The 57,671-nt window shown below is 35.7% G+C and carries 59 protein-coding genes (2 of these 59 only partly in view); 23 read left to right on the forward strand and 36 right to left on the reverse strand.

Going from position 1 to position 57,671, the window contains the following annotated elements; translation table 11 throughout:
• The 7 genes from ACMA47_RS14240 to ACMA47_RS14270 all read right to left on the reverse strand — a co-directional run.
• A protein-coding gene (locus tag ACMA47_RS14240) for a PH domain-containing protein (RefSeq protein WP_413930289.1) crosses the window boundary here: on the reverse strand, positions 1-524 show its 5' portion. It extends 16 nt beyond the left edge of the window; only the first 524 of its 540 coding nucleotides appear in the window; it begins with the start codon at positions 522-524; the stop codon falls past the left edge of the window.
• Positions 525-587: 63 nt separating this feature from the next.
• Positions 588-1,235 carry a GNAT family N-acetyltransferase gene (locus ACMA47_RS14245; RefSeq protein ID WP_413930290.1) on the reverse strand — a complete coding sequence of 216 codons (648 nt, stop codon included), beginning with the start codon at positions 1,233-1,235 and terminating at the stop codon, positions 588-590.
• An 18-nt stretch (positions 1,236-1,253) separates the two neighbouring features.
• Complete coding sequence (locus ACMA47_RS14250) at positions 1,254-2,102, reverse strand: PH domain-containing protein (RefSeq protein ID WP_413930291.1); 849 nt, start codon at positions 2,100-2,102, stop codon at positions 1,254-1,256.
• Between the two features lie 11 nt (positions 2,103-2,113).
• Complete coding sequence (locus ACMA47_RS14255; RefSeq protein ID WP_413930292.1) at positions 2,114-2,977, reverse strand: SHOCT domain-containing protein; 864 nt, start codon at positions 2,975-2,977, stop codon at positions 2,114-2,116.
• Between the two features lie 190 nt (positions 2,978-3,167).
• Positions 3,168-4,538, reverse strand: a complete 1,371-nt coding sequence (gene hisS, locus ACMA47_RS14260) for a histidine--tRNA ligase (RefSeq protein WP_413930293.1) — start codon at positions 4,536-4,538, stop codon at positions 3,168-3,170.
• 122 nt (positions 4,539-4,660) lie between these two features.
• Positions 4,661-5,113: an HRDC domain-containing protein gene (locus ACMA47_RS14265; protein ID WP_034695517.1), complete on the reverse strand. Its 453-nt coding sequence runs from the start codon at positions 5,111-5,113 to the stop codon at positions 4,661-4,663.
• Positions 5,114-5,130: 17 nt separating this feature from the next.
• Positions 5,131-5,463: a single-stranded DNA-binding protein gene (locus ACMA47_RS14270; RefSeq protein ID WP_062675086.1), complete on the reverse strand. Its 333-nt coding sequence runs from the start codon at positions 5,461-5,463 to the stop codon at positions 5,131-5,133.
• A gap of 301 nt (positions 5,464-5,764) precedes the next feature.
• On the opposite strand from ACMA47_RS14270, the gene ACMA47_RS14275 reads away from it, so the two are divergent.
• On the forward strand, positions 5,765-6,490 hold the full coding sequence (locus ACMA47_RS14275) for a polysaccharide lyase family 7 protein (protein WP_413930294.1): 726 nt from the start codon (positions 5,765-5,767) through the stop codon (positions 6,488-6,490).
• Between the two features lie 29 nt (positions 6,491-6,519).
• Here the strand turns inward: ACMA47_RS14275 and ACMA47_RS14280 are convergent, their stop codons facing one another.
• From ACMA47_RS14280 to ACMA47_RS14295, 4 genes are all read right to left on the reverse strand, one after another.
• A complete protein-coding gene (locus ACMA47_RS14280; RefSeq protein ID WP_413930295.1) occupies positions 6,520-7,305 on the reverse strand; it encodes a GLPGLI family protein in 786 nt (261 codons plus the stop codon).
• 61 nt (positions 7,306-7,366) lie between these two features.
• On the reverse strand, positions 7,367-7,567 hold the full coding sequence (locus tag ACMA47_RS14285) for a hypothetical protein (RefSeq protein WP_413930296.1): 201 nt from the start codon (positions 7,565-7,567) through the stop codon (positions 7,367-7,369).
• A gap of 296 nt (positions 7,568-7,863) precedes the next feature.
• The gene (locus ACMA47_RS14290) at positions 7,864-8,889 is read right to left on the reverse strand and encodes a methyltransferase (protein WP_413930297.1); all 1,026 of its coding nucleotides are present in this window, start codon (positions 8,887-8,889) and stop codon (positions 7,864-7,866) included.
• A 117-nt stretch (positions 8,890-9,006) separates the two neighbouring features.
• Positions 9,007-9,798, reverse strand: a complete 792-nt coding sequence (locus ACMA47_RS14295) for a hypothetical protein (protein ID WP_413930298.1) — start codon at positions 9,796-9,798, stop codon at positions 9,007-9,009.
• A 316-nt stretch (positions 9,799-10,114) separates the two neighbouring features.
• Between ACMA47_RS14295 and ACMA47_RS14300 the strand changes: the two genes are divergently transcribed.
• The 13 genes from ACMA47_RS14300 to ACMA47_RS14360 all read left to right on the forward strand — a co-directional run bounded on the left by ACMA47_RS14300 (position 10,115) and on the right by ACMA47_RS14360 (position 18,929).
• On the forward strand, positions 10,115-11,011 hold the full coding sequence (locus tag ACMA47_RS14300) for an arginase family protein (protein WP_413930299.1): 897 nt from the start codon (positions 10,115-10,117) through the stop codon (positions 11,009-11,011).
• A gap of 10 nt (positions 11,012-11,021) precedes the next feature.
• Positions 11,022-11,615: an HPP family protein gene (locus tag ACMA47_RS14305; RefSeq protein ID WP_413930300.1), complete on the forward strand. Its 594-nt coding sequence runs from the start codon at positions 11,022-11,024 to the stop codon at positions 11,613-11,615.
• A gap of 5 nt (positions 11,616-11,620) precedes the next feature.
• Positions 11,621-11,965 (forward strand): hypothetical protein, encoded by a 345-nt coding sequence (locus tag ACMA47_RS14310; RefSeq protein WP_034695532.1) that lies wholly within the window; start codon positions 11,621-11,623, stop codon positions 11,963-11,965.
• A 24-nt stretch (positions 11,966-11,989) separates the two neighbouring features.
• Positions 11,990-12,895, forward strand: coding sequence for a TIGR01777 family oxidoreductase (locus tag ACMA47_RS14315; protein WP_413930301.1), 906 nt, complete (start codon positions 11,990-11,992; stop codon positions 12,893-12,895).
• A 72-nt stretch (positions 12,896-12,967) separates the two neighbouring features.
• Positions 12,968-13,549 (forward strand): GDP-mannose pyrophosphatase NudK, encoded by a 582-nt coding sequence (gene nudK / locus ACMA47_RS14320; protein WP_413930302.1) that lies wholly within the window; start codon positions 12,968-12,970, stop codon positions 13,547-13,549.
• Positions 13,550-13,637: 88 nt separating this feature from the next.
• On the forward strand, positions 13,638-14,012 hold the full coding sequence (locus ACMA47_RS14325) for a hypothetical protein (protein WP_413930303.1): 375 nt from the start codon (positions 13,638-13,640) through the stop codon (positions 14,010-14,012).
• Positions 14,013-14,058: 46 nt separating this feature from the next.
• Complete coding sequence (locus ACMA47_RS14330; RefSeq protein WP_413930304.1) at positions 14,059-14,517, forward strand: DUF2750 domain-containing protein; 459 nt, start codon at positions 14,059-14,061, stop codon at positions 14,515-14,517.
• Positions 14,501-15,193, forward strand: coding sequence for a DUF2306 domain-containing protein (locus tag ACMA47_RS14335; RefSeq protein WP_413930305.1), 693 nt, complete (start codon positions 14,501-14,503; stop codon positions 15,191-15,193). The genes ACMA47_RS14330 and ACMA47_RS14335 overlap by 17 nt, the downstream gene beginning before the upstream one ends.
• Positions 15,194-15,477: 284 nt before the next feature.
• On the forward strand, positions 15,478-15,858 hold the full coding sequence (locus tag ACMA47_RS14340; RefSeq protein ID WP_413930306.1) for a VOC family protein: 381 nt from the start codon (positions 15,478-15,480) through the stop codon (positions 15,856-15,858).
• A gap of 209 nt (positions 15,859-16,067) precedes the next feature.
• On the forward strand, positions 16,068-16,832 hold the full coding sequence (locus tag ACMA47_RS14345) for a hypothetical protein (protein WP_413930307.1): 765 nt from the start codon (positions 16,068-16,070) through the stop codon (positions 16,830-16,832).
• 183 nt (positions 16,833-17,015) lie between these two features.
• Positions 17,016-17,912 (forward strand): retropepsin-like aspartic protease, encoded by an 897-nt coding sequence (locus tag ACMA47_RS14350; RefSeq protein WP_413930308.1) that lies wholly within the window; start codon positions 17,016-17,018, stop codon positions 17,910-17,912.
• 102 nt (positions 17,913-18,014) lie between these two features.
• Positions 18,015-18,341, forward strand: coding sequence for a hypothetical protein (locus ACMA47_RS14355; protein WP_413930309.1), 327 nt, complete (start codon positions 18,015-18,017; stop codon positions 18,339-18,341).
• 141 nt (positions 18,342-18,482) lie between these two features.
• Complete coding sequence (locus ACMA47_RS14360) at positions 18,483-18,929, forward strand: KTSC domain-containing protein (protein WP_034695549.1); 447 nt, start codon at positions 18,483-18,485, stop codon at positions 18,927-18,929.
• A gap of 150 nt (positions 18,930-19,079) precedes the next feature.
• Here the strand turns inward: ACMA47_RS14360 and ACMA47_RS14365 are convergent, their stop codons facing one another.
• From ACMA47_RS14365 to ACMA47_RS14385, 5 genes are all read right to left on the reverse strand, one after another.
• Positions 19,080-22,268, reverse strand: coding sequence for an efflux RND transporter permease subunit (locus ACMA47_RS14365; RefSeq protein WP_034695550.1), 3,189 nt, complete (start codon positions 22,266-22,268; stop codon positions 19,080-19,082).
• 7 nt (positions 22,269-22,275) lie between these two features.
• Complete coding sequence (locus tag ACMA47_RS14370) at positions 22,276-23,337, reverse strand: efflux RND transporter periplasmic adaptor subunit (protein ID WP_413930310.1); 1,062 nt, start codon at positions 23,335-23,337, stop codon at positions 22,276-22,278.
• Positions 23,338-23,346: 9 nt separating this feature from the next.
• On the reverse strand, positions 23,347-24,699 hold the full coding sequence (locus tag ACMA47_RS14375; protein ID WP_413930311.1) for a TolC family protein: 1,353 nt from the start codon (positions 24,697-24,699) through the stop codon (positions 23,347-23,349).
• Positions 24,700-24,788: 89 nt separating this feature from the next.
• The gene (locus ACMA47_RS14380) at positions 24,789-25,382 is read right to left on the reverse strand and encodes a TetR/AcrR family transcriptional regulator (protein ID WP_034695556.1); all 594 of its coding nucleotides are present in this window, start codon (positions 25,380-25,382) and stop codon (positions 24,789-24,791) included.
• 249 nt (positions 25,383-25,631) lie between these two features.
• Entirely contained in the window at positions 25,632-26,456 is an 825-nt protein-coding gene (locus tag ACMA47_RS14385) for a S1 RNA-binding domain-containing protein (protein ID WP_114821279.1), read from the reverse strand.
• A gap of 140 nt (positions 26,457-26,596) precedes the next feature.
• Between ACMA47_RS14385 and ACMA47_RS14390 the strand changes: the two genes are divergently transcribed.
• On the forward strand, positions 26,597-27,043 hold the full coding sequence (locus tag ACMA47_RS14390) for a hypothetical protein (protein ID WP_413930312.1): 447 nt from the start codon (positions 26,597-26,599) through the stop codon (positions 27,041-27,043).
• 24 nt (positions 27,044-27,067) lie between these two features.
• Here the strand turns inward: ACMA47_RS14390 and ACMA47_RS14395 are convergent, their stop codons facing one another.
• From ACMA47_RS14395 to recQ, 11 genes are all read right to left on the reverse strand, one after another.
• A complete protein-coding gene (locus tag ACMA47_RS14395) occupies positions 27,068-27,859 on the reverse strand; it encodes an SDR family NAD(P)-dependent oxidoreductase (RefSeq protein WP_413930313.1) in 792 nt (263 codons plus the stop codon).
• A gap of 44 nt (positions 27,860-27,903) precedes the next feature.
• Positions 27,904-28,485, reverse strand: a complete 582-nt coding sequence (locus ACMA47_RS14400; protein ID WP_413930314.1) for a TetR/AcrR family transcriptional regulator — start codon at positions 28,483-28,485, stop codon at positions 27,904-27,906.
• A gap of 63 nt (positions 28,486-28,548) precedes the next feature.
• Positions 28,549-29,469 (reverse strand): helix-turn-helix domain-containing protein, encoded by a 921-nt coding sequence (locus ACMA47_RS14405; protein WP_413930315.1) that lies wholly within the window; start codon positions 29,467-29,469, stop codon positions 28,549-28,551.
• 17 nt (positions 29,470-29,486) lie between these two features.
• Positions 29,487-30,320 carry an SDR family NAD(P)-dependent oxidoreductase gene (locus ACMA47_RS14410; RefSeq protein WP_413930316.1) on the reverse strand — a complete coding sequence of 278 codons (834 nt, stop codon included), beginning with the start codon at positions 30,318-30,320 and terminating at the stop codon, positions 29,487-29,489.
• A gap of 120 nt (positions 30,321-30,440) precedes the next feature.
• Positions 30,441-31,307: a DUF4476 domain-containing protein gene (locus tag ACMA47_RS14415; protein WP_413930317.1), complete on the reverse strand. Its 867-nt coding sequence runs from the start codon at positions 31,305-31,307 to the stop codon at positions 30,441-30,443.
• Positions 31,308-31,428: 121 nt separating this feature from the next.
• Positions 31,429-32,832, reverse strand: a complete 1,404-nt coding sequence (lpdA, locus tag ACMA47_RS14420; protein ID WP_034695570.1) for a dihydrolipoyl dehydrogenase — start codon at positions 32,830-32,832, stop codon at positions 31,429-31,431.
• A 130-nt stretch (positions 32,833-32,962) separates the two neighbouring features.
• On the reverse strand, positions 32,963-33,349 hold the full coding sequence (locus ACMA47_RS14425) for a cupin domain-containing protein (RefSeq protein ID WP_413930318.1): 387 nt from the start codon (positions 33,347-33,349) through the stop codon (positions 32,963-32,965).
• Positions 33,350-33,399: 50 nt separating this feature from the next.
• Positions 33,400-33,750, reverse strand: coding sequence for a hypothetical protein (locus ACMA47_RS14430; RefSeq protein ID WP_413930319.1), 351 nt, complete (start codon positions 33,748-33,750; stop codon positions 33,400-33,402).
• A gap of 75 nt (positions 33,751-33,825) precedes the next feature.
• The gene (locus tag ACMA47_RS14435) at positions 33,826-34,911 is read right to left on the reverse strand and encodes a glycosyltransferase (RefSeq protein WP_413930320.1); all 1,086 of its coding nucleotides are present in this window, start codon (positions 34,909-34,911) and stop codon (positions 33,826-33,828) included.
• A gap of 10 nt (positions 34,912-34,921) precedes the next feature.
• Positions 34,922-35,476, reverse strand: a complete 555-nt coding sequence (locus ACMA47_RS14440) for a hypothetical protein (protein WP_413930321.1) — start codon at positions 35,474-35,476, stop codon at positions 34,922-34,924.
• 1 nt (position 35,477) lies between these two features.
• Positions 35,478-37,682, reverse strand: a complete 2,205-nt coding sequence (gene recQ, locus ACMA47_RS14445) for a DNA helicase RecQ (protein ID WP_034695580.1) — start codon at positions 37,680-37,682, stop codon at positions 35,478-35,480.
• 158 nt (positions 37,683-37,840) lie between these two features.
• Between recQ and ACMA47_RS14450 the strand changes: the two genes are divergently transcribed.
• The 6 genes from ACMA47_RS14450 to ACMA47_RS14475 all read left to right on the forward strand — a co-directional run bounded on the left by ACMA47_RS14450 (position 37,841) and on the right by ACMA47_RS14475 (position 47,238).
• Positions 37,841-38,800, forward strand: a complete 960-nt coding sequence (locus ACMA47_RS14450; RefSeq protein ID WP_413930322.1) for a KpsF/GutQ family sugar-phosphate isomerase — start codon at positions 37,841-37,843, stop codon at positions 38,798-38,800.
• Between the two features lie 112 nt (positions 38,801-38,912).
• The gene (locus tag ACMA47_RS14455; protein WP_413930323.1) at positions 38,913-39,398 is read left to right on the forward strand and encodes a hypothetical protein; all 486 of its coding nucleotides are present in this window, start codon (positions 38,913-38,915) and stop codon (positions 39,396-39,398) included.
• Positions 39,399-39,464: 66 nt separating this feature from the next.
• Positions 39,465-40,292 carry a twin-arginine translocase subunit TatC gene (tatC, locus tag ACMA47_RS14460; RefSeq protein WP_183037386.1) on the forward strand — a complete coding sequence of 276 codons (828 nt, stop codon included), beginning with the start codon at positions 39,465-39,467 and terminating at the stop codon, positions 40,290-40,292.
• A 228-nt stretch (positions 40,293-40,520) separates the two neighbouring features.
• Entirely contained in the window at positions 40,521-43,481 is a 2,961-nt protein-coding gene (locus ACMA47_RS14465; RefSeq protein ID WP_413930324.1) for a reprolysin-like metallopeptidase, read from the forward strand.
• Positions 43,482-43,616: 135 nt separating this feature from the next.
• Positions 43,617-45,248, forward strand: coding sequence for a M1 family metallopeptidase (locus ACMA47_RS14470; protein ID WP_413930325.1), 1,632 nt, complete (start codon positions 43,617-43,619; stop codon positions 45,246-45,248).
• Positions 45,249-45,381: 133 nt separating this feature from the next.
• Positions 45,382-47,238: a PDZ domain-containing protein gene (locus ACMA47_RS14475; protein ID WP_413930326.1), complete on the forward strand. Its 1,857-nt coding sequence runs from the start codon at positions 45,382-45,384 to the stop codon at positions 47,236-47,238.
• A 124-nt stretch (positions 47,239-47,362) separates the two neighbouring features.
• Here ACMA47_RS14475 and ACMA47_RS14480 read toward each other — a convergent pair whose 3' ends face one another.
• The 4 genes from ACMA47_RS14480 to pepE all read right to left on the reverse strand — a co-directional run bounded on the left by ACMA47_RS14480 (position 47,363) and on the right by pepE (position 51,580).
• Positions 47,363-48,538, reverse strand: coding sequence for a sensor histidine kinase (locus ACMA47_RS14480; protein WP_413930327.1), 1,176 nt, complete (start codon positions 48,536-48,538; stop codon positions 47,363-47,365).
• A gap of 6 nt (positions 48,539-48,544) precedes the next feature.
• A complete protein-coding gene (gene dacB, locus ACMA47_RS14485) occupies positions 48,545-49,918 on the reverse strand; it encodes a D-alanyl-D-alanine carboxypeptidase/D-alanyl-D-alanine-endopeptidase (protein WP_413930328.1) in 1,374 nt (457 codons plus the stop codon).
• Positions 49,919-50,027: 109 nt separating this feature from the next.
• Positions 50,028-50,888 carry a hypothetical protein gene (locus ACMA47_RS14490; RefSeq protein ID WP_413930329.1) on the reverse strand — a complete coding sequence of 287 codons (861 nt, stop codon included), beginning with the start codon at positions 50,886-50,888 and terminating at the stop codon, positions 50,028-50,030.
• Positions 50,888-51,580: a dipeptidase PepE gene (gene pepE / locus ACMA47_RS14495; protein WP_413930330.1), complete on the reverse strand. Its 693-nt coding sequence runs from the start codon at positions 51,578-51,580 to the stop codon at positions 50,888-50,890. Before pepE ends, ACMA47_RS14490 begins: the two co-directional genes overlap by 1 nt.
• Positions 51,581-51,776: 196 nt before the next feature.
• Here pepE and ACMA47_RS14500 point away from each other — a divergent pair, with 196 nt between their 5' ends.
• Complete coding sequence (locus tag ACMA47_RS14500) at positions 51,777-52,313, forward strand: tetratricopeptide repeat protein (protein ID WP_413930331.1); 537 nt, start codon at positions 51,777-51,779, stop codon at positions 52,311-52,313.
• A 255-nt stretch (positions 52,314-52,568) separates the two neighbouring features.
• Here the strand turns inward: ACMA47_RS14500 and ACMA47_RS14505 are convergent, their stop codons facing one another.
• The gene (locus ACMA47_RS14505) at positions 52,569-53,057 is read right to left on the reverse strand and encodes a YdeI/OmpD-associated family protein (RefSeq protein ID WP_413930332.1); all 489 of its coding nucleotides are present in this window, start codon (positions 53,055-53,057) and stop codon (positions 52,569-52,571) included.
• 315 nt (positions 53,058-53,372) lie between these two features.
• On the opposite strand from ACMA47_RS14505, the gene fsa reads away from it, so the two are divergent.
• On the forward strand, positions 53,373-54,026 hold the full coding sequence (gene fsa / locus ACMA47_RS14510) for a fructose-6-phosphate aldolase (protein ID WP_413930333.1): 654 nt from the start codon (positions 53,373-53,375) through the stop codon (positions 54,024-54,026).
• 71 nt (positions 54,027-54,097) lie between these two features.
• On the opposite strand, the gene ACMA47_RS14515 is transcribed toward fsa, so the two are convergent.
• The 4 genes from ACMA47_RS14515 to ACMA47_RS14530 form a co-directional block, all read right to left on the reverse strand.
• On the reverse strand, positions 54,098-54,958 hold the full coding sequence (locus tag ACMA47_RS14515) for a GLPGLI family protein (protein ID WP_413930334.1): 861 nt from the start codon (positions 54,956-54,958) through the stop codon (positions 54,098-54,100).
• Between the two features lie 19 nt (positions 54,959-54,977).
• Positions 54,978-55,544: a sugar O-acetyltransferase gene (locus tag ACMA47_RS14520; RefSeq protein WP_413930335.1), complete on the reverse strand. Its 567-nt coding sequence runs from the start codon at positions 55,542-55,544 to the stop codon at positions 54,978-54,980.
• 163 nt (positions 55,545-55,707) lie between these two features.
• Complete coding sequence (locus ACMA47_RS14525) at positions 55,708-56,598, reverse strand: GLPGLI family protein (RefSeq protein WP_413930336.1); 891 nt, start codon at positions 56,596-56,598, stop codon at positions 55,708-55,710.
• A 64-nt stretch (positions 56,599-56,662) separates the two neighbouring features.
• On the reverse strand, positions 56,663-57,671 hold the 3' portion of the coding sequence (locus tag ACMA47_RS14530) for a M56 family metallopeptidase (protein WP_413930337.1). It continues 875 nt past the right edge of the window; the window shows 1,009 of its 1,884 coding nt (coding positions 876-1,884); its start codon lies beyond the right edge, outside the window — the gene reads right to left on this strand; its stop codon occupies positions 56,663-56,665.

Genomic DNA, 57,671 nt, shown 5'->3' on the forward strand with positions numbered 1-57,671 from the left:
ATTAACTTTTTCTTTTGCTCAAGAAATTCTTCTTCACTTAACACTCCGGATTCTTTTAATCTTCCCAATTGCTCCAACTGATCTAAAACACTAGGTTCAGCTTTGCTCTGAAAATGTGTTTCCGGGCGTGACATGAAATCTCTTACTTTTTCGCAAAACAGCTCCGCATGGTACTTTCCTACTCCATCAATCTCTACAACGTCATCAGTAACCTGAATATCTATAGAGGCCAGTAAGAATTCCGTTTCATATTGGATGGAGCTTATTTTGCTGTAAGAAAAGTCTTCTACTTTCAGTCCATACATGAATTCCTTATCTACAAAAATCAATCTTCTGTCAGTGGCTACTAAAATGATATGATGATTGTTCAGATTGTTTCTACCTTCTACGAGATAGACAATTCTTTCGTCTGATGATAAGATATCCGGCAATTCATGAATTTCTTTCCGGGCAAATATGGTAGGACTGATATCGAGATTTTTAAGCTCATCTCTTATTTCGTCAAGTCTTGATTTTTCACTCATAGCATTAGTTTATAGGTCTAAGTTACTGTTTATTAACAATAAAAATTTAATTCAATGAAAATATTAATCTTCAGATGGTATCACAATAGAAGTATGCAGACTGTACAGCTTCCAGCCTAAGGTTTCATACAATAGTTTTCCTTCATCCGTAGCCACTAAAAGATTATTGGGACATCCTTTGGACAAAGCGATCTTCTCCAATTCTTTCAATAAAAAACGGGCAAGCCCTTTCCTTTGATGATTTTTTTTGGTAATGATCCTGTCATAAATAGCACAATCATCTATAAGAGAGACACGGCCTATGGAAGCCTGTTCACCATTTTCGGCTACAATTCTGATCACAAAAGTTGTATTATATTCAGAAAACTCAAGATGATATCCTTCTGCAAGGCTGGTTTCCGGAAATTTCATCGGATGGAAACAGGTCATCATATATCCTTGTGACTGCAGTTGCCATCTTTCAGGGATTTTCTCTATAAATTCATCAGGAGAAGTGGATACTTTCAGATAAATCCAGGGCTCATCAATTGAATTGGCAAGCTGGAAAAAATCATCATTAAGCTCAGGAAATACGAAACGTTCTTTCTGTTTTTCATCTCCTACAACCACATGAAATCCAGATTTATAGGATACAGGAAAAGATGTTTCTCTTGACAGGCACCATCCTTTCAGCCAGCTTTCTACTATTTTTGAAGATACTTTATCCTTCATGATTGGGTGTTAAAAGTTTTATTTTAATTGTTCCAATAATTTCTTTTTTTGTTCTGCAAATTCCGCATCGGTTAAAATTCCGTTCTCTCTCAGCTTTCCTAATTTCTCAAGCTGGTTAAGAACTTCTTCTGATGAAACTGAAACAACTTTGTTTGTGGAGCCAATTTGTTTTGAAGACTGTTCCTGAGGATTATTATAAGCACCTTTTATCTTATCATAGAATTTTTCTGCATCCTCCTTATCCATGAAACATTCAAACTCTACCACTCTTTCATCAAGATGCAGCTTAATAATAGGTGATCTGGGATCCGTTACAAAACTTACAGCCTTAATGGTTTCATTAGGATAATCATTAATTTTTGCATCACCAAATATGGCTTTTGATACAGAAATTAATCTCGTTGGTGTTGCTACTAATATCCCAGCCGCTAAGGTATTGACAAACTGTGCATCTGTAATCGCAATAATCTGTTCTTCTTCAGAGATCAAATAAGGAAGTTCCTTGATTTCTCCTTTGGTAAAGATGGAAAGGTTCGCATTCAGCATTTGCAGTTCATTCTTTATTTTCTGATGTCTTCGTTTGTAAACCTCTTTTGAAATTTGATGAGAACCATAATTTACTGCTGCAGGAAGATTCTGCTCTGCTATCATGACTGCCTGAACTGCTTCAGTTTTTTCTGCATTCAGCATGGTATTGATATCATTAATGCTGAATTTGTTAAGGTTATAAAGTAACTCTTCATTGATATCAGTTACTTTATTTAAACATTTATTACATAAAATATTTCCGTCTGAAAGCTTATTTGCTCCCAAAAGCGTATCCATGGATGTTAATTCTGTAGTACACAATGCACAATTATTGCTCATTTCTTCTTCTTTTATAATTTATCAAGCAGTTTTTTCTTTTGTTCTGCAAACTCTTCTTCTGTCAAAATTCCATTTTCTTTTAATCTCCCCAATTTTTCCAGCTGTTCAAAAATTGTATTTGAATCTTCTTGAGCGGCAGAATATACATCTTCCTGCACCAGATCCGGAATTGTTTGAGTAAATGCCTGCAATGGACTTGAATCTTGTCTGAATTCATTTTCGGTATAGGTCATTTTCTTATTCTGAATATTGGAAAATGCTCTTCCATCATTTTTATTATGCAGTTTAAACTGTGCAGAACCTCTATAGGTATTGATTTTCAACACTGAATACAAAAGGTTTTCAATATGATCAATAGAAGAAATATCCTGAATGAAAAATTCATTTTTTGCAACACCACCCAGAAATTTTTTATCAATAAAAGCAATTCTTTTTTGGGTTGAAAATATAATCCCTTCTCTGTTACTCTGAAGGTCTATGCCTTCTGCGATAGCCAATAATCTTTCGTCTCTGTCCAACACGTTAGCCAATTCATTCACTTCTTCATTCGCCAAAACGCTCAGTCTTGCGTTAAGGGCAACAATCTGATCTTTTATTTCATCTAATCTGGTGGGAGCATCATATTGGTAGTGATTGTTAGTCTCAGGCTGAGATCCTCCTGAATTCTGGCTGGCATCAATTTTACTTTTCAGAATCATTCCTGTAATTTCTGCAAAATAGAATTGGTCAAGATTATTGATAAGGTCTCTATTGATCGTAATGGCTTTAGTAAAACATGCTGCACACAAATAACCGCCATCAGCAAGTTTATTTTTGCCTACGGACATATCAGTAGCCGTCAGCGGTGTTCCACACAATGCACAAATAATATTCATCTGGTTTTTATGTTTAAAAGTTTTTTATGAATACAGAGCATCATTTTACTCTGCCTTATAACGTCGACTCCAAATTACAAATTCTGAACCGATTGTAAAGATCAAAAGTATTTAAATCTTAGCACCCATCAAACAAAACAACCACAAAATTACTTTTGTGGTTGTTTTACTTTTTTATAGGTGTTTACTATTATTCTCCTAAAAACTCTTCTAGAGAAACAGTTTTCTGTTCTCCAGCTTCAAGATCTTTAAAAGTAACTGTATTATTTTTAATTTCTTCTTCACCCAGGAAAACAAGATTTTTTATACCTTTCTTTTCAGCGTAGGTAAACTGCTTGTTGATCTTTGCATTTTCAGGATATAATTCAGCTGAAATTCCTTTGGATCTTAGCTTCATGATCAGCTTTAAAGCTTCTGTAATTCCTTCACCTCCAAAATTAGCAAATAGATATTCTATTTTAGCAGATGCTTCTTCAGGGAAAAGGTTCAATTCTTCCATTACCAGATAAATTCTGTCTAATCCGAATGAAATTCCAATTCCCGGAATGTTTTTTACTCCAAAAACTTCAGTCAGGTTATCATATCTACCTCCTCCTCCGATGGATCCCATAGCAACCTCATCTGCTTTCACTTCGAAGATCGCCCCGGTATAGTAATCCAGACCTCTTGCCAAAGTAATATTGAAGACCAGGTTTTGAATATCAACACCAAGGTTCAGAGATTGTGTAAGAACAAATTCAAGTTCTTCTACTCCTTTCAGACCAATTTCATTTCCTGCAAATTTTTCTTTCAACTGAAGAAGATTTTCCAGAGCATCGTCTGACTGGCTGAATAAGAAATCCAGTTTATCAATAGATTCCTGAGAGATTTCTCTTTCTAATAATTCTTTTACAACTCCGTCTTTTCCAATTTTATCCAGTTTATCTAATGCTACGGTGAAATCAATCAGTTTATCTGTGATTCCTGCATATTCTGCCAATCCGGAAAGAATCTTTCTGTTGTTCATATGAATAGTTACAGGAACTTTCAGATCAGCAAAAGACTTCAGATACAACTGAACCAGCTCCACTTCCTGTAGTAAACTCTCACTTCCTACTACATCGGCATCACACTGATAAAACTCTCTGAATCTTCCTTTCTGAGGCCTGTCTGCTCTCCAAACCGGCTGGATCTGAGAACGTTTGAAGGGAAACGTCAGTTTACCATGATTCATTGCCACGAATCTTGCAAAAGGTACGGTAAGGTCATAACGAAGGGCTTTATCTGTAAGACTTTCTGCACTGAATGGTTTGTCTAATGCTTTCTGAAAGTCATGAAGCATTTGATTCTTTTTCTCTTCTTTTGCTTCATTGATACTTGAATTTAAAATCTTAAAAATCAAGCGGTCACCTTCTTCTCCGTATTTTCCTGTCAACGTAGAAAGATTTTCAAAACTTGGAGTTTCCAATGGCTGAAAACCGAATAATTCAAAATTATTCTGTAAAATATTGATGATATATTTTCTTCTGGAAACTTCCTGTGCCGTAAAATCTCTCGTCCCTTTTGCTAAACTTGGCTTCATTTGTTGTATGTCATTTTGATAAATGCAAAAGTAAGGAATTGAAAGGAATTTTACATAGTATAAAAAGCTGAAGAAAGACTTCCCTCAGCTTTTCCTTTAATATTATCAATTATTCCAAAAAATCATACGCTTTCAAGAATCTCCAGGATTTCTTCGCCATAATTTTCAATCTTATGCTTTCCAAACCCTTTGATTTCAAGCAACTCCTCTTTCCTGGCAGGTCTATACTTGGCTACAGATATCAGTTCTTTATTACTCGCGATGAAATAAGTAGGAAGATTCTGTTCTCTGGCTTTTTCTGATCTCCAGAGTTTCAGAGCATCCAGAATCTTTTCTTCATCTGTATTCAAAAGATCATTTTCTGCAGAATATTTAATTGCCTTAGGCTCTTTTACTGTATTTTTTGTCAATTTTAAGTCTTCAAAATACAATATTACAGACCAATATTTTTCTTCACTCACAAAAGCTGTTTCTACTTTCATGATCTCATTGCCTTCCAGAAAATCATCCAGCATTTTCTGATCTTTATAGAGAAATTCTTCAGGCAGCCTGATTTTAAAAATTTTCACTCTCATCATTTGTGTTTTTAAAATTATTTTCCTCCTAACAACAGGATTTCATCTACACGAATTTCCGTAATATATCGCTTCACCCCGTCCTTATCATCATAAGATCTGTAGGTAAGCTTTCCTTCAACAGCTATTTCTTTTCCTTTGGTAACATACTTTTCAAAGATTTCTGCTGTTTTTCCAAAGGCGATCAAATTGTGCCATTGTGTTTCTTCTACCTTTTCTCCTTTAGCATTCGTGTAGTGATCACTGGTGGCTAAGGATACACTTGCTTTTACGTTTCCGTTGTCGAAGTTTACCATTTCAACTTCTTTTCCTGTGTAACCAATTAATGTTACTTTGTTTCTTAGTGACATAACTTTTATATTTTAAAGATTAATAAATTCAGATAAGAGACGTTCACTGCTTTCTCAAATCTCTGTTGCAAAGATTGCGATGATTCCTATGCACAGTCGGTTATAAACTATTTAAATCCATTTGTAGTCGTTTGTAAATGGATACTCTTCAGTTTAGAAATTTCAAAAAAATTACTATTTATCTTTATTTATAAGGCTTTCCCGCTTATTATTAAAAAAAAATTAATACTGAACAATCATAAAATTTCATTGAATAAATAGTATAATTTCGTAGTAATCAAACAACTGTAATAGATACGTTATGAAATCTCATTTTAAAATTCTATTTAAAACAGGATTATTTACTCTATTCTCACAAGTTTTATCTGCACAGCAAACTTACATACCAGTTCCTCAGTCGAAGTTTAATTTGACAGAATTTAATCTTCAATTACCTATAGAAAAGAACAATTCTATTACCACTATCAAAGGAAGTGATATTGCAGATTTTTCTTCTGAAAATTTTTATTTTTCAACTCAGGATAACAGCATACGTTTCTTTTGTTCTTCCGATGGCAAAACGACCCAAGGTTCGCATTACCCGAGAACAGAATTGCGCCAGATCAAAGAATGGCATTTTGAGAATCAGCACAGTTTACATGTAAAAATGGCTGTCCTGCAGCAACCGGGAACGGGGAAAATTATCATCGGACAGATACATGGCCACTCTAAAGGAACTGAAGCATTAAAAATCTGGTGGAATAATGGCGAGATTCAGGCAGGTTTCAAAAAAGAAGTGAATGATAAAGAAGAAAGAATTACGCTTCAGAAAAATGTTCCTTTGGGTCAAATATTTGATTACAGCATCCAGCAAAACAATTCTGATGTTCTGGTGAAAGTAAATCAGCAGACGGCTACTTTCCATTTTGGAGACAGCTGGAAGTCCGAATTGGTTTATTTTAAAGCTGGAAATTATCTGCAGGACAACAATCTGTCTCCTGTGACTTCGGGATTAACAGCTATTTATCAGATCAACATGTCTGAATAAATAAAAAAACATCTTTAAATAGATGTTTTTTAATATATACTTAATTCGATAGGATTGTAATTTTTTGCTCTATTTTCTGCTTTTTTAAGGAGAGAACGACGCTCTTCAGAATCTTCAATGAATTTGTTATAAAGAGTGGGATCGGTTAATTCTTTTCGTTGATAGTCAAATATTTTTTCTTTCTTCACTGGTTTAGCATTAGGATGCAAATTAGCAGAACTACAATAATATTTTCTTTTTCTAAAATTATACATTGTAAAATGATAATCATCCTTATCATCAAACACTTTCAAAATCAACCCTGGTAATTTACTAAACTTGTAAGGACCAAAAGGAAAAGGTATTTCTTTGGTAAAATAGGCAATCCAGGTTCTACCATATTTTTTTGTTATAGCTTTTTGGCATTTATACTTCCCAATTATTTTAAATTCATTTATAAGTTGCCAATTGATCGTATTTGTTTCTTCATATTTAAAGTATTCATTAGATGTTTTAAAAGTTACATAAATCTTTCCTGTTGTTGCTCCTATATTTTCCGGAAAGTCGGAAATATATTTCATTTGCTCGTCAATCGGACTGTTTTCATGAAGTTTTTTTTCTAAACGCAATGAGTCTCCAACATATTGATTAATGTTTTTATAGTAAGATTCTTTGTCGTTCATCAAAAGAGCAAACGCAGCATCCTGAATAATAGCATTTTTGGTTTGATTTTTATAAACTAATTTATAATCGGCTTCATATACAACATTAAACCCTTCTTGAGATTTAATAATGATTGTAAAGAAAAAGAAAAATAGACTGTAGTAAATTTTCATAGTTTAAATAGTACAAGCAAAGCATAAATAATGCCTTGCTTGAAATTTTGAATTAGAGTAATTAATGAATATAAAGAGTTATTCCTTTGGGTCTAGTACCACATTCATTATAATTAACAAATTGTAAAAAGTTTGTTATTTGCTCCATTGTATATCCTTCTGTCTGCGTAACATTTACAACAGTACCACAAGATGTTCTAAAAGGGAATGCACTAGCTATACCAGCAATAAATAACGCACCTACTAATAATGTTTTTTTCATATTTGTTTTTTTTAAATGATTAGTTATTAATTTAAGAACGTATCTCAAAAATACACAATAAATCAAACCTAAAGTGAATTAATTTATTATGTTAAATTCCTGAAATACAATTTTTTAACTATATAAAATGCATTTAAATTTAAAAAATATAGTTTTATCTAATATTTATAAAACATAATTTTCATTACAGTTATATAAGAGAATAAATTTTAAATTTTGAGAATGGAATAAATAAAAAGGCACTCAACAAAATTATTGAGCGCCTCCTACTTAATCATGCAACTAAAATTTGAAATTTATATTTTTTCACATTCGACAATGCTTTTTGCTTCTGTTCCAATATGAATAAGCTGATTAAACTTTAATCCTGCTTTTTCAATGATCATTTTAAACTCGCTCAAAGTTCTTTCTTTTCCGGTAAGACAAGCCAGCATAACAATATCCAGAAGTTTGGCCATATGTGGTTTATTTAAAGAATCATCAGGGATAACGGCATCTATGATTAATAGCTTTGCCCCTTTGGGCATTGCATTATAGCAGTTTTTAAGAATTTGTATACATTCATCATCACTCCAATCATGCATAATCCACTTCATCGTATATAAATCCGCTCCCTGCGGAACTTCATTAAAAAAACTTCCTGTAGCGACAGAACATCTTCCTTTCAGATTTTCGGGAATCATGTTAACTGTTTTTTCAATCACGTTGGCTTCATCAAAGATAATCCCTGAACTTTCCGGAGCATTATGCAGAATGGTATGAATCATTACCCCATTGCCGCCTCCTATATCGACAATTTTTTTATAAGGTTTAAAATCATAGTTTTCTATAATACCTTTCAGTTCCATACCAGACATTCCTGTCATTCCTTTTCCAAAGTTTTCCCCAATTTCAGGAAATTCTTTATAAAACCCCCAAAGATCTTTCCCATGAATATGTTCAAATGGTATTTTCCCTTTCTGAACTGCATACGTCAGATCTCCATAACCGGGAAAGTGTTCATTCATAATGGTTAATACAAAGTTTTTTGCCGTTCCTGGCACATCAGTTTGCAAAGCAGCTCCAAAATCATTCAAAGTAAAAGTTCTCTTTTCTGATTCTTCAAAGATTCCGGCACCACTCAATGCTCTCATCACCCGGTACAGTTGCGTTTCATGTGATTGAGTTTCTTCAGCAAGGAAGGAAATTGTTTTCGGACCAGAGGCCAGCAAATCTGCAATATTGAGTTCAGCAGCTGTTTTTACACATCCGGTTAACCATAAACCGCCTAATATTTCATACATTTTAAAAGTAAACTCAGGTTTAACGGCTTGTTTCTCCATAGTAAGTTTTGGGTTGATTAATAGTTATATTTACTGAGCATGAAAACAAGAACAAACATGATGAGTTTGTTCTTGTCTGACATTTGTCAAGTTTGAAAATAAGCTTTAATAATGAGATTAATCTTTAGCTTGAGAAATCCTGGTTATGCTATTAATAGTAGCATCCATTGTAGTATCAGATTTTATTTTAATGAGATATCCGCTACCAATAGATAAAGGATCGGCAACACTCACAAGATAAAAAACAAGATCTCCGGAGGTTACCCCGTTAGGAGCTACAGCGGTCTGATCTATGGAGAATGTTGAAGGGGGAACTGGATTTGAAAGATTCACCGTCACGAAGGCTACCGAACCGTTATTTTTATTAGCATAACTTACAATAACCCTCCACATGTGAACCTGTCCTGCAATAGGGTTTTCTAAAAATCGTCCCGTTGCCGGATCGTATATATCTCCTGGCACCGGACTGGTAATATTTTCCGGCCATGTGGTAGTAGGTGGTGCTGCAAAGTCTGTCACAATGTTCATTGGTGTCTGATAAACAATGTTCTGATACGTCATTAAAGGAACTCCTCCTGAAGATTTGAAAGCAAAGAAAGGCTTCACACCTGCTCCACTATTCAGCTTTACAACTCCTTCATTCGCTGTTGTTAATGTTGCTGAAGAGATCACTGTACTCCACTGGGTTCCGTTATAATACCTTAAGGTTTTATTGGTGGAATCGTAGATGATCATTCCCGCAGTGGGTGTTGTTACATTAGCTGGAGGATTGGCATTTCTGGAGAGTACAACTGCTGAATTAGCTGATGTAACATCTAGAACTCCTTGTGGAGTTGTGGTATTAATCCCAACCTGTCCAAACATAAATGAGGAACACAGAAAACTGAGTAATAAATTGGATTTTTTCATGGTTTGTTTTTTTGAATGTTGTTATCAAAATTACAAAAAAACACAATACAGTGAAATAAAAATTGAATTTATTTATGTGAAAATAAGATAGTTATACATAACAATATAGCTTTATGAATAAATATTTACTTCAAAACATTGATGAATATTGAATTTTTCAAAATGAAAATAATTAAAAAAAAGAAATGAAATATTCTAAAAATTTATCTAATAAATACATCTTTTATTTTCATAAAATATATCGTAATACTGATCAGCGCTTTTTCAATTATCCATTTACAAACGGATAATTCCTTATCTTTGTGAAAATTCATCTATGAAAAGGAGCATCAATATTTTTGAGTTTCCTCTCAATTTGGGACTTACCAAAAAGGAACATGAGACAGAACCCGGAGTTCGAAAGCTTCCGGAATGGCTCAGAAAATTTGGTTTTCATAGCAGAATTAAACCTACCAATGTTTTCAGACTGGAAGCTCCTGAATATTCTATGGACTTTGATGAGGAATCAAAAGTCAGGAACGCAGACCAGATTATTGAATATGCTAAAAAACAGGCCGACTGTATTCTCCATAATTACCAAAAGAATGTCTTCAATATTATTCTTGGAGGCGACTGCAGCATTCTCATAGGAAATGTAATGGCTCTGAAAAAACTGGGAAATTTCGGACTTTTTTATCTTGACGGGCACACAGACTTCATCCCACCAGAACTTTCTGAAACAGGAGGAGCGGCAGGAATGGATCTCGCCATCATTACCGGTACCGGACATCAAAAACTGACTGATATTGATGGTTTAAAACCTTATCTGCCAGAAGAAAATATCTTCTGCTGTGGAAATGCTGAAACTGATGATAAAGAATATGTTGATCAGATTATCAATTCCAATATTCATTATTTTGATTTATACTATCTGAGACAGAATGGTTTCAGAAAAACTGCTGAAGACTTTCTGAAAATGGTGAATGATAAAGGATTGGACGGATTTTTCATCCATTTTGATGTAGATATTCTGAAAGATGAAATCATGCCCGCCGTAGACAGCAGAATGGAAGACGGAATCAGCTATGATGATCTCAGGGAAATGCTGGAACCTTTATTCGAAAACCCTTTGTGCTTTGGAATAGAGATTACCATTTTAGATCCCGATTACGATGAAAACGGAACGTACACCCGCCCATTTGTAGACAATTTAATTCAAATTATAAAAAAATAAAGAAGAGTAAATGAAGAAGACCATCAAAAGAACATTCAGGGTTTCAAAATATGTGATCTATAAAGAGACGCTTGTTGATTACAAGGAACATTTCTGGTCATTTTTAGGCGCATTTTTTGGGATCGGAATTATTGCATTTATCCAGTCTCACTCACTTACAGAAACAGAGAATATCTTTCTGATCGGTTCTTTTGGAGCATCAAGTGTTCTTATTTATGGAGCCATACAGAGTCCTCTGGCACAACCCAGAAACCTTATAGGCGGACATGTTCTGTCAGCATTGGTAGGTGTTACTGTTTATCAGTTTGTTCCGGATATCATCTGGCTTTCGGCACCTTTGGCAGTAGCATTTTCCATAGTATTGATGCAGTATACAAAAACGTTGCATCCGCCAGGCGGAGCTACAGCACTGATTGCGGTAAGTTCTACAGGGAAAATTCCGGAATTGGGATATTGGTATGTTCTCTCTCCTGTTCTTTCCGGATGCCTTATTCTTTTGATTGTAGCCTTATTTTTTAATAATATTACACCCAACAGAAGTTATCCTACCCACAGTATGTTCAAAAAACTGCTAAAAAAAAGACACAACCATCACTTAAAATAAAAATCATGAATTGTCTGGAATGTGGCGAGAAAATCATCGGAAGATCAGATAAAAAATTCTGCAACGATGCCTGTCGGAACGCCTATAACAATAAGCAGAATAAGGATTCTAGTAATCTGATGCGGAATGTTAATAACAAACTCCGTAAGAATTACCGTATCCTGATGGAAATAAATACCGATGGTAAAACAAAAGTCCCAAAATCCAGACTGGATGGCTTAGGTTTTGATTTCGATTATTTTACCAACCTGAAAGTTTATAAAAACGGCTCTGAATACAAATTCATTTATGATTACGGATATAAACTTCTGGAAGATGATTTTGTACTGATTGTAAAAAATCAGGCATAACCTATCCACCACAAATATAATACTATGAAAGAAGTTGTTCTGATCACCGGTGCCAGCGGTATGATTGCCAAAGAACTGGCAAAAAAAATAGGTAAGGAATACGAAGTCAGGTTTCTGACCCGAAAAAAAGTACATGATCATGAATATGAATGGGATGTCCAAAAAAAGACTATCGATGAAACTGCCTTTGACAATGTTTCTCATATTATTCATCTTGCAGGTGCCAATATCTCGGAAAAACGCTGGACTCCGGAAAGAAAAAGAGAATTGATTTCCAGCCGTGTAGATTCTGCAGAATTGCTCCGAACAACTTTAAGAAAAAACAAGATCAAGCTTAAATCCTTTATTTCAGCCTCAGGAATTAATTTTTATGGTACGGAAACTTTAGAAAAAATTTATACAGAAACCGATCCACCAGGCAACGATTTTCTAAGTGAAGTGGTCGTCTTATGGGAAAGAGCTGCTGACGATTTTAAGGAACAGGATCTGGCAGAAAGAGTGGTCAAAATACGCACTGCTGTAGTGCTTTCTGAAAAAGACGGAGCATTAAAGAAAATGATCCCTCCTATTCAGTATTATATCGGATCTCCACTGGGAAGTGGCCAACAATATATGCCATGGGTTCATATTGAAGACATCTGCTCTATCTATGAATTTGCTTTAAAAAATTCAGCAATAGATGGCGCTTATAATGCTGTATCTCCACAACATGCTACCAATAAAGAGCTTACAAAAAAGATTGCCCAGGTACTTGAAAAACCACTATTTATGCCTAATGTTCCCGGATTTATGCTAAAACTCTTATTCGGAGAGCTGGCTACTGCTATACTGGAAGGTTCCAGAGCTTCCTCAAAGAAACTTCAGGATGCAGGTTTCCATTTTAAATTTCCGGATCTGGAGAACGCTTTAAAAGATTTATTAAAGAAGTAAACTCAAGAAAAGTTTAATTAAAAAAATATTTCAACACCTATTTATTTTTATTATAACTCAGAAAATATTCTCATGAAAAACCCGAATATCACCTTATTAAACACAGAAATACTTTCAGACAACTGGTATACTTTAAACAAAGTCACCTACTCTGTTTTGAAAAAAGACGGAACTACAGAAACCCAGAGCAGAGAAGCCTATGACCGCGGAAACGGTGCAGTAATCCTTCTTTACAATACAGATTCAAACACAGTTATTCTTACCCGCCAATTCAGATTACCTACTTATATCAACGGAAATTCTACAGGCATGCTCATTGAAGCCTGTGCCGGACTTTTGGATAATGATAATCCGGAAGACTGTATCAAAAGGGAAACAGAAGAAGAAACCGGGTATAAAATTTCCAAGGTTGAAAAAATATTTGAAGCCTATATGTCGCCCGGATCTGTAACGGAAATTCTTTATTTCTTCATTACTGAGTATTCAAATGAAATGAAAATCAATGACGGAGGCGGATTGGCAGAAGAAGGTGAAAATATCGAAGTTCTGGAATTATCGTTTGAAGAAAGCCTGAAAATGATTGATATAGGAGAAATCAAAGATGCAAAAACCATTATGCTTCTTCAGCATTTAAGAATCAAAGGGATATTGTAGAAACAAGGTATCAATGATGATTGATGCTTAAAAACTTTATATTTAAATAAAAACATTAACTTATAACTCATATTTAAACGATTAACAGATGATTGAACAGGTGAAGCTTGCTATTAATCCCAAATTTCAGGATTGGGTTCTTTTTGAAAATGGCACTTATATTATTTTTGATGATATCAGTATTATCGAAGATGTAAAAAAGGAAGCATTACAATTAATGAAAGAATTCGGTCCGGTTTATGCCGGAGGTCCTGCCGGAGATTTCAATGTAATTCATTTAAACCTTACTGAAGGATGGCTGGTTTCCGGACATGGATATGGTATGTATACGTATGTACATCCTTCTGAACTGGACAATGAATCTCCAAATGATCTTGAAATAGGACTTTATGGTAGATCTAAAAGAGATTCAGATGGTCAGAATCCCGAAATTATTCATATCAATAAAAGTGAAATTTCATAAGACATCCCATTCATCATTCATAACTTATCATTCATAATTAATTACAATGCTTCAAGATCATATTACGGTAGAGAACCGTCATAAAGACTTTATTAAAAAAATTACTGAGACAGAAACAGTCTATGCTTTAAAAGATGGTAATGGCTATGCTACCTCCTACTCCAACGAGGCAGAATATGAAGACGGTGAAGAGGTACAGATTATTTGTTTCTGGTCTGATGCTGCCAGAGCAAAATCCTGCATAGAAAACGAGTGGAATCATTATGAGCCTTCTCCTATTCCTCTCAATGAGTTTGTAGAAAACTGGTGTCTGGGAATGAATAGTGACGGATTATTGGTAGGAACTAATTTCGACAGTCATCTGTTTGGCTACGAAGCCGAGCCTTTAGAATTAATCCTTGATATTATTGAAGAGCTCAGGTCTTCAGGGAAGTCACTGGAATTGAGAAAGTTTGAAAACATGGAAGATCTGGAAAAACAGATCAGAGATGTACTGGAAGATTAATCGTTTATACCATATGAAGTCTTTGGGAATAAAGATCATTAAAGTAAGTGCTTTATTTTTGGTCCTTCTTTTCAGTATTCTGATGCTGAAAACCATTTCCCAGTATACTTCTCTTGAAAAAAACATAGGATTTCTGGCTTTTAAGCAACAGGTTGTGGATAATCCGTACTGGATGACATTTTTCTACATTCATATCTTTTCCATAACGCTTTGTCTTCTGGCAGGTCTTACCCAATTTTCAAATCGATTTTTGACTGAAAACAGAAATCTTCATAAGATCATTGGGAAAATATATGTTTACAATATCCTTATTATCAATGTTCCGGCATGCTTTGTACTGGGACTTTTTTCCAATGGGGGCATTATCGGAATCACAGGATTTCTGATCCAGGATGTTCTTTGGGCTTATTTCACTATTGCCGCCATACTTTTTATCAAAAAAGGAAATGTGAGCAAACACAGGATGTATATGATCCTAAGCTATGCGGTCACCACCACAGCCCTTACCTTCAGAATTGTTAAAAATCTGTTTTATAATGAAACCCGTCATGAATACGAACTTTTTTATGGTTTGAATGTCTGGGCGGCCCTTTTTATCAATCTTTTTATGGCTTATTTAATCCTCAGAAAAAAATCATTACTACCTGGAAAAATCAACGGTAGAAAAGAAGATTAAAAGACTGATAAATGACACCAGAAAAAATGATGCAATAAATATTAAGGTATTAAAAAATGTTCCATATTGACTATTTCGGGTCCATTTACTGAAAAAATGCATTATCAGATAAGAGATTCCTCCCAAAACGGCAATAATAAAAAGAAGAAAAAAATAATAGATCATGGTTTCGTGTTAATGTGTGTAAATCTATTATTTTAAATCTAAAAAAACAATCAATTACAGGACAACAATTGTCTAAATAGCCTTAATTTTGATCTGCATTATTATCTAAAAATTAATGTATGAAAATTAAAAACCTTGACCATCTTGTTTTAACGGTGGCTAATATTGATAAAACTATTGAGTTCTATACCCAAGTTATGGGATTTGAAACAGTTACTTTTGGAGAGAACAGAAAAGCACTCATTTTTGGAAATCAAAAGATTAATCTGCATCAGAAAGGTCATGAATTTGAACCTAAAGCAAAAACTCCAACCTGTGGTTCTGCTGATCTTTGCTTTATTGCAGAAACTAATATTCATGAGGTCATGGAAGAGCTCAGACAGAAAAATATAGAAATCATTGAAGGGATTGTAGACAGAACCGGAGCGGTAGGAAAAATCAAATCAGTTTACTTCCGTGATCCGGATTATAATCTTATTGAAGTAAGTAATTATTATTAACAAAAACAGCTCTGTATCAGTTTATTACTATCCGTTTTTTAGAATTTAATGTTCCTGAATTTCTAAAACATAAAATTGTCAGTATAAAATTCATATAAAATTTGCAAAAACCATTGAGAAAATCTATTTAATCCTTTATATTTCGAATTTAAAGCCTTAATTTTGCATAGAAATTCAGAAAATTCGGATTCTTTCAACAGGTTATGTACATGAAAAAAATGATGATCGGGCTTGCTTTGGCCTTATCCATTACTATTTGGGGGCAAAAAACTCCTGCAAAAGCAAACAATCTGACCCCTTACAGCTATCAGACTTTTAACTGTGACAATAAAGGATATTTTGACCCAGCTAAATATAACAAAGAAGAAATAGACGGGATCAATAAACTTTTGTATCAGTTCAATGGCGTTGTATTTGACACCCAACCTGTTTTTAAAATTACCCAGCTTGACGAAATCCGTAAAAACAGAGAAACTTATCTACAGGAACTGGAAAAGCAGTATGAAGAAAAGAAAAAGGAATTGTACAGCCTTAAAGTAATTGATCTTCCTCAATGGAAAAAGTTAATGGAAGAAACCATTGATTCTTTTGAAAATGAATATCAGCTTAATAAAGAAGAAATCCTCGCGTATTCTGATCCCACCACACTGAAAAACAGTAAATATTACGATACCTGCAGAGAACAGATTGATGCCATATCCTCTCCTGACAGAGAAAAGATGTTCGCAGCCTGGAGAGCGTATACTGAACTTAAAAGCAAAAATAATGCTGATCCAAAGGGTGTAATGGCAAGATTTGATGCCAAAATGAACGACCCTCAAAAAGAAGATTATGCATTAATTGATATGATCGGTCTTGGTTTTCACAACTGTGCCAACAGCAGTTTCAGACAAAAGCGTAATAATGAAGAGACAACTTATAAGGATTTTGATAAGATTTTCACCAAGTTAAAAAGAACTTGTGATCAGCCGTAGACTTCTTAAAAAGATTGAAAGATTTAATCATTAAAAAATAGAATAGCAGCACTCAGATTGGGTGCTGTTTTTATTGGTGAAGTTTACAGAGAATGGTTAAGGAACGGTTAAAAGTGGGTTAATGGCTTATTATTTCTTTGTGAAAGTCTTCAATACCTCTATTTTCGTCTTTAAAACTACTCCATGAAGCCAATTATTATTTTCCTGACCTTGGTATTGTGTCTAACAGTATCTGCTCAAAAAACACCTACTATCCTTCCTTTTTCTCTGGAAAACAATTCCGTGTATGTGTATGCTAAGGTGAATAAAATCGACAGTATTAAATTCCTGTTTGATACAGGTGCCGATGGCTCTGTCATTAATAGCCATTCAAAGAAAAAGATCCCATTGAAAATTGATGGAAAATCTGAAAACAGAGGTTCCAACGGAGTGAATACTGTAGATTACAGCAGTCATAATACAGTACAATTTGGAGATATCGAGAAAAAAGAAATACAATTTACTCTTATTCCTTATGAATCTGCCCATTTTGATGGAGTTTTCGGAACGGATCTGATGAAAGGCAAACTCATTGAAATAAATTATCATAGAAATGAAATCCGGTTTTATGAAGAAGATGACCGGTCTGTGGATTTAACAGGCTATGAAAAGGTAAAACTCCATATGATCGACAACTACCCTGCTGTAGAAAGCAGTATCATTGTGAATGATAAAGAATATTCAGGATTCTTTGGGCTCGACAGCGGTGCGGATGATGTGCTTACGATTGCTTCTCCTTTTGCAAAAAAGAATGTTCTGGTAACAGCCATGAAAACAATAGGTAAAGCTACAGCAAGAGGTTCTGATGGTTCTGTGTATCAAATGCCTGTTGTTCTTTGTCCAACGGTAAGATTCGCTCAGAAATATCTTTATAACCTTCCGATCACCCTTTCCGGTTCTACAGAGGGAATTGATTCCACAGAAAAAATGGCGGGATTTTTTGGTAATCAGTTGTTAAAAAGGTTCAATACCGTGATTGATTTTAAAAATGGATTTATTTATTTTAAACTGAATAAAAATTTATATTCGGAACTTAATTAGCTGTGAAATCAAATTGGGATATTCTTCAGTGCTATTGATATTAGAATTGATATAAAGATTAAATTTTATACTTTTATTCCAACTTTAACAAACTTACATAAAATGTCTCCAGAAGAATTTGTAAAAAACTTTTATTTAGAGAAACAAAATATTCTTCATTCCAGTTTTGATAATCAAATGGAATATAGAAGCATGACTTCAAAAAAAATTGAAGAATTAAATTTGGACGAAATTCAAACCGAAAAATTAAAAGAGATAGTTTCAGGTCTTCTTACTGATACATTTTACACAATCCTTGTGGGTTTAGATGGCGCTGCAAGTATTGGTAGCATACAACAGTCTTTTAAAATTTATGATGAAAAGAATAATTTAATATCAAAAGATGGAGATTTAGAAGGATATGCCTATGAGTATTTTCACGGAGAATAAAAGCATGATATTTGAAATTTTTAATCTCTATTCCTTTTACTTTCAGAGCTATTCAAAATTAAAACAAATTAATAATGAATAAGTTATGATTTTATGGATTTAATTTCTTAATTTTGCACCCCGAAAATAAGGATTAGAGATATGAAAAAAATTGGTGAACACAGAACACTTCTTGGAGTTGATAAAAATGTTACTTTAAGAGAATTAAAGACGATTTACAGAAATGTGATGAAAGATACCCATCCTGATAAATTCATTAATGATGAAGCAGGAAAACAGGAAGCAGAAGAAAAAAGTAAGTCTGTGATTGAAGCCTACCATTTTTTGGTAAGTATTAATCCTGAAACGCAGGAAAAATATAAAGAAGAATATACTGAAACCATTACAAAATCTAACATTCAGGATTTTTATCTGGAGAAATCAATTTTAATGGTTCAGCATTTGAACGGAAATATGTATGAGTATATGGGTGTTCCAAGAAATACCTATATCAAAATGGTTAACGCTGATTCACCAAGCCGTTTTGCAAGAAGACACATCTACGGAAACTTTGTTTACAGAAAGTCCGGAGAGGCTATGGCAGATTAATTTTTTCCATTACAATATAGAAGAGCTTCCAGTTTTACTGGGAGCTTTTTTTGTTGCCAAAACCTATATAATCCAATTTTAAATCATCAAATATCAACAAAAAAGCGCCTCAGAAAATCTGAGGCGCTTTCGGTTAATTAAAGGTTTAATTTATTTGTCTAAATGTTTAGGAGTAAATCCGTCTTCATTCAGTTCTCTGTGTACATAATCTGCTTTCATTTCAGCTTCGTAGTCTACTTTAGTATCTTTACCCATTCTTCTCAGAACAGAGTCAAATAGAGAGTATACTACCGGTACAATGATCAATGTAAGGAATAGTGATGATGTCAAACCACCGATTACTACCCATGCAAGACCTTTATTCATCTCAGCTCCGGCCCCTGTTGCCAATGCGATCGGTAACATACCGAAGATCATCGCAATGGTGGTCATAAGGATCGGACGAAGACGGGCGTGATTCGCTTGAACCAAAGCATCGTGAGTATTGGCACCTGCTGCTTTTCTTGCATTCGTAAAGTCAACGATAAGGATCGCATTCTTCGCTACCAGACCAATCAACATGATCATCCCTAACATGGTGAAGATGTTCAGTGAGTTCGCAGTTAAGGCAAGAATTACCATTACCCCGATCATCGCTAACGGGATTGAGAACAATACCACGAAAGGATATACGAAACTGTCATATAGGGAAACCATTACCAGGTATACCAATACGATCGCTGCCAATAATGCAATTCCTAACGTACCGAAACCTTCCTGCTGGTTCTCCATATCTCCACTCCAGATGTAATCTACACCCACAGGTTTTTTGGTGCTGTTCATGAACTGGTTCGCCCACTCATTAGCTACGTCCCCAACTGGTCTACCTACTGCTTTCGCTCTTACTTTTACAGAAGGAGATTTATCTCTACGTTCAAGTAAGCTTGGTCCTGAACCCATTTTTACATCAGCAAACTGGCTTAAACGAACCTGCTGTCCCTGAGGATTTGTAAACATAAGGTTTTTAACGTCATCAATAGACTGTCTGTTCACATCCCCGAAACGGATATTGATATCATATTCATATTCTCCGGCTCTGAACTTTCCGTCAGTATTTCCGTTGAATGCGGTCTGCATCGTCTGTCCTACACTTGAAAGGTTTAAACCTAAAGCAGACATTTTATCTCTGTCAATACTTACCTGAACTTCAGGACTACCTGTATCTGTTGACAATTCAGCATCTACTGCCCCAGGAACTTTTTTCAATAGTTCAAGGATTCTGGTTGCTTCTTTTACTGCTGTAGCGTTATCCGGAGCGGTTACAACCATCTCAATTGGAGCATTTTCTGCACCCATGATACCGATTGGAGCCGTTTTAAATTCAACTCCTGTGAATTTCTCCTCTAGCTGTCTTTTAATTTTTGCAGCTTTGATATTGGTACTTTCTGTACGTTCAGATTTATCTGTTAAGTTTACCTGAACCTCAGACTGGTAAGTGGTTGCCTGAGCTCCACCAAAACCTGTAGACTGCTGTCCAACTGTTGTAATAAGGTCTACAACATCTTTATCATTTCTTAAGAATTTTTCAACGTCTAACGTTAACTGGTTTGTTTTTTCAACGGTTGCATCTTTTGACAATTCCATTTGTACCAGGAACTGACCACGGTCGATTGGTGGGAAGAACTCACCTCCAATGAATCCGAATGCTACCAGCATGAATGAACTGATTAAAACAATAAACGTAATCACCACTGTTGAAATTCTTCTTAAGGTCGTTTTCAGACACCACTCAAGGATATCGGTGATCCAGTGTGTGAATTTGTCAATTAATCCTTCAAACCAAAGAATGAATTTCTCAAACCAGTTTTTACCTGTTAAATGCTCTAGCTTACCGAATCTTGATGACAACCAAGGAATGATGGTAAATGAAGCCAATAATGATAACAAGGTGGCAATAACGACCGTGACGCAGAACTGTGCAAGGATATTGGCTACAAGACCTGAACTCATCGCAATCGGTAAGAATACCACCACAATTACCAGGGTAATCGCAGCAACGGTAAATCCGATCTCTGAAGCTCCGTCATACGCTGCTCTGATCTTACTTTTACCCATCTCCATGTGACGGTAAATGTTTTCCAGTACAACAATCGCGTCATCCACCAGGATCCCTACCACAAGGGATAGTCCCAGTAAACTCATTAAGTTCAAAGTATATCCCATCAGGTTCATTCCGATGAACGCTGCCACCAATGAAGCCGGGATAGAAACCATTACGATGAATGCGTTTCTGATACTGTGAAGGAATAATAACATTACAATTGCCACGAGGATAATCGCTAAGAATAAGTCGAAAATAACGTGGTTGGCAGATTCAAGGGTAAATTCTGTCGTATCGTTTACGATTTTTACTTTTACTCCCTGAACTTTATAAGCTTCTTCTACTGTTTTAATTGTTTTCTGAACACTTTCAGATACCGCTACCGCATTCGCATCAGATTGTTTTTTAACCTGCATTAAAATGGTAGGAAACTGATTGAATCTTGCTACTTTTTCAACATCCTTTTGAGAGTCAAAAACTGTTGCGATATCAGATAAACGTACTTGTGCTCCATTTTTGTTAGAAACAACAAGGTTGTTCATTTCCTCAGTTGACTTATACTTTCCTGAAAGTCTGATCGTAGATTTTGTAGTTCTCGTTTTCAAACTTCCTGTAGGGAAGTCAAGGTTTGATGAAAGAATGGCCTGTTGTACATCCCCAATTGAAAGTCCGTACCCCTGTAATTTTTTCTCATCAAGATTTACCTGAATTTCTCTCTCCTGTCCACCTACAAGGTCCACCTGAGCCACACCGTTTACACGGGAGAAAATAGGTTCAATCTTTTTATCCAATAGGTCATAAAGGTCCTTACTGTTCAGTTTATCCGATGAAATACTCATCGTGATAATAGGTAGGTCATCTAAGGAGAATTTATTCAGAGACGGTGCTTTTACATCTTCCGGAAGGTCTGCCAGAATAGCATTTACCTTTCTTTGGGCATCATTCAAAGCGTAGTCTACATCGGCACCATCGTTCAGCTGAACCATGATTACGGATAAGCTTTCGTATGAAGAAGATTCTACTTTTTTAACGTTTTCCAAAGAACCTACGGCATCTTCAATCTTTCGGGTCACGGAGGTTTCCACCTCTGCAGGTGAAGCTCCCGGATAGACCGTAGAAATGGTTACCATGTTGGTTTCAAACTTTGGAATCAATTCGTATCCCATGAGCGTATAACTCAGGATACCTCCCAACGTCAGAATTGTAAATAATACAATTACCAGCGAGGGTCTTTTAATCGATATTTCTGCTAACTTCATAGATCTACTACTTTATAATGTTCACTTTAGATCCATTGTCCAAATTGATCTGTCCGCTGGTTACTACCTGTTCTCCTCCATTCAATCCGCTTAACACCTGAACTTTATCTCCATAAACTTTTCCGATGGTTACTTTGATCAATTTAGCAACTCCATTCTGAACAACGAATAATTGTCCTGAGCTTACTCCATTTACAAACGCTTCTGCAGGAACGGTCAGCATATTCTGAGTTTCCGCACCATTGTTTGTACTGAATTTAGCAGTTGCATACATCCCTGCTTTCAGGTTTCCTCTGTTTTGTACTTCAATTTCTACAGGGAAATTCAGAGAAGCATCACTTTTAGGAGCGATGAAAGTAATTCTCCCTACGAAAGAATCTTCAGGTAAAACATTTACTTTAATCGGAACTTCCTGACCTAACTGGATTTTTCCGATCTGGCTTTCATCTACTAAAACAGAAAGTTTAAGGCTGTTGATATTTACGATTTCAAACATGGACGTTCCAGGAGAAACTACTGTTCCAGGTTCAACCATTTTCTTGTTGATGGTACCGCTGATTCCCGCACGGATGCTTGTATCATTTACTTTTACGCTTTGTGCTCTAACCGCAGCCTGCATATTTTTCAGCTGTAATCTTGAGTTATCAAGCTGTTGTTTTGTAACTCCACCTGTTTTGTATGCGTTTTCATAGCGTTGGTTATCCATAATAGCATTCTGAAGATTATTCTGAGCCTGGGTAACATCTACTTCAATAGCATCTCTTTTAATTGTTGCTAAAACCTGACCTGCTCCAACTCTTGAACCTTCTTTTACCAAAACGCTTACAATACGTCCTGAGATTTCAGAAGACTGGTTCATTTCCTGTTTTGGAATGAAAGTACCATTGGCAGAATAGTCTGTATCAATATTTTCTCTTGCAACCGTTACAATATTGACATTGATTTTATCTACCTGCTTGGCAACTTCTTTTACTTCCTGCGTCTGCTTTTCTTTGTTACCAGCAATCTTATACGCGGCTAACCCTACCAGTACAGCTGCTACGATGATATATATTAAAGTTTTTTTCATTTTAGTTTATTATAAGTTTTGTAGTGTGTTTAGTTCACCCTTAGCTTTTATCAGCTTAATCTCAGCCTGTTTGTAATCTAACAATGCATTAGAATAATTCTGTTTAGCCTCTGTCAAAGCATTTTCAGAATCCAGTACTTCTGTAAGGGTTGCCAAGCCATACTGATAGTTCGACTGAGTATTTTTCTGAACTCTTTCTGCCAATCCTACATTATCTTTCATGCTTTCGATATTAATCAATGCATTTTCCATATTGGTAACTGCATTTTTATAATCTAAGCTTAAGCTCAACTGAGTGTTTTCAATATCAACATCAAGATCCTGAATATCAATTTCAGCCTGGTTGATCTTCGCTTTTGTAGCTCCTCCCGTGAAAATAGGGATATTGACATTCAAACCAATGGCTGAATAATCACTCCAAAGAACGCCTCTGCTAAGACCGTTTGTCAGTGGGAATTTTGCTCCGTTTGCGCCCCATCCGTAGTTCGCTGTAAGATTTACTGACGGATAAAGATAAGCTTCAGTCGCCTTTTTATTGAAAACCAAAAGTTCTCTGTTTTTATTTAAAACTTTAAGCTCTGTACGATCATTAAGATTTACGTTGCTCGCAATCAGTTCAGGCTTTGGTTCGATTTCTTTTTCTTCAAGCTCGATGTCTGTAGAAATCGGGATTCCCATATAAAACTTCAGGGCATTTTTTGAAAGTTCAACAGAGTTGATTAAGGTCTGCTTATTGGAACCAATATTGGTAAGCTGAACATTGGTTCTGTCTAAATCGATTGATTTTGCCAAACCGTTATCAACTAAACTTTTAATAACATTTCTTACTTTTTCAGTATTGGCGTAGCTGGCAGTTACCGTTTTAAGGTTTTCTTCCTGTACAAACACCTGATAATAAGCTGTTGCTACATTTTCAATAATCTGTTCATTGGTTAACTGAGCATTCAGTACATAAAACTCTCTTGTTGATTTTGCCGCTTTAAGTCCTGTAAATACTCTTTGATCAAAAATCGCCTGCTGAAGTTGTACAGAAGCTGTTGAACCCCAAGGCTGCCCAAATTGAGCTCTGATTTTCTCTCCTCCAAATTCCAGTAAAGATTCCTGAATAATTGGATTATAGGTTAATCCTGCCGTCGCACTCACCTGTGGAAGGGCACCAGCTCTGGCTTCATCAATTTTAAATTCGGCTTTTTTGACCTGTAAAGCAGCTTTTTTAGCTTCTGCTTTATTTTGGAGTGCCTGTTTTATTGCTTCCTGCAGGGAAACCTGCTGCTGGGCAGACATCAGTGTTGAGCCGAAAATCATAAATGCTGAAGCTATCCCAATTTTTAGCTTTGTAGCAGTTATACGTTTTCTATTCATAATTTTATACTTCGTTTATTTTTTATTTAATTTTCAGTCATTATTTATTTCTATTTGACGAATCATTTTCAGAAATACTTTAGTTTTTTTTAGTTTTTGAACAACATATTGATAATAATCTCTTTTCTTTCAGAAATAATCTTATCATATTCTTCATCATTTATTAAAAGATTTTCCATAAATAATGGTCTTATTGCACTTGGGAATACCAATAGCGCAACCATATTCAGAATAAACTGAACAGGTGCCATTTTCTCAATATTTCCCAATTCCATTTCTTTTTCAATATCCTTGTACATATCGTTCAGGATATCTTCTTCAATTTCTCTCTGATGGCAGGTTCCTTTATTGATCTGGGATACGATATACGTTTCCAGATACGGATACTGAAGACTTGTAGAAAGACTACTTTCTATGAATTGGCTGATCTTCTCTTTAAAAGGCAGATCAGAATTCTGAATGATCTTCGATTTTTCCTGTTCTACTCTTTGCGCTTCATCAAAGATGATCTGGATAAGCTTATCTCTTGAACGGAAATAGTAATTAATAAGGGTTCTGTTCACTCCAGCTTCATCTGCAATCTCCTGCGTAGTAGCATCAAATTTTCCTTTCACAAAGAATAAATTCTTCGCTGTCTCCTTGATCAATTCCTGTGTTTGGTCTTTTTTTGCTTGATTTGACATTTTTGTTAAACAAATTTGTGCAAATTTATAGTAAAAAATATTTTTGACAAAATTGTTAAACAAAAAAATTAAACAAAAATGTCATGACATCCATCATGTCTATAAATAAAAATTTCTAAAAAGAATCTTCTCTTTAGAAATAATTAATGGTACCAATTCCTCTTTCGGAAGAATCTACAATAGTTGAATTCTGATTAAGAACAGATGGTAAAATAAAAACGAGCAGAAATTTCTGCTCGTTTTTTGTTTTTATAATAATTTGATCTTATCGTCTGAAATATCGATGATTTTATCTTTATAAAGTCCTCCGATCGCTTTTTTAAAGTTTTTCTTACTCATCTGAAGTTCATCTTTAATCTCTTCAGGTGAAGATTTATCAGATACATACAGAAGTCCGTAGTTTTCTTCCAGTTTGTTCAGAATCTTTTGTTTGAACTCATCAATATTTTCAAATCCTTCCGGCTGTAAAGAAACATCTATTTTACCGTCTTCACGAATAGCTTTGATAAATCCTGTTTCTTCTGACAATGGATACAGTTTTTTGAAAACATCGGAAGCGTAGATCAAACCAATGTATTGTTTGTTGATAATGACATTCCAGCCCAGTTCACTTTCATTCATCATGATCAGGTCTACTTTGTCTCCTTTTTTGAACGGAAGCTCATCATACTGAGGATTTCTCTTGAATTTCGTAGTACCGGTAATCAGTTCCATATCTTCGTCTACATAGATATAAACCAGGTATCTTTTCCCTTCGATGATTTTGGTTTTCTGCTGCTTGTAAGGAATAAATAAATCTTTAATGATTCCCCAGTCCATAAAAGCTCCGCTTGGAAGACTTTGTACACAGCTCATTACCGCAAATTCACCTACTTCTGCCAATGGAATTTCAGTAGTTGCTTTTAATTTATCGTCATCCTGATACACAAAAACTTCAACCTCCTCACCTGTTTCTTTTTCATCCTGAATAAAGATTTTAGGCAGAAAAGCCTTTTCACCGGATTCATCCACAAGGATCCATCCTGAATTAATTTTTTCTGAAATTGTTAAAGTTTGAGTTTTTCCGAGTTGCATTGATGATAAAATTAGCTGACAAAGGTACGGAAATTTGAAGATGCTATCCTAGTCAATGCTATTATAATTCTTTTAAAGACTTATTTCTATTTTTTATAAAGCCTCTAAAAACCCTTACATTTGAACAAAGAAAAATAATCATGAAAAAATATTTCACCCTGCTTCTGTTTCTTTCTGCCTTCTTTTCAAAAGCTCAATTGCTTGAGAAAACAGCGGTCAATATTTCATATCGCTATACCGGAAGAAATGTTTTGCAGGCTGGATTAGAATACAGATGGGGCGAAAGCTATGACGGTTCTATTATTATTGGTCCTTCCCTACTTTATACGCGTGTAAATAAGACCGAAAAATTCATCCCTGAGATCAATATCAATCTTCTCCGTGCCGGACTATTGCTGGGAATATCCGGTAATCCGTATTCAGTAGAACCCAGAATTGGTGTTTCATTATTCAATGCAGTGTTTTTGAATAGCGGCTATGCCTTTCCTATTCACAGGGAAAAATATTTTAAAGGGGTAACTTTTGGAATCCAGTTTAATATCGCTCCGAAACATTCTAAGTTTTATGATAAACTGAAAGTCATGTAAATCAACCCTTTTATTTTTCATTCACTAAATTATTTTCAAAACACCGCTATCTGCTCTCAAACTTGCTCCATTAATGGCTATAGAAAGCGGACTTGAAAGATATACTGCCAGACTGGCAATCTCCTCCGGATTGATAAATCTTTGCAAAAGGATATGGGGATTTGAATTCTGGATAATAATCTCTTTCATTTGATCAACGGTCAGATTTTGTCCTTCTGCGATCTGCTCTACTGTGCTGGCTACTCCATCCGAATAAGTAGGTCCTCCCAAAATTGTATTAACGGTAACAGCAGTTCCTTTTGTAAGCTTAGACAAACCATTGCTTAAAGCAGACATTGCAGCCTTTGTCATTCCGTAATGAATCATATTTTCAGGAACATTGACTCCTGATTCGCTGCTGATAAAAATAATTCTCCCTGAGTTCTTCTTAATCATCACGGGAAGAAGTTTTCTTGATAAACGCATCCCACTCATCACATTGACTTCGAAATAATGGTACCAGTCTTCATCTGATATTTCATAAAAATCATCAATTCCAAAAACACCTACGTTATTGATAAGAATGTCAATATCTGTAAGTTCTTCGGAAAGCTTGATAATATCTTCTTTTTTAGCAAAATCTGCGGCAATTCCTGATACATCAGCCTCTGGAAATTCCTGCTGAAGTTTTTTAACTGTCCATTCCGTCTTTTCATCGTTTCTTCCATTGATAATAACGGATGCTCCTTCTTCTAGTAATTGTTTTGCTATTGCAAATCCTATTCCCTGTGTGGATCCGCTAATAAATGCTTTCTTTTCTTTTAGTTCTAAATTCATTGTTTTATTTTTGTAATGATCGTTAAATAAATAAGTAAAAAAATTTAATGCAACACCTGCAATTGCAATTCAATCTGAGTTTTCAAAGTTTTTTGATCCGGATAAATCCTGCGAAGGGAATTGATTCCGCACCAAAACGTAATCAGGTATTTCCCTAAAACCTCTGCAGGAAGCGTTGATTTCAGATTTCCTTTATTTTGTTGTTCCTGAATAACTGAAGTATAGAGTTTTTCTGTTTCCTTTAATATTTCCACAGCCTCTTCTTTTAAATTTTCATCTACAAATGTCATTTCAACAAGCGTATTGGCAACGATACAGCCCTTCATATGATCATTATAATCAGCGTTAGCAATATTTAAAAAGAAATTTTTAATAAGCCCAATCGGATCTCCGCTCTTTTCTAAAGCATGTTTGAAGTTTTCAAAATCTTCTTTGCGTTGTTCCAGACTTTTTTTAAAAAGTTCTTTCTTTCCTCCTTTAAAAGCGTTATACAAACTTCCGGCACCTGCTCCGGTTGCAACACTCAGATCAGTAAGGGAAGTTGCAGTAAAACCTCTTTCCCAGAAAATTTTCTGAGCTTTTAAAATGAGTTCTTTATCCTGATGAATATTGGGTCTTCCTTTCATTTGTTTATTATGTAATGATTGTTACAAAAATAGAAAAAAAAGATATAACTTTAGGTTATTTTTTTAATTAAAGGACTTTCTGAACTCTAATGGAGTCTGTTTTGTATTTTTTTTGAATAGTTTACTGAATGACTGAGGATATTCAAATCCTAATTGATACGCAATTTCACCGACTGTAAAACCGGATGCTGATAATAATTCTTTCGCTTTCTCTATTAAATGTTCATGAATATATTGCTGGGTACCCTGTCCTATTGTTTTACGCAGAAGATCAGTCAGATAATCAGGTGAAAGATGAAGTTCGCTGGCAAGATACTGAACTGTTGGCAATCCTTGAGTAAGCGTCTTTTCGTGATTGAAATAGTCTTTTACAATTTGTTCAAGTCTGGCAAGAATATCATTATTTACAGCCTTTCTGGTGATGAACTGTCTGTTATAAAAACGATTGGAATAATGAAGCAAAAGGTCTACATGAGATACGATAACATCCTGACTGTAATAATCTATATTATTCTTCAACTCTTCCTGCAATTGCCTTAACAACGATGAAATGGCCATGTTCTCTTTTTCCGAAAGATGCAATGCTTCCGCAATGGAATAAGAGAAAAAGCCATACTCATCTATTTTTTTTCCCAGAGGATATGAACGAATCAGCTCAGCCTTAAATACCAACATATATCCCTCAACAGGATTATCTTTTATGGATGTAACCGAAAATACCTGTCCTGGTTTTGTAAAAGTCATCAATCCACCCGCAAAATCATAATCTTTAAGTCCGTATTTAAGATTCCCATTGCTGCCTTTTTTAAGAACAATACAGTAAAAGTCATTGGTAAAATGTTTCCATATATCGCTATGCTGATAGCTTAATAATTCAAAATCAATTACGCTTATTAAGGGATGATCAGGCTGAGGAAGAGCAAACAAATGATGCAGCTCCGAAATGGATTTTATGATATACGGTTCTGAATAAGGCTTTTTCATTGATTCAAATGTACATATTATTTAAAATCTGTAGAAAAAGAAAGATCTTTCCACTGTTCCAGTTCTGTTATCTCATTTTTCCTTTGTTCAATAATGGATTCATAACTGTCTTTTCCTAAAATCAGATGCAAAGGAGGTTCATTTAAGTTACTAATATGATAAAGCACCTGAGCCAGTTTTACGGGATCACCAGGCTGATGACCATGAAAGTTTTGAAGTGTACCGATATGCTGATCCAAACGATAGCTTTCAATTCTATTTCTTGCCGCTACCAAAGTGGTTTCACTCATAAAACCTGTCCGGAACATCCCGGGAGCCACCACTGTTACCTTTACACCAAATGGTTTAACCTCCTGTGCAAGAGCTTCAGAAAGACCTATTACCGCAAATTTTGAAGCGTTATAACTTCCGGTATTAGCATATCCGATATACCCCATATTTGAAGAAATATTGATAATATGTCCTGATCTCTTATTTCGAAGAAATGGCATCGTGTGTCTGATCACATTCGCCATCCCAAACAGATTTACATCTACCGTTTTACGGAATTCTTCATCACTGATCTCCTCGATACTGCCCACTAAATAATATCCCGCGTTATTAAGGACAACGTCAATAGCTCCAAAGTGTTCAAGTCCTTTTTCTACTGCTTCTTTTACTACTTCATCATTGGTGATATCTACTTTCAAAGCGATAAAGTCACTATTCTTTTCTCCAAAAAGCTGTACCAGATGTTGTATATTTCGGGAAACAGCTATTACTTTATCTCCTTTATTTAAAACTTCTTTCACTACCTCCAGCCCCATTCCTCTTGAGGCGCCAGTTATTAACCATACTTTTTGCTTGCTCATAATCTTCTTTTAATTAATGATGCAAAGTTCGGATTTGGAAAAACTCAGAAAGTGTTCAGATCAGGGTTTCTTGTATTCAAATCCAAGGTATAAATTTCGTTTAGGAGAAAACCTGTTTTACTATAAATTTGAGATATAATCCATCAGTTCACGCTTGCTGCTTTCAAAATCAAAAGCATCATAAACCAAGAAATAACGGTCTTTATCTGCACAATTGCGGTACATCGATTTAGCAAGAGCCAATTTCTTATTATCAAAACTAATGGCTTTCACCAGATCTCTTATTTGTGCGGAAGTGAACATAGAAGTACGCATCTGCTGATTAATCATCTTAATTTTTCCATCATCAAAACTCTCATTGCTCATCATCATATCAAAAAACTGACGGAAAGAATGAGTATCCATCACATTTCCCTGCAGAGGCCAGTCTCCGGAGTGATTTCCATAAGGATTGTTCCAGATATCGTTCCAGTCATTAAAACCATATTGATTTTGTACAGGATAAGAATCCAGAAGGTATAGACCTTCATTGGTAAAGAAATCCAGAACCATTCTGTTGTTATTTCGAAGCATCAATGTTGTTCTGTAGATCAGAAAACCATTTTCGTAGATTGAAATGGGCATTCTTCCTGAGGACAGATCAAAGAACCTGTACTTTCCGGAATTGTTTGCCATCATCTGATCGCCAACTTCCACAGTAAAAAATCCCTGCTCAGGAATTCTCAGAAAAACTTCTGCATAACCGTAGTTTCTATTCCACTGATAATTAGGATTTTTTATTCTATTTTCATTTCCTCTTCTCTGAGGAGTTGTATTATTTCCAGATCTCGGCTGATCAAAAGTTTTATTTCTTTCGTCCGGACTTTTAGAGGTTCTCATTTCTGTAGTGGAAGCCTCATTTTTTAATAATTCTCCTGCCTTTCCTGCTTCCTGTGCCCATGAACTGATTCCCGCAAAAAGCATCCAACTGATAAAAATCTTTTTCATACATGAAATTTTCAAAAACCATCTCCATTTTCATGCCAAAAGCAGTACAAAAAAGGCTGCTTCAATAAGAAACAGCCTTTAATTTTTTAATATTTAAATGATTAAATCTTTTAATCAAATATTACATATGAATAGGTCTTTTTGCCGTAGCATCCAATGCAGCTTCTTTAATGGCTTCTGCATAGGTAGGGTGAGCGTGAGAACTTCTTGCAATGTCTTCAGCACTTGCACGGAATTCCATTGCGATTACCCCTTCAGCAATAAGGTCAGCAGCTCTTGCTCCTACGATGTGCATTCCTAAAACCTCATCTGTTTTTTCGTCTGCAATAATCTTCACAAGACCATCGATATCACCACTTGCACGGCTTCTACCCAGAGCTCTCATTGGGAAAGATCCTACTTTGTAAGCAACACCTTCTTCTTTTAATTGCTCTTCAGTTTTACCAACTCCTGCAACTTCCGGCCATGTATAAACAACACCAGGAATCAGGTTATAGTTGATGTGAGGCTTTTGCCCTGCTAGCGTTTCAGCAACGAAAACTCCTTCTTCTTCAGCTTTGTGAGCCAACATCGCACCTTTGATAACGTCACCGATCGCATAGATATTAGCAACATTGGTCTGTAAGTGGTCGTTTACTTTTACTCTTCCTCTTTCGTCAAGCTCTACACCTGCTTTTTCAAGACCAAGACCGTCTGTATAAGGTTTTCTACCTACAGAAACTAAACAGTAATCTCCTTCTACTACTACTTCAGCTCCTTTTTTATCTTTAGCGGTGATCTTTACAGTATCTCCATTTCTTTCAACCGCAGAAACCGCAGTAGAAAGCATAAACTTCATTCCTTGTTTTTTAAGAACTTTAGTCAATTCTTTGCTTAAAGCTCCATCCATTCCAGGGATGATTTTATCCATAAATTCAACAACAGTCACCTGAGCTCCTAGTCTTAGGTACACAGAACCTAGCTCAAGACCGATAACTCCACCTCCGATTACTACTAAATGCTTAGGAATTTCTTTAAGGTTTAAAGCTTCCGTAGAAGTAATCACTCTTTCTTTATCTAAAGAGATGAAAGGCAGTGTAGTTGGTTTAGAACCTGTTGCAATGATGGTATATTTAGATTCGATCGTTTCAGAAGAACCGTCGTTTTTTGTTACTTTAATCTGAGTAGCAGATTCGAAGCTTCCTACTCCTTCAAAAACAGTAATCTGATTTTTGTTCATCAGATAGCTGATTCCGTCTGTATTCTGCTTGATCACTTCGTTTTTACGCTCGATCATTCTTGCGATATCCGCTTGCGGCTCATTGATGATGATTCCGTGACCTGCAAAATTATGTTTTGCATTTTCGAAATGCTCAGAGCTGTCAAGAAGCGCTTTTGACGGAATACATCCAACGTTAAGACAAGTTCCGCCTAAAGTTGAATATTTTTCAATAATTGCTGTTTTGAAACCTAACTGTGCTGCACGGATAGCAGCAACATAACCACCGGGACCAGAACCTATTACGGTAACATCGAATTGACTCATGTTATTGTATGAATTTGTTTATTATTATCTATCTTAATTCTCACAAATTTACATATAAATTACCAAGCACCAAAGTGAGTTTTATCAATTTTAAAAATGATAATTATATGCTTTAGTTTTATGAAAAATGTTATTTTATGAACTTTATATTTTCCTCATTCCCTTCTTTGAGATAAATTGCGGTAAAGACAAGGGGTTTTTCAGGTGATGCATTATCAAAATGAAGGATTTTCACATTTTTAGGTTCATAAAAAGCATCTCCTTCATGAAGTACCACTTTTTCTTTTCCTTCGATCTGAAAAACAGCTTCACCGGAATTGATGATTCCCAAAACGGGACAGGGGTGCAGATGTTCCGGAGCTCCTTGTCCGGCAGCCATCGTTATTTCCTGAATCTCTGTAGATTTCACTTTCTGATCAAGAGCTGTTTTTAACAATTCCTTTCTGGAAATAGTCTTCTGCTGAGCCGTCATTACAACAGCATTCAGCATCAAAATAACAATGATAAATGGCTTCATTGATTGGATGTTTATTTTTATGACTTATTCTAATTCAATCAGCATAAGTTTTACAAACCTATATTCAATTTTCCTTGTCCAAACTCGCCCGTACTTTCAAAAAACGAACCGCCATACACATACCATTCAAGGCTTTCCAGAAATTCTACTGCATTTTCCGGGGTGATTTGAGGACGATCTTTTTTCGAAACAATTCCTTTGTACCATCTTCCCGATTTGGAAAAGCTTTCATATTCCACAAAATAATGAATCCATATTCTCTGGCATAACTTGCACTGTTGAATCGTTACTTCTCCATACCTTCCGTTGGTATGATCAATTCCTAATGCCGAGCTTCTATATTCTGTATAACTGGAGTTCGGTTTCTCACAGGCGCATCCTAATTTTTGGATTTTATTCATGAATGAAAAATTGGTTTTCAGATAAAATTTAAAGCTCCAAAAGTAAGGAATTAACCCCCTATAAAACAAATGGGGCTATGAAGGTTTGATCAGATCCAGTAGAACCTTTTCGTATTTATCCATAATAATATTCTTAGAGAACCTTGATTTAATAGAGTTTTTTATGGCGTCTCTGTTATAGTTATTCTGAAGAACATTCACAATCTGTTGGGCAAAACCGTCATAGTTTTCAATATTGGCAACTTCACCGTTTACATTGTGCTGGATAATCTCATTAATTCCTCCGGGACAGTTATTAGCTAAAGAATAAGTTCCGCAAGCTCCTGCTTCCAGAAGAACGTTGGGAAAACCTTCGTATCGTGAAGAAAGCACAAATAAATCAGCATATTTCAAATATTGATAGGGATTTTCCTGTCTGCCATGGAAAATCACTTTTTTTAATCCTAAAAGCTCTTTCGTCTGAAGCAGAAGATCTTTGTCTTTTCCATCTCCTAAAATATGAAGCATAATGTTTTCATTCTTCAGCCTTGAAAAAACTTTCAGTAAGTTATCAAACCCTTTTCTGGAAGACAGATTTCCGATGGCTACTACATTTTTATAATTGTATTTGAAACATTCCGGTTTTAAAGAAATAGACATTTTATCTTCAATAAAGTCAAAGTCTACAGGATTATTGATCTTGACAATTTTTTTCTTTTTAATATTAAAATTATCCACAAGATCTTTCATCATATCATCACTTTGAGCGATGATTCTCTGATAGTTATTGTAAAAATTATAGAAAAATTTAATCTCTTTGCGGGTTACATGCTGAGTCACCACATTGGTTTCCCTTGCAATGAATTTTGTTCTCGGAAAAAGCCTTATGAATAATGATAAATAAGCATTGACTTCACCAAAACCGGAGAATACAATATCAGGTTTTCTTCTATAGATTTCTCCTAAAATGGGTTTTAAAGAATGTCTTATTCTTTCGGTATTGATATCGATAATTTCGACATCTTTTTTCAGAAAATTCAAATATCCGCCTTGTTTACGTAACAGCAAAATCTTAGGCTCAAACCTATCTCTGGAAAGATGATTCGCTATTGTGGTAACAATCCTTTCTGCGCCCCCGGTTTCTAAGTCCGGCAGAATAAATATGACAGATATTTTTTTCATCAGTGTAAAGTTAGTAAAAAGTTTTGTTAACCTTCAAGCCCATTTCGTTAAATAAAGGTATAATTTCGTTAATGTTTTCAACACTTAGAAAGGCATATTTATCTTCAGTAAAATTGACTCCTCTTCTTCCAAAAAAAGAAAAACTCTCATCATCTTTACCAAAAAAACTTTCAGGTTCACCAAAGATGATATTCCCAAAATGAAGGGTATTCATTTCAGCATTTACCTCCTTTATTTCATTCAGATCTTTATATTTTAGAACCTTCCCGCTTCCCTTTTCAACGATAGCTATCCTTTGGTTTGTAATTACATAATAGTTATTTTTCAGTTTCCAATACTTTACAATCCATCTGAAAAAAGTAACGTATAAAGCATTACAAAAAACCCCAATCCCTATTATTGAAAAGAGCCAAAAACTGGAATTTAAGCTACTCGTAATAAAAAAAACACCAATTGCAAGGTAGAATACAGAAAAAGCTGTTCTCAACTTTTCTGTCATATTAAAAAAGAAACTCTTCTTAGGAAGAATTTCTTTTTTAATTATTTCGTTATTGTTTAAAATCATTTTAGTTGGCTACGTCACTAATGAATTTAATTCTCAACATTCTTACTTCTTCATCAGACAGTTCATCCCCGAATTCATCCAGTAATACTTTCATACTATCGCTTTCAGATTCGTTCATGAATTCCATGAATCCGTCTACAATGTCTTCATCAAAATTATCTTCAATATAGTAATCAATATTCAGCTTTGTTCCCTGATAAACAATCCTTTCCATTTCTTTCAAAAGTTCATCCATAGAAAGGTTTTTAGCTCTTGCTATATCTTCAAGGTCAATCTTTTTATCAGTGCTCTGGATGATGAAAACTTTATGGCTGGATTTATTGGCCACCTGCTTCAATACCATATCCTGAGTACGTTCGATATTGTTATCTTCTACGTATGTTTTGATGTAATCTGCGAATTCTTTACCGTATTTTTTGGCTTTTCCTTCACCTACACCATAGATTTTGGTGATCTCATCTACACTTATTGGATACTGGACAGTCATATCCTCTAAACTCGGATCCATAAACACTGTATATGGAGGAATTCCGTGTTTTTTGGCTACTTTTTTTCTCAATTCTTTCAACAGATTGAAAAGGTTCTGATCCAGCCCTCCTCCAGCCTGCTGCTGTACCTGATCGCTCTCAGCTTTTGCCTGAGTAAGATCAAATTCACGGTCTTCAGCAATTAAAAAGATGTCTTTAGATTTACCATTCAGGACACTTTTTCCTTTTTCTGTAATTTTTAAAACCCCGTAGGTTTCAATATCTTTCTGTAGAAAATTCTGAACAGTGGCCTGTCTCAAAATTGTTTTCCAATAATTATCTTTTTCATCTTTTCCAAAACCAAAATGAGAACTTTGCTCTAATTTATAAGATTTTGTTACTGCATTTTCCTTTCCTACGATAACGGAAATCAGGTCTTTAGATTTGAATTTTTCCCCTGTATCATTGATCAACGCCAATGACTTTTCGAGATCTGTCGTAGCATCCTTCAATTTTGGAGGATTGGATGAGTTGTCGCACATTTTAGCTCCGTCTCCGTTTACCGGATCGAAACTTTCTCCAAAATAGTATAGAATATATTGTCTTCTGCTCATGGAAGTTTCGGCATAGCCTACCACTTCATTGAGAAGCTGTAATCCGATTTCTCTTTCTGAAACAGGTTTTTGAGCCAGGAATTTCTCCAGTTTTTCAATGTCTTTCGGGTCATAGAATGCCAGACAGTGACCTTCGCCTCCGTCTCTTCCTGCTCTTCCGGTTTCCTGATAGTAGCTTTCCAATGATTTTGGGAAGTCGTAATGAATTACAAAACGGACATCCGGCTTATCAATTCCCATCCCGAAGGCAATCGTGGCTACAATTACATCTACTTCCTCCATCAGAAATTTATCCTGATTGGCTACTCTGACTTTTTGGTCAAGACCGGCATGATAAGGAAGTGCATTGATTCCATTCACCTGCAGAAGCTGGGCAAATTCTTCAACTTTTCTACGGCTCAGGCAGTAAACAATTCCTGATTTCCCTTTATGTTGATTGATAAATTTAACGATTTCCTTATCTACATTGATTTTAGGACATACTTCATAATATAGATTAGGACGGTTGAAACTTTCTTTAAACACCAATGCGTTCGTCATTCCTAAAGTTTTCTGGATATCATCCTGAACCTTAGGAGTAGCAGTAGCCGTTAAAGCAATCACCGGTACATTGGCGATTTTGTCAATAATCTGTTTCAGATTTCTGTATTCCGGTCTGAAATCATGTCCCCACTCTGAAATACAGTGGGCCTCGTCGATAGCAAAGAAAGAAATTTTCACTTCTTTCAAAAAATCCAGGTAATCATCTTTAATTAATGATTCAGGAGCTACATACAGAAGTTTGGTTTTGCCGCTTTTGATATCGTCAAAAACCTGTTTGGTCTGCGTTTTGTTTAATGATGAATTCAGTACGTGTGCTACTCCATCATCTGATGAAAGACCGTTCACCGCATCTACCTGATTTTTCATCAACGCTATTAAGGGCGAAACTACTATTGCTGTTCCTTCCGAAATAAGTGCCGGAAGCTGATAACATAATGATTTTCCGCCACCTGTAGGCATTAAAACAAATATATCCTTCCCATTCAATAGGTTGTCTATAATTTGTTCCTGCTGGCCCTTAAATGTAGAAAACCCAAAATACTTTTTCAATTCGCCTGATAAATTGGCTTTTTTTGCGCTCATCTAATTTTCTATTGCTAAATTTGCATCTCACCCAAAGTTATAAAAATTCTGCTTAAAATAAAAGCGAACGAATTTATAAAAAATAAAATTTATATTAAATATTCTTTTTAAAATATAACGTTTTTTATAAACTTTTTTGTATACCTTATCATCATAAAATGGATAGAACCAACATTATATCAATTGCAAAAAGCACTTTAGAAATAGAAATTTCTGAACTAGAAAAATTAAAAAACAGAATTGATGACCAATTTGCACACGCTGTAGAGATCATTCACTCGGCAAAAGGAAAGCTCATTGTAGTAGGAATAGGGAAATCTGCCCATGTGGGTAACAAAATTGTGGCTACCTTAAATTCTACGGGTACACCTTCTCAGTTTTTGCATGCTTCGGAAGCTATTCATGGAGATCTTGGAGTCATTCAGAAACAGGATGTTGTTTTATGCATCTCGAATTCCGGAAATTCTCCTGAAATTGCCAATCTGGTTCCTTATTTAAAGGATTATTCTTCTGCTTTGATCGGAATGACTGGAAATAAGACCAGTAAACTGGCTGAGTTTTCAGAAGTTATTCTGGATACTCATGTGGACGTTGAAGCTTGTCCGAATAAACTGGCACCTACAAGTTCTACAACTATACAAATGGCTTTGGGAGATGCTTTGGCAGTTGCCTTAATGGAGCTGAACGATTTTAAAGCTAATGATTTTGCCAAATTCCACCCTGGAGGAAGCCTAGGAAAGAATCTTACTTCTAAAGTAGAACAGTTTCTTTCTTCGCAAAAACCTCAGGTAACAGAAGATTCTTCCATAAGAGATGTCATCATTTCCATCAGTGCTTCAAGCCATGGAATCACAGTCGTAACCAATGAAGATCAGATTATTGGGGTTATTACAGATGGAGATTTGAGAAGAATGCTGATGAAAGGAGAAGATATCAGTAAAGTATCGGCTAAAGATATCATGTCTGCCCGTCCGAGAACGATTGAAAAAGAAGCTCTGGCGAAAGAAGCCATGAAAGTACTGAAAGAAAATAATATCGGCCAGCTGGTAGTAACGGAAAACGGAAAATATTTCGGGATTATAGACCTGCATAAACTGTTAGACGAAGGGATTAACTAGAATTCAAATAATAGATTTCAGGCATTATGCCTTCGGAGCAGCGTTTTCTATTGAATATTTCTAAGGTATTATGATGATTATTCTTTACTTACTGATTCTATTCCCAATATTTTTGAAAAAATATCTTGATTATCAGGATTCACAAAGAAATAAGATGCATCATCTTCCGTTGGAACCTGATCATAGACCTGAATATTCTACTCATGATAGAAATCTGTACTATGATCAAAAAAGTCAGGACTATTTTGACCTCGTTGTCCGAGGTCTGATCTTCTGTACTTATGATGATAAAAAGTTCAATTCTGTTGCAGACTGCCTGTCCCTGACAGATATCGGAGAAGATTTACGTATATTTTCATATAGTGAAGAAATAGAATCGTTATTCAGAAATAAGTTCATCAACGAATCACTGAGACAGAAAATATCAGATTTTAAAAAGGTTACGGATGAAGTCACTGAAGAAGAATGGGTTTTCGAATCACTAGATCTTAGCCATGATGAAAGGTGGAAAAAAATCAACGTAGCTGCAGAAGACCTTTTAACAGAAATGAATATTGAAGAAAGGGATTTTGATTTTGCTTTATATGTACCACGATAATTTTAGAACCTAACATCGGTCATTTAATTAAATATTTTATAAATTTGCGCTTTAAAATTTTATTCTGTGAGTGATGGTAAAGACATGTCCTTCCTTGGACATATAGGAGAATTAAGAGGGCATCTGATCCGTTCGATTATTGCTATCATAATTGCGGCTTTTGTGGTTGGTTTTAATATCAACTGGATTATGGACCATATCTTTTTTGGACCTACCAGAAATGATTTCCCGACTTTCAGAGTGGTTAATCATTTTTCAAGAATGATTTTAGGAGAAGACAGTATTCATCTTCCAAAGGACTTCCCTGTTCGTGTACAGAGATTGTATCAGCAGTTCAATGTAATGATGGCTGTTTCAATTTTTGGTGGAATGGTGGCTGCATTTCCTTATATTGTATGGGAACTGTGGCGTTTTATTGGTCCTGCTTTACATCCGAGAGAGAGAAAAAATTCTATTTATATTATCAATGCGGTATGGATTCTTTTCATGACCGGAGTATTATGTGGTTATTTCCTGATTCTTCCGTTCGCCGTTAATTTCGGGGTTATTTTTAAGATCTCAGACATTATCGTTCCGCTTTATGATTTAAGTGATTATACCACTTTATTTTTACAGGTGGTTTTGGGTATGGGTGTTATTTTCCTTTTCCCGATTTTGATCTACTTCCTTACCAGTATAGGAATTCTGACGCCTACATTTATGAAGACCTACCGTCGTCATGCTATTGTTCTGATTATGGTAGTGGCTGCAATTATTACCCCGGCAGATGTTCTAAGTATGCTAATGGCTGCATTCCCGCTCCTTATCTTATATGAATTCAGTATTATGATGTGTACCTTCACTTATAAAAAAGTACAGAAGAGCAACGGAAATCTTCCTGCAGTACAGAAATAAAAGTATTTTTTACTAATAAAAGCTTAAGTGCTACTATTCAATTGAATGGTAGCACTTTTTTTATTTAAAAAAAATTAACATTAATTATATTTATTCTTAATATAATTAAAAATAACGATAAAATTCAACTAAAATTATAAAGTTGGGAGTAATTAACAATGTATCACTAACCAAAGATTTAAAAAAATATACTATATTTAAAACCTTAATAACAATCAATAAAAAAATATGAAAAAGAAAATTATTTTCGTCTGTGCTTTGGCTTTAAGTCTGGGTGGTTTACAGGCACAACGCTGGGAACCTGTCTCGGAAAAAGTTACGCAAGTAAGAAAAGAAGTAAAAGTAGAATATGCCTACAAATTTGATCTTTCTGCATTAAGAGATCAACTAAAGAATGCTCCTGAAGCAGGAAAAGGAGGAAGTGCTGTAATCGTTTCTATCCCTACAGCAGATGGAAGAATTGAAAGGTTTTCAGTGTACAGTTCGCCGGTAGTAGAGAAATCTATGGCAGACAGATATGAATTAGGAGCATATGCAGGTATCGGACTGGATAATCCACATAAACAAATCCGCTTCAGTACAGCGCCAAACGATTTCCAGTCTATGACATTCAATACTGATACAGGAAAATACGAATTCATAGAACCAATCAATAAAGAAAAGGATGTATATGGAGTCTTTTTCAAATCTAATAAATCTCATGAAGACCCTTTCGAATGTAGAACTTCTGAACCTGAAAAGGTAAAGAAAGAAATGAATAAACTGCTTAAAACAAAAAATGTTTTAAAGGGGTTAGGGAACGCTAATAAAAGTAATGAACAAAAATACAGAACCTACAGAATTGCCATCTCCGTAAACGGTGAATATACGCAACTTGCCGGAAGTGTTCCTTTGGCTGCAGCACGTATTAACGCTACCATGAACCGTGTAAATGGTGTTTTTGAAAAAGATTTTGGAATCCATATGATTGTACAGGATCTTCCCCAACTTATATTTGCAGATCCCGCTACGGACCCTTATTCAAATGTAATCGCTAATTCAAACGGAACCTATAGCGCTCCCGGTGCATGGAATCTTCAGCTTCAGCAAACGCTTACCAATACTGCCGGTGTAGGTAATGCTGCTTATGATATAGGACATTTCTTTGGCCACAGAGGTGGTGGTGGAAGCGCCGGAGATGTAGGAAATGTCTGCAGAAACCCTGCAAGTAATAATGATGCTACTTCTAAAGGAGCGGGAATTACTTCTCCTTCTACTCCGGATCAGCCTTTTGGAGACAATTATGATATCGATTTTGTAGCGCATGAGATTGGCCACCAGTTCGGTGCAGCACATACGATGTCTATTGCTTTACATGGTGCTCACATGGAGCCGGGATCTGGATCTTCAATTATGGGATATGCCGGTATTACCAACTATAATGTTCAGATGCATTCTGATGCTTATTTTCATACTAAAAATATTGAAGAAGTAGGTACCTATGTTAATGCTCAGGACTGTGGAATTATTACTAATGTAGCCAATACCCCTCCTTCTATTCAGCCAATGGCTAATAAAATGATCCCTAAAGGAACAGCTTTTGTGTTAACAGCTTCTGCAACAGATACACAAAATGATCCTATGACTTATACCTGGGAACAATATGATCTGGCTACATCTGCTTTTGGACCAGTAAGTGCAACCAGAAATAATGGAGCGAATTTCAGATCTCTAATGCCTACAACCTCGCCTACCCGTTATTTCCCTAAATTCACAAACGTTCTTAACGGTACTCTTACCAGTGCGGTAGATTGGGAGACAGTATCCAATATCCCGAGAACAATGAATTTCAAAGTAACCGTAAGAGATAATAATCCGGATGCTGCACAACAACAGACACAAAGCAGTCTGATGAAAGTGGATATAGGAAATGAGGGACCTTTTAAAGTGACATCAACTACTGTTTATAATAATACACCTGGAGCGGTTACCTGGGATGTGGTAAACACCAATAACGCTCCATATAATGTACAAAACGTTAAAATAGATTATACTACAGACAATGGAACGACATGGACCGTTATCAGTCCATCTACAGCGAATGACGGATCTGAGCCGTTTTCGTTCTCTTCTTTGGCAACAGGTGCCAGCGTAAAAATAAGAGTAAGCGCCATTGATAATGTATTCTATGCTGTTGGAAATGCTACCGTATCCGCATCTGCAAGTGCTTGTACAACATCTGCTCCAACAGGAATTACAGTAACCGGTATTACAAGAACTTCTGCATCAGTAAACTGGACAGCATTAGTAGGAGCAACATACTCCGTAATGTATAGAAAAGTAGGAACAGCAACATGGACTACAGTACCTGTTTCAACAAATGCCTATAACATTTCAGGACTTACTGAAGCTACTCAATATGAAGTACAGGTAGCTAATGTTTGTAGTGCTTCTGTTGGTTCTTATTCAGCATCAACGAATTTTACAACGTCTCCATTTGCTAAGTGTTCAATCACAGGAACAAATGCTGCTGACGAGTATATTTCCAATGTTACGGTAACCGGTGCCGGAATGAACCCTGTTTCAAACAGCAGCAGTAATACACCTTACACAGACTATACTACAGATCCTTCGAAACTGATTACCCTTATGTCCGGATCTACAGGGAATAATGTAAGTATAACCAAAGGATGGACAGGTGCTCAGTATAATGACGGCGTAACAGCATGGATAGACTTTAACAAAGACGGAGTATTCTCTTCTTCTGAAGTCATCTACACCAGTGCAGCTAGTATCGTATCACCTGTTTCCGGAACATTCTCCGTACCGGCAGATGCTTATACCGGAGGAAACGTAATTATGAGAGTGGTATTAGGATATGAAAGTCAGCCAAGTAGCGGATGCAGCAACCAGCAATATGGTGAAGTTGAGGATTATCCGGTATTGATTCAGCAACAGCTTTCTACCAGTGAGACAGTGAAAGACAAGAACTCAATCCAGATCTACCCTAACCCGGCAAGTGATGTATTGAATGTAACCCAGATTTCATCTAAAGCTCAGTATATCATTACCAATATGGCTGGTCAGAAAGTAATGAATGGCCAGATTAATGATAATAAAATCTCTGTATCAAATCTAAGTACAGGAGCTTATATTATTTCGATTGAAGATAAAGGAACGACTTCAAATCTGAAGTTCATCAAAAAATAAAACCTAATCAGTTTTTACAGCCCGGCAATGACCGGGCTTTTTTTATGTCTTCTTAAAATCTGTATTTAATTTGATTTCCAGCATGTCCTATTTAATTTAATTTTATACTTTTGAAAAGATTTAATATAAGTTTAAATGAAAAAATTGTCATATACACTCTTATTTGCATCAGGGCTGGTTTTCGGACAACTCTTTGAAAAGGATAAGGTTTTCACCAAACAGGATACTTTAAAAGGTTCTAATACGGAGTTCAGAAATTTTTGGGATGTCAAAAAATATGATCTTTCCGTAGAACCTGATTTTGAGCAGAAAAGCATTAAAGGAAATAATAAAATCAGTTTTGAGATCATCAAAGATGTTACCAATCCTGTTTTCCAGATTGACCTTCAACAACCAATGAAAGCGGATAAGGTGGAAGGAAATTTCCCTATTGCCAATTATAAGCATGATGGTGACTTTATTTTCATTACAACGAATAAGAAATTCAAAAAAGGTGAAAAATATAGCATTAACGTTACCTATTCCGGAAAGCCTACCATAGCTAAAAAAGCACCGTGGGATGGCGGATGGGTTTTCACTAAAGACGAAAAAGGAAATCCATGGATGACTGCTGCTGACGAAGGAATAGGAGCTTCCATATGGCTTCCTACCAAAGATATCTGGAGCGATGAACCTGATAACGGGATCATTATGAAAATTGTTACTCCCAATGATCTGGTAGGTGTGGGTAATGGCAGACTCACTGATAAAAAAACAACAGGCAATAAAACCACTTATACCTGGGAGGTTAAAAATCCTATCAACGCCTACTCCATTATCCCAAGTATAGGAAAATATGTAAACTTCAAAGATACATTTGAGGGTGAAAAAGGAAAACTGGATCTGGATTATTGGGTAATTGACTATAATCTGGACAAGGCAAAGAAACAGTTTGAGCAGGTAAAACCTATGCTATCAGCTTTTGAATACTGGTTTGGTCCATATCCGTTTTATGAAGATTCATACAAACTTGTAGAGTCTCCTCACCTTGGTATGGAACATCAGAGTAATGTAGCCTATGGAAATAAATATCAGAACGGCTATCTTGGCAGAGACCTTTCAGGGACAGGAGTTGGGTTAAACTGGGATTTCATTATCATTCATGAAAGCGGTCACGAATGGTTCGCCAATAATATTACAGCAAAAGACCAGGCTGATATGTGGATCCATGAAAGTTTCACCAACTATTCCGAGACTCTTTTCACGGAAAAATATATGGACAAAAAATCTGCTGAAACCTATGTTCAGGGAACCAGAAATGGGATCGACAATGACATTCCTATTATCGGAAAATATGGTGTAAGGAATGAAGGTAGCGGAGATATGTATCCAAAAGGAGGCAATATGATCCATACCATCAGACAGGTTATTAATGATGATGAAAAATTCAGACAAATCCTGAGAGGTCTAAATAAAGACTTTTATCATCAGACTGTTACCACGCAGCAGATAGAAAATTATATTTCCTCAAAATCAGGGATTGATTTTTCAACGGTTTTTGATCAGTATCTGAGAACGATAAAAATACCAACCCTTGAGTATGTTCAAAATGGAGATACTTTAAAGTTCCGTTATACGGATGTGGTAAAAAACCTGAAATTACCAATCATCATCAATGGTGATCAGACCATAAATCCAACGGAAGAATGGCAGACTGTGAAGCTTAAAAAGAGCACTCCGGTTGAGCTAAATCCGAACTATTATATCAATTATAAGAATACTCAATAAAGAAAAAGGCAAGTTTGCACACCCACAAATTTGCCTTTCGCTTTTTTGATCTTAAAATTTTAAGAAAAGTTTAATACTTTCTTCGTAACAAATTCAGAAAAAAAGCAACTATTTAACTATTAATTTAAACCTAATGAGAAAAACAGTACTTAGCCTTGGTATTTTTGCTGCTTTTTTAGCAAATGCTCAGTCTATAAAAACTACCATTGACCTTGTTAATGTAAAAGATGATAAAGTAGCCGTTACCATGGAATTTCCGAAAATGAAATCCGGAGATATTAAATTTCATTTCCCAAAAACGGTTCCAGGTACTTATTCTGTAGACGACTACGGAAGATTCATCGAAGGAATCAAATTTTACGATAATAAAGGAAAAGAACTTACTTATACTAAAGTAAATGACAATACTTATTCCTTGAAAAATGCTCAGGCGCTTTCCAAAATCTCATATCTTGTGAATGACAGTTTTGATGATGAATTAGATACATCAAAGCATAAAGCCGTATTTTCTCCTTCAGGAACTGATATTGAAGCAGGAAAAGTATACATGATCAATACTCATGGATTCATAGGATATATTGAGAATATGCAGGATGTTCCTTATCAGCTGGTGGTTCAGAAACCAACCGATTTTTATGGAACCACAGCGTTGGTAGATCAGGATAAATCTGAGAATACAGATACGTTTACTCTGGCTAACTATGCTAAAGTGACAGATTCTCCATTGATGTACACCAAACCGGATTATATTACCTTCAACGCAGGAGGAATGGATCTTGTACTGGGTGTATATTCTCCGACAGGAAAATATAAAGCAGCAGATTTCAAAGACAATCTTGAGAAAATGGTTGTTGCCCAGAAGAAATTCCTGGGGGATATGAATACCAATAAAAAGTATGCTATCATGCTTTATCTTTCCGGTGGTGATGGGCCTAAAGTAAAAGGTTTCGGAGCATTGGAGCACCACGAATCTACAAGTGTGGTTCTTCCTGAAGCAATGCCGAAAGATGCTATTGACAATACCATTACAGATGTAGTTTCCCACGAATTTTTCCATACTGTAAACCCTCTGAAGACACACTCTGAAGAAATTCACTATTTCGATTATGCAGATCCGAAAATGTCTCAGCACTTATGGATGTACGAAGGCGGAACGGAATATTTTGCCAACTTATTCCAGATTCAGGAAGGTTTGATTAATAAAGATCAGTTCCTTGAAAGAATCGGCGAAAAAATTGCCAACTCCAAGAGCTATGATGATACAATGCCATTTACGGTAATGAGCAAAAATGTATTGGTAGAGCCTTACAAAGATCAGTACAGAAACGTATATGAAAAAGGAGCGCTTTTAGCCATGTGTTTAGACATCGAGCTTAGAAAATTGTCCAACGGAGAAATGGGATACCGTGATATGATCAGAAAACTGTCTCAAAGATTTGGTGAAAATAAACCTTTCAAAGATGATAAACTGATTGACGAACTGGTAACAGTAACCGGATATCCTCAGGTAAAGGATTTCTATAACAAATATATTGCAGGAAACCAGCCAACACCTTATGCCCAGTATCTGAGCATGGTAGGGGTAGATATTAAAAAGCAGGAAAGCCAGCCTCTTTTCTGGTTCATTAAGGATCCGAACCAGACAGGTTTTGATGAGAAGACCAATGCTTTTGCTTTTGACGATCATTCTGCATTATCTCCATTTGCAAAAAGTATCGGATTCAAAATCACTGACCAGGTACTTGCTTTAGACGGAAGAACAGTAGACATCAAAAAAGTACAGGATTTTATTGGTTATACCAGAACCATCAAAGACGGACAGGAAGTTACGGTAACCATTTTAAGAGACAATGCCGGTAAGAAAGAGAAAATGACATTGAAAGGAAAGGCTATTCTGGATAAAATGACCATGGAAACGCCTACATTTAAGGCGAATCCAACTCCGGAAGAACTGAAACTACAGACCCAGTGGCTTACTGGTAAAAAATAAAGAGAAAAGCGGGGAAATTTCCCCGCTTTTTATTTTCTTACTCTGATAACTTTATTCTTGAATATTCAAACCTAACAGGTTTTGAAAACCTGTTAGGTTTCTTATTTGTAAAAGAAATTTGCAATTAAAGATTTTCCTCCTTTCTGATTGTTATTCTAAAAGTACTTCCCTTTCCTACTTCAGTCTGGGAAATTTTGATATCACCATTATGATATTCATGAATTACCCTTCTTGCTAACGACAACCCCAATCCCCAGCCTCTTTTTTTGGTAGAATACCCTGGATTAAAAGCATTCCGGGCCTGTTGTTTTGTCATTCCGCTTCCGTTGTCTTTTACTTCAACGAGGATATTTTTATTTCTTTCAAAAACAGACATGGTGATTGCCCCTTCTCCTTTCATGGCATCTACAGCATTTTTCACCAGATTTTCAATCACCCAGCTCATCAGAATTTTGTTATGAGGAACCAGAACGGTATATGTTGGAAGATTAAGTGTAAAATTGATTTTCCTTGAAATTCTTGTTTTCAAATAGTCATAATTCTCCTGAATGGTTTCATTGAAATTTCTGTCGTTCAGCTCAGGAATAGAACCGATTTTTGAGAATCTCTCTGAAATTGTTCTCAGTCTTTCAATATCTTTTTCAATTTCATGTACCCCGTCTGAATCCGGATTGTCCAACTTCATAATTTCTATCCAACCAATCATAGAAGATAAAGGTGTTCCTATCTGATGCGCTGTTTCCTTAGCCAAACCTGCCCAAAGATAGCCTTCATCTGTTTTCTTTATCGTTCTGAAAAACCAGAAAGAAAAACCAAAATACAGTAAAATAAACAGTCCTAAAATATAGGGTGAATACCGAAGATTATTAAGCAGACGTGAATTATCATAATAGACAAACTGATTATTTCCATCCGGCACTTTGATCTCAATAGGATCATAGTTTTTCTCCATATTCCGGATCAGATCCTGCAGTTTCTCAGGATCCTTAATCGTACTTTCAGGAATATTTCTATAGTATCCGAGATCAAGGATTGGATTTTTGAACTTATCTGTTACGATAAACGGAATGGTATTGTTAATATTCAGAATATCTGGCAGCAGATCCAGCACATCGGTATCCGGAGTCTTTACCTCCTGCTGTATTCTAATTGCTTTGGAAAGAAGACTGATCCTTTTGATCTCCTCTTTTCTGAGAAAATTAATAAGCGATGTTGATGCTACTACAATAGCAATCACCAAAGTAGTCATCACAACAAAAATGATCCAGTTATTCAGTCTGGTGAGTATGGATTTTCTCAAAGTATTTTATTTTAAAACATTCAGGATTTTCTGCAGCTCAGTATTTCCACTTCCCTGATAATTGTTGATGATAATCGAAAATACATATTTTTTTCCATCTTTTGCGGTGTGATATCCTGCGAAAGATTTGGTATCTCTCATCGTTCCGCTTTTCATCTTCATTCCATTATCCTGAACCGGGAATCCATCGTAATAAGCCTCAAACCACGATTGCTTTTTAGCATATAAAAGTGCCTGAACTTCTGCCTTTGCTGCCACATAATTCTGTGGAGAAAGCCCGCTTCCATCAGCAAAATTGATCATATTAGGATTAATTCCTTTAGATTTCCAGAATTCTTTCAGATAGGAAACACCACTTTTAAAACTTGAATTTCCTTTTTTCTCTTTTCCTAAAGTTTTAATTAACGTTTCTCCGTACAGATTGACACTTTTTCTTAAAAACCAATAGACAATTTTATCTAAAGTCGGAGATTGATAAGTCAGGAGAATATTATTTTTAGGAGCTGCCAAAGCCATTTTCCCTTCTATTTCAAGTTGAGAATTCGTGACTGCTTTTCCTGAAAGTTCAATTCCTGATTCTTTCAGCCATTGTTTTACTTCTGCAGCCAACTGTAGTGGCGGATTAGGAGTAGAACCGGAAACGGTTACTGTTTTTCCCGCAGGAAGCATTCCATTAATCAAAGCAACATCAGAATGAGGAGCAGTAAAAATCAGACTTTGATCCGAGTTTCCTCCTGCTTTAAGATCATTGAGCCACTTTACACCTTCCAACGGATAAGAAAAGCTTTTAAAATCAGTTCCGTTGATATTGATATCAAACTGATTTTCTTTCCAGTTGATTCCCCAAACTCCGGCTCCATAGTAATTTCCAAGGTCATCCCACGGCCAGCCTCCCGGAATCGTCTGATGGTCAAAATAAGAATCATCAATCACCAGATCACCGGATATTTTTGAGATTCCTGAATTTTTAATGGCATCAATCAGTTTCTTTTTAAAATTTTCAGGTTTATAGGCATCATACCTCCAGCTTCCTAATGTAGGATCACCGTTGGAGCTGATAAAAAGATTGCCGTTCAGCGTTCCTCCGAAGATATTTCCGGAATAGCTTGAAGTGGTGGTGAAAGTATAGTTTTTTCCTAATGTTTCAAGTGCTGCCCCTGCTGTGAAAATCTTTTGTGTAGAAGCAGTAGAAAACCCCTTATTCCCCTGATATTCATATATGAAATTACCATTTTCATCGGAAACATAAAAAGATAAACCGGAAGATACTGCTCCCGAAGAATCCATAAGATCCTTTGTTACTTTATCTAATTTTTGGGCTATATTCTGTGCAGCAACTATCTGTACAGAAAGCACAAGAACAGCAAGTGTTTTTTTCATTGCATTGTTGTTTGGATCTAAGCAAGCAGGTATCAAATACAGTTCGCAAGACTATTGATGCTAGCCGGTAGCTGAACCTTTTGCTCTATTTAATTCTAATCAAATATAGTTAAAATAAAAGCTTTTTATACTCAATGAGGTCATCGGAACTGAAAAGAATCTGATGGTCAGGAGATTTTTCAAATGAACGATCATGTTTAAAATATTTTTCATAATCATCTTCATCTATGAAAATATCCATCTGGCATTCTTTGATATAGTTTGATTGATCACCATAATCCTGAATAAAATATCCGGAATCATTCCAGGGTTCATTATGGCAACGTAAACAGTTTTTTTGGTAAACTGCTTTATGACCACATACTTCACAGTCAGTCAAGCTTTGAAACAATGTAGAAATTTCCTGCTGTCTGTCTTTCGGAAACAATGATAAAGGAATTGTTCTTAAAAGCAGATAATAGTTAGGTTCCTGCCATGAAAAATATTTCTTTCCTTCCCAATCATTCTGTCCTGTGTAAAGACACAATCTCTGAAGATCATATTCTACCTCAGCTTTAACAACGTTTTTAATATTCAGAACAGTCTCATTGCTTCTTTTGATATTCTGTTTGTCATCAATTTCAATAACGGGCTGCTGTTCCAGAAAGTGATTCAGGCACAATGTGGTCTGCCATGAACCGATTGTTCTCATCTTACCTTCTTCTCCACAGATCTCACACGTCCTGACAGACAGCTCTGAATATTTACTTTTGATCTTTTTAAGTTTGTCGTTGAGCGTTTCATCTTCAGAATAGGTATAACATCTCAATTCACCAAACTTTTCTTTTCCAAAGACACGATGATCCATATTCCAGCCTGCAACGGCGAATTCATGCAGCAAGTTCCGGATCAGATCATTCCATCCGGTGCTGTTCACTGAAAAATTAGTGAGATTACGTTCTATGAAAAGGTTGATTTCTTCTTTATTCATTAAAGGCTGCTTCCTGATTCTATTTCGTAAGGCTCTTTCCCTTTTTCAAAAATTCTGGTCAGTTCACTTCCTTCCACAGTAATGGAATCATTTGTTCTTCGGATCCAGTTTCCTTCTCTAAGCCCTACCACTTTGATATCATTTTGGGTAAGGAATTCCTGAATACGGGTTTCTCTGGTTTCTCCATTATGTTTCAAATCCGGATTGGGGTCAAGGTAATGGGGATTGAGATTAAAAGGAACCAATCCCATACAGTCGAAACTTGGTGGGTATACAATCGGCATATCATTCGTCGTTTTCATATTCTGACCTCCGATATTGCTGCCTGCACTGCATCCAAGATAAGCTTTTCCTCCTGATACATTTTCTTTCAGGACAGACATCAGCCCTTCTTCGTGTAATGTTTTAACCAATAAAAAAGTATTTCCACCTCCGGTAAAGAACCCTTTTGCCTGATGAATGGCTTCTTTTTTATCTTCAAATTCATGAAGCCCTTTTACTTTTATATGGATGGTTTCAAAGAAAGAGCGTGCTTTAGCAGTATAGTCATCATGGGAAATCCCGCCTGGCCTTGCGAAAGGGATAAATACAATTTCGTCAATTCCCTTGTATAATTGGATTAATTCTTCTCTTAAGTATTCCAGATATTCTCCACCAAAAAGGGTGGACGTTGAAGCTAATATAATGTTCATATGGCGAAATTATAGATATTAATAAAAAAATGAATCACAAAGATAGCTTCAAAGATGAACGAATCAAAAATTAAACTAAAAAAAACATCAATCCCGTTAATATTTTCTAAAAAAACTTAAAGCCTCTAAAATTTTAGATTTTGTGGAATTATTATTGAATTTTAGATTTTCGAATTTAAAATATAAGATTATGAAAATGAGCAAAATTAATAGTAGAAGTCTATTTTTAGGTTTAATACTAGCAGGAAGTGTAAGTTTTGTAAACGCACAAACAACGCAGCCGGAAACTTCGGCCTCAACGAGTCAAACCACTAACCCAACTATTGAAGGTCTTAAAAAACAGATCGCAGCCAATCCAAAAGATGCAGAATCATTAGCAAAACTGGCTAATGCTTATCAGGAAGCTTCAGACTGGCCCAATGCCATTGACACCTGGAAGAAAATATCTGTTTTATTACCAGACTGGGCTCCATCTTATTACAGCCAGGCTTATGCCTATCAGTCTGCAAAAGATGATGCCAATGCAAAAATTGCTTACGAAAAGTATATTGCAACAGTAAAACCTGAAGAAGTAGAGCAAAATAAGAAGAATCTGGCATACGCTTATTTCTATCTTGCCTTTACAGAACAGCAAACTGATCCTAATAAAGCAAAAGAGCACATTGCAAAATCTATACAGTATGATCCTACCAATCAGGATGCTGTAAAGCTTAGCAAAACATTAAATTCTTAGTAAATAAAAAGACCGGAAAATTTTTCCGGTCTTTTTGTTTATTTATATATGTTTTACTATCAAAAATCATGATTTAAATTTAACGCAAAGATTGAGTAAATGCTGTTAAATTTTTGAGGAAGTCAAGGATGGAATCAATTTCATTGATTCTTTCTAAGCATATGTATATCATAAAGCTTCATCAGGGACATTGTCGCTTTCTCTTTTTTAATTCCAGATTTCCTGTATTATTTGAAATTTTGTCTTGCTATGATCCTACTCAATCATCTTTCCGAAAAAATCTGTTTCACCATGCAGATGCCTGATAATTTTATCAATGTTTCTCTGAATACTGGCTTCAGTTTTTAAATTATTGATATACCGGATCAGCTCATGTCTTCTTGAAGGAATCAGGTTTTCAAAATTCGCTGTTGCCACAGTACTTTCTTTAATTGCTTTTTCTAATTGAGGATGGATAGAAATACTTCTGTCGGAATCATCGTATTCCAGAACAACTTCAATAACTTCTCCTATTCTTTTCGGAGAGTTTTTCAGCATGATCAGGTTCACATACAGCCTCCATTCTCCCAGGTATTTCATCAGGTTTTGCTTAAATTCTTTCCCATTCACAGTTCCTTTTACAGCAATGGGACTTTTATTTCTCCCTGATTCATTAAAAATTTCTTCAAGAATTTCTTCAGGAATAAAAACAAAAGGATTAATTCCTATGATTTCCAATGTGGCAGTGAAGCTTTTGTTTTTCATGGATGGTAAATTTAAACTAGTTAGGCTGAAAGCTAGAAGCTAGAAGCTAGAAGCTAGAAGCTAGAAGCTAGAAGCTAGAAGCTAGAAGCTAGAAGCTAGAAGCTAGAAGCAAAAATAACAGTTTGAGGAATAGGTATAAAATTTCTTTTTTATTATTTTATAAAACAATCACTCTCAAACTCACTCACTCTCCTACATTCAAACTCTCAAACCCATATACCCCGTAACTCAAAATCCCGAATCCCGTAACTTAAAATTCATACCTCAGAACCCAATTAATTCCCTATCTTTGTATCAATAAATCTATTTATCAAAATGAAATTTTTTATTGACACAGCTAATTTAGAGCAAATCAAGGAAGCAAGAGATCTTGGGATCTTAGATGGTGTAACTACCAATCCTTCATTAATGGCAAAAGAAGGAATTCAGGGAGCTGAAGCGATCAAAAACCATTATAAAACGATCTGCGAACTTGTAGACGGAGATATTTCTGCGGAAGTTCTTTCTACAACGTATGAAGAAATGATTAAGGAAGGAGACGAATTGGCTGCTATTCACCCGAATATCGTTGTTAAAATTCCGATGATCAAAGACGGAATCAAAGCTTTAAAATATTTTTCTGATAAAGGTATCAAAACAAACTGTACTTTGATCTTCTCTCCGGGACAGGCTCTTTTGGCAGCAAAAGCAGGAGCAACTTATGTTTCTCCATTCTTAGGAAGATTAGATGATATTTCTACAGACGGTCTGAACCTTATTCAGGAAATCAGATTAATTTTCGATAACTATATGTACGAAACTGAAATCTTAGCAGCTTCTATCCGTCACTCTATGCACATCATCGACTGTGCTAAAATCGGAGCAGATGTTATCACATCTCCACTTCCTCCGATCTTGAGCTTATTGAAGCACCCATTAACAGACAGCGGATTGGCTCAGTTTATTGCAGATTCTCAGAAATTAGCATAATCACTGATCCTTATTCAGATATAAAAAATCCCGGAACAATGTTCCGGGATTTTTTTTTTTATGTTTTAAGTTTATTTCAGCAGATCCAGTTCAAGAATATTATTCTGTTTTTTAATATTGGCTTTGGCCATTGCTTCCTGATCTCTGCTTGCCTGTACCGGGTCCAGTATTTTTCCTGTACTGTCTCTCATCTCAATAATGGTTCCTTGGGCCAGCATTTGTTTTTGACTCTTCATAGGATCCTGACGGTAATCATTAAAAGCTTTTTTAAATTTTGCTTCGTTGAGTGTGATAAGTGTATGATAACGCTCTTTATCTTTGGTACTCTTCCATTCATATCCAGCCGGAAGTTTCTGGCTGCCTTTTAATTCGAATGAATGCGAATGGGTATTATCTTCCACTTTTACAATCAATCCCGGAAGTCCATAAAACTTGTAGGGCCCATCCTGAATGGGAAGATCTGTAGTGAACCAGGCCGTCCATTTTCTGCCGGCAAAATCACAAACAGCCTTTTGGGTATTAAATTCTCCTATTTTTTCTTTTTCCGGAAGAATCTTCCAGTTCTGTTTTCTCTTTTCCTCTACCTGGTATTCATCAGAACCCAGAGTAGTAAAGAAGTTGGTAGAATATTCAGGATACATTTTTTCAATGTTGTAGCGTATTTTACCTTTAAATTTAAAGTTTCCAAGGTTAATATTTAAGCTTTGAGTATCTTTCTCAGTGATAGCTCTCATCGTGGAGTCGGACTGAAAATAATCTTTACTGTAAAATTTGGATCCCTTGGAAGCTACTTCAAGGTACATGGTTTCACTCAGCTCTTTATCTCTCGCGGTAGAGTCTGTGATAAATTTGTACTCGTAGATAAATCTTTGATTCTGTGCATTAGTCATTACAGCCAATAGAAGACTGAATAGAATGATCATTTTTTTCATGGTTAGTTTACTATAGTTTTTAGTTTTTTTCTGTTATAAATTTAACAACCTTACATGGATTTCCCACAGCTACTGCATTGTCCGGAATATCCTTTGTGACAACACTTCCTGCTCCAATCACCGAATTATTTCCGATAGAAACACCCGGAAGTACAATCACATTTCCTCCCAACCATACATTATCCCCTACTTTGATCGGATGTGCATATTCCAGACCTTCGTTCCTTTGCTGTACATCAAGCGGATGGCCTGCTGTATAAAAACTGCAGTTGGGCCCGATAAACACGTTATCACCAAACTCTACTTTAGCGCAGTCCAGAATAACAAGATTATGATTGGCATAGAAGTTCTCCCCTGCTTTTATATTATATCCGTAGTCGCACCAGAAATTGGGTTCTATGCAGATATTTTCTTTTATACTGCCAATAATCTTTCTGAGCAGTCTGTATCTGTTTTCTGTATCTGAGTTTTTCAGACCATTGTATTCCTGGCACAGATCTTTGCAGACAATACGTTCCTGAATCAGTTCTTTATCATAATTGGCATTGTATAAAAGCCCGGCTGCACATTTTTCCTTTTCTGTCATGAGATATAACGTTGGTTGCTATTACTTATTGTCCATTGAAGATACTAAATATATCATAACATGATGAATTGATATTTATCACCTTTTTCCTTAATCTCTTTTGTTAAAATAAAAAACAGGATGACAAAAATGCCATCCTGCAGATATTAGAAAATATATAATTTTACTTGAACAAATCCGGTTCTATTTTATTGTTATTTTTTAATTGGTCTTCTTTTGCTCTTTTTTCAATATTCCTGTACATTTCATTCATATCAATGCTTTTACCATCCTGGTTTTTCATTTGCACTACAGCTCCTGCCGGAAGCGTGCTCATGGTTTGCTTCATATCTTTTGTAGGATCAGTAAGATAATCTTTCCAGGCTTTTTTAAACTGCTTTTTGCTGATCTCTATTTCTTTACCTCCCAAACCTATTGTAGTGAGGCCTGGTATTTGAAGATCTTCCTGCGATGCTGCTTCTGTTTTCTTGTTACCGATTAGAGTCATTATATGTGAGCCTGTGGTATCCTCAATTTTAACAATAAGTCCCGGCAGTCCATAGAATTTATAAGGACCATCCTGAAAAGGAATGTCTGTGGAAAACCATGCTACCCAACTTCTTCCTCCATAATTGGTAGTTGCTTTTTGGGTATTATACTCTCCGATTTTCTGCTTTTCAGGAAGTATTTTCCATTCAGGTTTTTGATCTTCCGGCATTTTATAGCTGGTATTTCCAATGTTTTCTGAGAATGAGACACTGTAATCTGGATACTTTTTTGTAACCGTTGAAAAAATTGTACCGGGTTTTATACTTTTTTTGATATTAATACTTCCCCCAAATCCTCCTTTCATCTGCTTTGCAATATCTGCTTTTGTTGCAGAATCTGAAGCAAATTTTTCTCTGCTGTAATATTTAGACCCATTTTTATCAATGTCCAGAAACATTACATCACTTTTCACATCTGCTTTATTGGTAGAATCAGCGATGTATTTATAGTCATAAAAGAATCTGTTGACTTGTGCATGGGCAAATACCCCTAAAAATGCTAGTAAAATCAAATATTTTTTTCCCATAATTTATGCTAAATCGTATTAAAAAGGCTTTGCCAATCTGAAACTGACAAAGCCTGATGGAACTTTATTTCTTTGTTTCAATTCTTATTTCCCCTTCTGTCCCTTTTACAAGACTTCCTTTAATAACTCTCATACTTGCAATATTGTCAGGTTTTAGAGTATTAATATCTTCTTTGGAACTCTCTCTTCCGTCTATATAGTATTTGTATCTGTAATCGTCTCCGGCACTTATATTGAATTTTTTCACTCCATTCATTGAAATGTTGCCGCTCCCATCTTTTTTAATAAAATCAGCATGCATTACCATCACGTTAGGAGAAGAACTTACCATCGTAAAATTACCTCCTCTGAAATTTTGTGCTGTTTTTTCTGCTTCCACGCGGGCTTTTTCAGCTTCTTTTCTGATTCTGTCCGCATCAATTCGGATTCTTTCACTCTGTACTCTGATTCTATCGCCTTCAGCGCGTGCTCTGTCGCCTTCTACCCGTGCTTTTTCTCCTTCTATTCTGGCCTTAGTGGCTTCTTTCATTGCTTTTTTAGCTTCGGCCATTGCTTTGCGTACCTCTTCTTTTTCCTGAGCGCTCAGATCATTATAATTAACAACTCTGTTTGTTTTAAAATAGGTTATTTTCGGTTCTTTTGGCGCTTTAGGTGGTGCCGGAGGAATTGGCAATTCTCCTATTTTTGCAGCTGCTTTTTCCGCTTTTTTTGCTGCTCTTTCTATTTTCCGAAGCTCTTTTTTACTGAGAGGTTCCATATTCTCAAGCTCCTTCATCTGATTCTTCCATTCAGCAGAATTGAAATACTTATCCACTTCAACTTTTGAAGCAATTTCTCCTATCTCTGAAGCCAGATTGCTTATTTCTTCTATTTTATCGCTGAAAAGATCACTTTCGGGATCCAAACCTTCCAGTTCTTTCTCTTTTTCTTTTATTTTCTTTTCAAGTCCTGAAATTTTTGTGTGGTCTTCAGGCGAGACGGTTTTCAGTTCTGCAATTTTTTCCTGACCCGATTTTTCAGGTCTTATTGTATCTTTCTTAATTTCTGAAACTACTTTTTTAATGGAAAGGTTT

The organism is Chryseobacterium sp. T20, from assembly GCF_047345655.1.
Taxonomy (GTDB): Bacteria; Bacteroidota; Bacteroidia; order Flavobacteriales; family Weeksellaceae; genus Chryseobacterium.

Excerpts from the sequence above, each read along its gene's own strand:
- ACMA47_RS14245 (WP_413930290.1), bottom strand. The coding sequence starts at position 1,235 with ATGAAGGATAAAGTATCTTCAAAAATAGTAGAAAGCTGGCTGAAAGGA.
- ACMA47_RS14250 (WP_413930291.1), bottom strand. The coding sequence starts at position 2,102 with ATGAGCAATAATTGTGCATTGTGTACTACAGAATTAACATCCATGGAT.
- ACMA47_RS14255 (WP_413930292.1), bottom strand. The coding sequence starts at position 2,977 with ATGAATATTATTTGTGCATTGTGTGGAACACCGCTGACGGCTACTGAT.
- hisS (WP_413930293.1), bottom strand. The coding sequence starts at position 4,538 with ATGAAGCCAAGTTTAGCAAAAGGGACGAGAGATTTTACGGCACAGGAA.
- ACMA47_RS14265 (WP_034695517.1), bottom strand. The coding sequence starts at position 5,113 with ATGAGAGTGAAAATTTTTAAAATCAGGCTGCCTGAAGAATTTCTCTAT.
- ACMA47_RS14270 (WP_062675086.1), bottom strand. The coding sequence starts at position 5,463 with ATGTCACTAAGAAACAAAGTAACATTAATTGGTTACACAGGAAAAGAA.
- ACMA47_RS14275 (WP_413930294.1), top strand. The coding sequence starts at position 5,765 with ATGAAATCTCATTTTAAAATTCTATTTAAAACAGGATTATTTACTCTA.
- ACMA47_RS14280 (WP_413930295.1), bottom strand. The coding sequence starts at position 7,305 with ATGAAAATTTACTACAGTCTATTTTTCTTTTTCTTTACAATCATTATT.
- ACMA47_RS14285 (WP_413930296.1), bottom strand. The coding sequence starts at position 7,567 with ATGAAAAAAACATTATTAGTAGGTGCGTTATTTATTGCTGGTATAGCT.
- ACMA47_RS14290 (WP_413930297.1), bottom strand. The coding sequence starts at position 8,889 with ATGGAGAAACAAGCCGTTAAACCTGAGTTTACTTTTAAAATGTATGAA.
- ACMA47_RS14295 (WP_413930298.1), bottom strand. The coding sequence starts at position 9,798 with ATGAAAAAATCCAATTTATTACTCAGTTTTCTGTGTTCCTCATTTATG.
- ACMA47_RS14300 (WP_413930299.1), top strand. The coding sequence starts at position 10,115 with ATGAAAAGGAGCATCAATATTTTTGAGTTTCCTCTCAATTTGGGACTT.
- ACMA47_RS14305 (WP_413930300.1), top strand. The coding sequence starts at position 11,022 with ATGAAGAAGACCATCAAAAGAACATTCAGGGTTTCAAAATATGTGATC.
- ACMA47_RS14310 (WP_034695532.1), top strand. The coding sequence starts at position 11,621 with ATGAATTGTCTGGAATGTGGCGAGAAAATCATCGGAAGATCAGATAAA.
- ACMA47_RS14315 (WP_413930301.1), top strand. The coding sequence starts at position 11,990 with ATGAAAGAAGTTGTTCTGATCACCGGTGCCAGCGGTATGATTGCCAAA.
- nudK (WP_413930302.1), top strand. The coding sequence starts at position 12,968 with ATGAAAAACCCGAATATCACCTTATTAAACACAGAAATACTTTCAGAC.
- ACMA47_RS14325 (WP_413930303.1), top strand. The coding sequence starts at position 13,638 with ATGATTGAACAGGTGAAGCTTGCTATTAATCCCAAATTTCAGGATTGG.
- ACMA47_RS14330 (WP_413930304.1), top strand. The coding sequence starts at position 14,059 with ATGCTTCAAGATCATATTACGGTAGAGAACCGTCATAAAGACTTTATT.
- ACMA47_RS14335 (WP_413930305.1), top strand. The coding sequence starts at position 14,501 with ATGTACTGGAAGATTAATCGTTTATACCATATGAAGTCTTTGGGAATA.
- ACMA47_RS14340 (WP_413930306.1), top strand. The coding sequence starts at position 15,478 with ATGAAAATTAAAAACCTTGACCATCTTGTTTTAACGGTGGCTAATATT.
- ACMA47_RS14345 (WP_413930307.1), top strand. The coding sequence starts at position 16,068 with ATGAAAAAAATGATGATCGGGCTTGCTTTGGCCTTATCCATTACTATT.
- ACMA47_RS14350 (WP_413930308.1), top strand. The coding sequence starts at position 17,016 with ATGAAGCCAATTATTATTTTCCTGACCTTGGTATTGTGTCTAACAGTA.
- ACMA47_RS14355 (WP_413930309.1), top strand. The coding sequence starts at position 18,015 with ATGTCTCCAGAAGAATTTGTAAAAAACTTTTATTTAGAGAAACAAAAT.
- ACMA47_RS14360 (WP_034695549.1), top strand. The coding sequence starts at position 18,483 with ATGAAAAAAATTGGTGAACACAGAACACTTCTTGGAGTTGATAAAAAT.
- ACMA47_RS14365 (WP_034695550.1), bottom strand. The coding sequence starts at position 22,268 with ATGAAGTTAGCAGAAATATCGATTAAAAGACCCTCGCTGGTAATTGTA.
- ACMA47_RS14370 (WP_413930310.1), bottom strand. The coding sequence starts at position 23,337 with ATGAAAAAAACTTTAATATATATCATCGTAGCAGCTGTACTGGTAGGG.
- ACMA47_RS14375 (WP_413930311.1), bottom strand. The coding sequence starts at position 24,699 with ATGAATAGAAAACGTATAACTGCTACAAAGCTAAAAATTGGGATAGCT.
- ACMA47_RS14380 (WP_034695556.1), bottom strand. The coding sequence starts at position 25,382 with ATGTCAAATCAAGCAAAAAAAGACCAAACACAGGAATTGATCAAGGAG.
- ACMA47_RS14385 (WP_114821279.1), bottom strand. The coding sequence starts at position 26,456 with ATGCAACTCGGAAAAACTCAAACTTTAACAATTTCAGAAAAAATTAAT.
- ACMA47_RS14390 (WP_413930312.1), top strand. The coding sequence starts at position 26,597 with ATGAAAAAATATTTCACCCTGCTTCTGTTTCTTTCTGCCTTCTTTTCA.
- ACMA47_RS14395 (WP_413930313.1), bottom strand. The coding sequence starts at position 27,859 with ATGAATTTAGAACTAAAAGAAAAGAAAGCATTTATTAGCGGATCCACA.
- ACMA47_RS14400 (WP_413930314.1), bottom strand. The coding sequence starts at position 28,485 with ATGAAAGGAAGACCCAATATTCATCAGGATAAAGAACTCATTTTAAAA.
- ACMA47_RS14405 (WP_413930315.1), bottom strand. The coding sequence starts at position 29,469 with ATGAAAAAGCCTTATTCAGAACCGTATATCATAAAATCCATTTCGGAG.
- ACMA47_RS14410 (WP_413930316.1), bottom strand. The coding sequence starts at position 30,320 with ATGAGCAAGCAAAAAGTATGGTTAATAACTGGCGCCTCAAGAGGAATG.
- ACMA47_RS14415 (WP_413930317.1), bottom strand. The coding sequence starts at position 31,307 with ATGAAAAAGATTTTTATCAGTTGGATGCTTTTTGCGGGAATCAGTTCA.
- lpdA (WP_034695570.1), bottom strand. The coding sequence starts at position 32,832 with ATGAGTCAATTCGATGTTACCGTAATAGGTTCTGGTCCCGGTGGTTAT.
- ACMA47_RS14425 (WP_413930318.1), bottom strand. The coding sequence starts at position 33,349 with ATGAAGCCATTTATCATTGTTATTTTGATGCTGAATGCTGTTGTAATG.
- ACMA47_RS14430 (WP_413930319.1), bottom strand. The coding sequence starts at position 33,750 with ATGAATAAAATCCAAAAATTAGGATGCGCCTGTGAGAAACCGAACTCC.
- ACMA47_RS14435 (WP_413930320.1), bottom strand. The coding sequence starts at position 34,911 with ATGAAAAAAATATCTGTCATATTTATTCTGCCGGACTTAGAAACCGGG.
- ACMA47_RS14440 (WP_413930321.1), bottom strand. The coding sequence starts at position 35,476 with ATGATTTTAAACAATAACGAAATAATTAAAAAAGAAATTCTTCCTAAG.
- recQ (WP_034695580.1), bottom strand. The coding sequence starts at position 37,682 with ATGAGCGCAAAAAAAGCCAATTTATCAGGCGAATTGAAAAAGTATTTT.
- ACMA47_RS14450 (WP_413930322.1), top strand. The coding sequence starts at position 37,841 with ATGGATAGAACCAACATTATATCAATTGCAAAAAGCACTTTAGAAATA.
- ACMA47_RS14465 (WP_413930324.1), top strand. The coding sequence starts at position 40,521 with ATGAAAAAGAAAATTATTTTCGTCTGTGCTTTGGCTTTAAGTCTGGGT.
- ACMA47_RS14470 (WP_413930325.1), top strand. The coding sequence starts at position 43,617 with ATGAAAAAATTGTCATATACACTCTTATTTGCATCAGGGCTGGTTTTC.
- ACMA47_RS14475 (WP_413930326.1), top strand. The coding sequence starts at position 45,382 with ATGAGAAAAACAGTACTTAGCCTTGGTATTTTTGCTGCTTTTTTAGCA.
- dacB (WP_413930328.1), bottom strand. The coding sequence starts at position 49,918 with ATGAAAAAAACACTTGCTGTTCTTGTGCTTTCTGTACAGATAGTTGCT.
- ACMA47_RS14490 (WP_413930329.1), bottom strand. The coding sequence starts at position 50,888 with ATGAATAAAGAAGAAATCAACCTTTTCATAGAACGTAATCTCACTAAT.
- pepE (WP_413930330.1), bottom strand. The coding sequence starts at position 51,580 with ATGAACATTATATTAGCTTCAACGTCCACCCTTTTTGGTGGAGAATAT.
- ACMA47_RS14500 (WP_413930331.1), top strand. The coding sequence starts at position 51,777 with ATGAGCAAAATTAATAGTAGAAGTCTATTTTTAGGTTTAATACTAGCA.
- ACMA47_RS14505 (WP_413930332.1), bottom strand. The coding sequence starts at position 53,057 with ATGAAAAACAAAAGCTTCACTGCCACATTGGAAATCATAGGAATTAAT.
- fsa (WP_413930333.1), top strand. The coding sequence starts at position 53,373 with ATGAAATTTTTTATTGACACAGCTAATTTAGAGCAAATCAAGGAAGCA.
- ACMA47_RS14515 (WP_413930334.1), bottom strand. The coding sequence starts at position 54,958 with ATGAAAAAAATGATCATTCTATTCAGTCTTCTATTGGCTGTAATGACT.
- ACMA47_RS14520 (WP_413930335.1), bottom strand. The coding sequence starts at position 55,544 with ATGACAGAAAAGGAAAAATGTGCAGCCGGGCTTTTATACAATGCCAAT.
- ACMA47_RS14525 (WP_413930336.1), bottom strand. The coding sequence starts at position 56,598 with ATGGGAAAAAAATATTTGATTTTACTAGCATTTTTAGGGGTATTTGCC.